The sequence below is a fragment of the Pseudomonas cremoris genome, assembly GCF_014230465.1.
In genome coordinates, this window is record NZ_JAAXCY010000007.1 from 113,938 (window position 1) to 171,608 (window position 57,671).

The following is a 57,671-nucleotide window of genomic DNA, read 5'->3' on the forward strand; positions in this document are numbered from 1 at the left end:
GTGAGCACGCTCCAGTGTGGCAGCCGAGGCTTCGCTCAGGCCCAGGTAACGTACCTTGCCTTGTTGCACCAACTCGGCCATGGCGCCGACGGTTTCTTCGATGGCCACCTCGGGGTCGATGCGATGCTGGTAGTACAAATCCAGGGTTTCAATGCCCAGGCGTTGAAGGGTGCCGTCGATCGCGTTGCGGATGTACTCGGGGCGCCCGTTCACGCCGCGCAGCGCGGGGTTGGCCGGGTCGCGCACGATGCCGAATTTGCTGGCGAGGAACACCTGCTCACGCTTGCCGGCAAGGGCCTTGCCGATCAGTTGTTCGTTGGTGTGAGGGCCGTAGATGTCAGCGGTGTCGAGGAAATTGACGCCCAGTTCCAAGGCGCGGTGCAGGGTCGCGATGGCTTCTTTGGTGTCGCTGCCGGTGGTGTAGAAATCCGTCATGCCCATGCAGCCTAGGCCGATGGCGGAAACGAGAGGGCCGTTGGTACCGAGTTGACGCGTTTGCATGGGTTCAGCTCCTAGTGGATTAGGGCTTCATTGTTACCCTCGACAAAAACTGGGTAAACCGGCTAAAAGCACTATCACTATTTGTAAAATCTAAACAATCAATAAGGAGCCACTCCTTGGACCGCTTCAATGCGATGCGCGTTTTTACTCGGATTGTCGAACTGGGTGGGTTTGCCAAGGCTGCCGACAGTCTGCAAATGCCCCGCGCTTCAGTGACCATCCTGATCAAGCAACTGGAAGCGCACTTGGGTGTGCAACTGTTGCAGCGCACCACGCGCCAGGTCAGCCCAACGCTGGACGGCGCCGCGTATTACCAGCGTTGCGTGCGTTTGCTCACGGACCTGGAAGAGACCGAAGCGGTGTTTTCCACCCAGCGTCAAAACCCACGCGGGACCTTGAACATCAACATGCCGTCGGGGATAGGCCGTTTGATCGTGATTCCTGCGCTCCCTTTATTCACCGAGCGCTATCCGCAGATCGAGTTGGAGATAGGCCTAAACGACCATCCTGTCGATTTGATTCGCGAAGGCGTGGATTGCGTCTTACGGGGTGGCCTGGCGCTGGATGAGTCGTTGGTAGCGCGGCCATTAGCCATGATGGACCAGGTCACCTTGGCCAGCCCCGCTTACCTTGAACGCATAGGGCTCCCCGCATCGCTTGACGATCTGGCCCATCACGAAATGGTCGAGTACGTTTCCAGTACCAGTGGCAAGCGCTTTGGCCTGGAATTTCAGATAGGGGCAGAGCTGCGCGCTGTCAACCTGCCCAAACGTGTCGCGGTCAATAGTGCCGATGGTTACTTTGCCGCGTGCGCAGCCGGGTACGGTTTGATCCAGGCACCGTACTATCACGCGATGCGCCAACTGGAGGAGGGCACGCTGGTGCAAGTGTTGCCACACCAGGCGGTGCCCCAAATGGCACTGACGGCCCTGTATCCGCCTCACCGTCAGTTGTCACAGCGCGTGAGGGTGTTTGTCGACTGGCTTGTCGAGTTATGCGGCCAGCCGGGTAATGGGTTACGTCGCCAGGCGTGCGCTGAATCTACGGAGCTTTGACATAAATCCGCAGATCCCCCGGCTGATCGTGGGATGTCAGCGGTTTGGACGGATCGGGAGGCGTTGATTTGGGACCGAACCCAGAGCTGGGCGGTAAGTTTGTCTTGTTGTGCTCAAATACCCCAATGGCCGTACTGCGGGTCATTTCGGCAAGTCCCGGTACACCCTCCGATGTCTTCATGTGTGACATACCTACCAAGGCCACCCATTTCTCGCCGTTGGATGTCGACTCGATGGTCTTGGATGCGTAGTAGTTGAATTCCTCAAGTCGTCGTACAGAGCCATGTCCGGTGTGGGTTGCGCCGACGATATGTCTCACGTCTTTGTGACGCGTCAGGTAGTAGTGGTCAAGGGGGACGATCTCGATGCCGTTCAACTCAAGCTTGGCTTTCAGCTCGTCGAAGCTTGGGTGCCTACGGGGCCTGCGTGTCGCACCCAGCATGCTGATGCCGTCGTCTTGAAGCCCACCTGGCAGGTCCGGGCGAGAGAGCAACCCCTCAAAATACACGCGCTTTACACCGGATTTTTTTAGCGTGTCAGCGTTATCGAAAAGCGTCTTGAAACTGGCCATCTGATCGTGACGCTCTCCAAGCACTACACCATCGGAGGTCTTTAAGACATCGCTGAGCATAGTGGATGTCGGTATCGACGTAGGGACTAGCGGAATAACAGGGCGTGCCGGCGAGGTCTTCGCCACATCGTTGTAGTGGCTGCGCAAGTCGTCGTTGAACTTTTGCAGGGTGGCGTGCTTGGTGTCGGCCTTGAAATGATCCGCTTGCAGCTTACCTTTCATTTGCGCTGCGTATTCCCCTTGGGGCAGAGGCGTGCGTACACGTCCTGGGCGCGCACCCAAGTTGTAGGGCGTATGCCTCACACTGTGAGGGGCCAGGCTATTCGATTTGGGCGATTTGGGCTCAAGGGTGTACGCAGGATTGAAGTCATCTATAGGTGCTCCAAACGGTTGGTTTTTTACCTCGTCATAGGCATACCACCGGTGGTTATGGCGAACAGCCACGCCCTCCACGGTCTCATCTGCCACCTTAAACGTGCCGATTGATGCAACGCCGTGGTGTTTGCTGGCCTTTATCAGGTCGTAGCTGCCGGCTGTGCCTTTGAGGGTGTTGATGCCATCGGCCACCAGGGATAAACCCGTACTCCCTGCCACCTGCACTCCTCTGGCAACGGTGTTGGCAGCCCTCTTGGTCACCTTTACAGCCCCGACCAACAAATCCCCTACGCCATCCACGGGGTTAAGTGCGCCTATCGCGGCAACCCCAATGACTTTTGCCCCCTTGATAAATTTCGCGCCCGTCGAGATGGCGCTTGCCCCCACTTTCGCCAGTCTCGCAGCAGTGCCGGCTCCGGCGGTGACAAAACTGAAGATGTCCATGCCCAGGTCCAGTACGCCTTCTGCGTAGTTTCCGGATGAAAAGTTGACGATAGCGGACCTGAAGGGAATCAGATTGAGAAAAAACTCTCCGGCGTTCTTCTGGCTTTGTAGCTGTCTTTCATGGGCGGTTGAGCCTTCGGCTGCTTGCTTGATAGCTGCATTATCAACGTCCAGATGCTCGACAAAGGCGTCTGCGATCATGTTGCTGCGCAGGCTGGCAAAGCTATTGGGCGAGGTATCGCCTACCGGTTCGCTTTCGCTTTGTCGCGCCTGTCCGCCAACAACCGGATTGAAGGCTTCGCGTCGGCGTTCCAGATGCGCATCCTGCCAACTGGTTTCGACTAGGTTGATGTAGTTGTCCCGTCGTTTGATCGACAAGCTTTGGATGTCTATTTCATAAATCGTGCGCTGGCCCCCTTGCTCGACTTTGAAGCTCAACACCATGTCTTTGGAATCAAGCCGTTTTGGGACGTAGGTTGTGTCGTAGGCGGTTTCGTGGAAAAAACTGATCTTGCCATGCTCGATTTTTTTGCGGTCCTCCAACGGGAGTTGGGAAATAAGATGGCGGACAGTGGTGGAGAGCGCATTCTTGCGTGCGTCCATCGCAGTGGCGAACTGGCTGTTGAATGCGCCCAGAATACCCAGTGCCGGGCTCTGATTCAGCTTGTCGATCGGAATCCGCGGGTCGTCGGTTTTCCATTTACCCAACGTGCTGGCGCCCATGAACACGTCAAGCATGGAGTGAAAGCCCTCAGGTGGCAGATTAGGGTCGTACAGCGGCGTCAGGCCACTTTGTTTATGTGGTCGGTCCGGCAATAACACCGGCGCTTCGAACACACCGGGTTCGAGTTCGGGAAAGTGTGCCTTGAGTTTTTCCAGGGCCACTTGCCTACGTGTAGGCAGTTCGGTTTTGAGGACCTCGCTTGCTGTCAGACGTTGACTCTGTTGGTCATTGAACCTCGTCCGCACGACCTCAACTTCGGACGCGCTATAGGCTTCAGGCGACTGTCTGGAGATGATCCCGTTGGCAACGCCCCAATCGATTAACGCTGCGCGTTGCACCGACTCCGCGTCAGGGGTGTCGATCTGATCAGCGCGCTGCATGACTTGCGTAAATGTCATCTTCGAGGCTGTACCGGGCGCTTCGTCCTCCACTTTGGCCACCGCGATGCAGAAGTTGGCCCAGGCCTGACTGCCAGGCGCTACCTGATTCGGTACGTCCTTGACCAGGAACTGCGGTGCAACACGCCTGAGTAGTAGATGGGCGGCCATGTGCGCCGTGGCCTGGTTGGTTTTTCCGGTGACAACCAGGTGAGCTTTGAGAGCGTCGAACACCGCTGATGCGGGCTTGCCCCAATGCTGCGATTGCGCCAGGTCAAAACCAGCCACTGCATTTCTGTGCGGCCTCTCGATGGACTCGCGATCAAGCCCCAGATGGATCGCACTCAGTACATATTCGTATGTGCTGGCAGGCGTGCCTATACCGTTCAGATCCTTTTGGATGGCCAACCCCAAGGCTTCCCCTCTGGGCGAGGTGAGCAGCTTTTCAAGTGCCTTGTCTGGGTCGTTCAGGTCATCAGCCAGCAATGGCATGGCATCCAACAGATAGCCCAGGGCTCCCATGCGGGGGGCGGCAAGCGGAAGGCCTGGCAACATCGCTGTGTTGCAATCAAGCGTGTCGATGATTGTCCGCTGCTGCGCTGTGCTAAGCGGCAGCGGCCAGGAAAGAGCGCCGCCTGAGTTGCCTAGGACTGGTGCTAACGCTTTTTGATCCAGAGTGTCTCGCAGCGCGATAGCTTGGGTTTTGGTGCGAGGTATTTCGAAATCCAGTCGGGTGATGACCTCCGCCAGGTTTGGATCATTGACTCCTTCAACAGTGTAGGAAGAGCCTGGCTCGATCGGCATTTTCCAGTTGTTCAGCGCGCTGGAAATCACACTTTCAGACGTGGATTCGTTCCACAGAAGTGCAATGCCGCGTAAGTGATTGGCCAATGTATGCAGGTTTTTCTGATCCGCTGCGGCGAGTTTCAAGCCTGCGGTGGATGGGAAATTGCTGGAGGGCGGAGTTGGGGGCGGGCCATCACTGGCGAGGGTCGTCGTTTTTTCGAAGCTAGTGGCAAAAGTCGGAGTATCCGAGGGGATGGACGCTTTTATCATGGTGATGACTCGCAAGCGGGGTGCCCGATCATCCTTAGTGCTTATGCGGTCGACGCAATTCCTTAACGGGCGTCAGGTGTGTATCGCTTTTGGTGTAGCGCGTTCCTCTGGGTGTGTGTGGGCGCATTGCAGGCGTCCCGCTCCGTTTATACGGGACGTCTGTCAGATTAGGGCGTGATCAGCGATGGTAGTAGCCGGGGCCGCCACCGTCGTACCGGTGGTCATGCCAACCACCACCGCCACCATGAGGGAAAAAGAAGCAGCCGCTCATGCTCAACATGATCAGCAATGGAATCAGCAGTGTGATTCGACGGAACATTTCAAAATCCTCCAGGGTTCTCACAGGGTCTATCAGGCGCGGGACAAGCCAAATTTTTTCATCGCCTGTAACATGAGACCCTGCCGACCCTGCGTCATCCCCTTCACTGGGTATGTGCTTGGCATGTTCGGCGATACAAGGTGGATACATTCTTCAGGTTCAGGAACCCGTCATGACTCAAAAGCAACGTTTGAAATATTCGATTCTGATTGCCCTGGCTGTACTGGCGACGATGTTTGGCCTGTCCTACTTGCAGAACACTGGGGTTATCAGCGAGAAGACGTTCCAGACCATCGCCATTGCTGTCGCGGTGGTCGTGGTTGTGATCAACGGCATCATGCGTCGTAAAGTCAAACTCTGACTCAGTCGCGACCGTCGAGCACTTTGGCAGCCTCTTCATGGAGGCTGTAGCTTTTATCCGCGTTGAGGGTGATCACACCCTCGCTGCACAGGCGTTTGAGCACCTCGCGCACGCTGAGAAACGACAACGGAATGCCCAGCTCCAGCAAATGGCTGTGCACACCGCGCACCCCGAGGGTGCGCTGGTTGTCGGCAGCGGTGAGCAAGGCGTCGATGACCTTCAGCCGAATCAGGCTGGTGCGCAAACCGAAACACTTGAGCAAATGGCGAATACGCTGGTTGCCTTGCTGTTCGGGCGCTTTGCCGAACGTTTGTGTGCCGCTGCCGAACTTGGCATCGGCGGCCGGTGAATGTCCATCCATGGGCAGTTGCGAGTTGTACATGCAAAAACTCCTTATCAGAGCCTGATCAGGAAAATGAGTGCTCTTAGTTAATAAGACGAACGAGCGAGCGAAATCATGAAGTGCCGGATGTAGAAATTTTGTCGGTATCGGTTTTGTCACACCAGGATCGCCTTAAATAAACGGTCATCACCGCTAAATTGTTCCCGGTTTTTTGCGTCCTTACGGTGGGGGAATTACCCCAGGTGAGGATGTTCAATTTGACTGTGGAGTCGGCGTGATTATTTCCAACGGGTTGTCCAGGGTGTGTGTGGCGGGGATGTTGCTGGGATTGAGCCTGGCCGCATCGGCGCGGGAGTCGGTGACGCAGGCGTCGGCCGATATCCGCCGTACCAGTTTCGGCGTGCCGCATATCCGCGCCAGCGATGAGCGGGGCCTGGGCTTTGGCATTGGTTACGCGTATGCCCAGGACAACCTGTGCCTGTTGGCCAATGAAGTGGTCACGGTGAACGGTGAGCGTGCACGTTACTTCGGCCCCGAGCAGGCCACACTGGAAGAACGCAACAACTTGGCCAGTGATGTGTTCTTCACCTGGCTCAATACCCCGGACGCCGTGGCGGCGTTCTGGAGCGCGCAAACCCCACAGATCCGCCAGCGCATCGAAGGTTATGTGGCCGGTTACAACCGTTACCTGAAAGAGCAGGGCGCACCGGCGCAATGCCAGGCCGTCTGGGTGCGGCCACTGGTAACCGGGGATCTGGTGAAGTTGACCCGCCGGTTGCTGGTCGAGGGTGGTGTTGGCCAATTCGCAGAAGCGTTGGTCGGCGCGAAGCCACCACAGGCAACCGCAGGTGTAGAACCCAGCCTGAAGTCCTTTGAACTGGCTGCCGCCAATCAACAGCGTTTTAGTTTTGATCGTGGTAGCAACGCCGTTGCGGTAGGCCGTGACCGCTCATTCAATGGTCGCGGAATGCTATTGGCCAACCCGCACTTTCCGTGGCTGGGCGGCATGCGCTTTTATGAGATGCACCTGACTATCCCAGGTAAGTTGGACGTGATGGGGGCCGCGTTGCCGGGCTTGCCAGTGATCAATATCGGCTTCAACCAGCATGTGGCATGGACCCATACGGTCGACACGTCCAAGCACTTCACCCTGTATCGCTTGACCCTCGACCCCAAGGACTCCACGCGCTACCTGCTCGACGGAAAATCCTTACCGCTGGATAAAACCACGGTAACCGTACAGGTCAAGGGCGCTGACGGCAGCCTCAAGCCACAATCCCACACTGTCTATAGCTCGCAGTTCGGCCCAGTGGTGCAATGGCCTGGCAAGCTCGATTGGGACAGCCACTACGCCTTCAGCCTGCGTGACGCCAACCTGGGCAACGATCGCGTGCTGCAGCAGTGGTACGCAATGAACCGCGCCGCCAGCCTCAAGGAACTGCAAACCTCAGTGCACACTCTGCAAGGCATCCCGTGGGTCAACACCCTGGCGGCCGATGACCGGGGCCAGAGCCTGTACATGAACCTGTCGGTAGTGCCCAACGTCAGCGAGGCCAAGCTGGCGCGATGCAGCGACCCGCGGGCGGGCCTGCAAATGATCGTGCTCGACGGCGCCCGCAGCGCCTGTGCCTGGGATATCGACCCGAGTGCCGCCCAGGCCGGGATCTTCCCCGCCGATAAATTGCCGCAGCTGGAACGTACCGACTACGTGCAGCACTCCAATGACTCGGCATGGTTGGCCAACCCCAAGGCGCCATTGGCCGGGTTCTCCCCGGTGATCAGCCAGGACAACATCGCCCTTGGGCCACGCGCACGTTTCGCCCTGCAACGGTTGCAGTCCCTCGACAAACAACCTATCGGCGTGAGCGACCTGCAAAGCATGGTAATGGACAACGAGGTATACCTGGCTGGCCAAGTCATGCCTGACCTGCTGGAATTCTGCGCCAAGCACCTGGGCACTGATGCCGCCGCGTTGCAGCCACTGTGCACCAGCTTGAAAAACTGGGACCAGCGCGCCAACCTCGACAGCGGCCTGGGCCTGGTGCACTTCATCAACCTGGCGAAACAGCTGCGACAAATCCCCGATGCCTGGCGCGTCGCCTTCGATCCGGCGCAACCGTTGACCACGCCACGCGGCCTGGCCATCGACCGCGAGCCTGTGGCCAAGGCCTTGCGCGAAGCCATGCTGGCCTCCACCGCCGACGTCGCCAAACGTGGCCTTACCGCCAACAGCACCTGGGGCGACATCCAAGTCAGCGGCCAAACCCCCATCCACGGCGGCCCGCAGGAACTTGGCATCTACAACGCCATGCAAACCGTGCCCCGCGCAGATGGCAAACGTGAAGTCATCAGCGGTAGCAGCTACCTGCAAATCGTCACCTTCGACGACAAAGGCCCGCATGCCCAAGGCCTGCTCGCGTTCTCCTTGTCCAGCAACCCAGCCTCCCAACACGCCAAGGACCAAACCCACGCTTTCTCCCAGAAAAAGCTGAGCCCGCTGCCGTTCACCGAAGCGCAGATCAAGGCCGATCCGCAGTACCAGCTGCAACGGATCAAGGAGTAGGGCAGGTGCGCAACCCCTTGATGCCAATACGAAATATTTTTGAAATCAAGGGGTTGCACGCTTTGGCAAATACGTACATAATGGCGCCCATCGAACGCAACGAAGCATTAAAAACTTCAATGTATTCAATGATTTATAGTAGAGGCAGGGTTTTATAGCCCGCTCAAGTTTTTATGCGGTGAGTGTCAGTTGTTTGGACATTGATCGTTTGAGGCCGAGTAGCAAAATGGTTATGCAGCGGATTGCAAATCCGCCTACGCCGGTTCGATTCCGACCTCGGCCTCCACTCTTGAAAACCCCGTAGATCAACGTCTACGGGGTTTTTTATTGCGCGCAGGATAAGCGGGCGTAGCGCTATTATTTCGGCGGTTCCAGCCGTAGCCCCATTCCCACCATCCCGATTTCCGTCAAATCCGTGCTGAAAGGAATCTCCCCCAGCGCTCGGAAACCAACTGCCTCATAGAAGCGCTGGGCATTTGCGTTGCTCTTGAGTACGTCCAGCCACAGCAGGCGTTCCCCACGCTGCACGGCACGATGGCTGATGAATTGAAGCAACTGCTTTCCATACCCCAGCCCTGCGGCTGATTTGAGGAAGTAGATTTTTTGCAGTTCGGCACCCATTTCACCCGTGATGGGAGCAGGTGTTGACCAATTGACTTTGGAAAAACCCACTACCCCCGAGTCTTCGTCCGAAGCGATCAGCCACAGGTGGCGCTCGGTTGATTCCAGCGACGATTGCAGCATGCTGGGCGCAAAGTCCTGATCGAGAAACGCCTGCAGCCCGGCGGGCGACCATATTTGGGCAAAGTGCTGCCGGTAGGTCTCGCAGCCGACGTCGCGGAGTGCATCAAGGTCGGCTATTGTCGCTTCGCGAATGTAGAGCTTATTTTTAAAACTCATTAAATCACCACGTTAACAGCGCTTCTTCGGGATGAATCACTCGCTGATTAAACTGAACATCCATTCGGTTGGCTGGCTTGCTTCCCACCACCTGCGTGACGGGATACGCGTCCTTTGCATACTCACCCTTAACCCGCAAAAATTCCGCGCGCGAAACGCGGATGGCAAAGCGTTTGGTCCATTGGGTCTCGCCTGTCACGCTATCGGTGATCGGCAATTTGGTGGCGATGTAGCTTTCATCGAGGGCCTGGACGATGAGGTACCAGCGGTTGTTTCGTTCAACCCAGGGGTCGGTCCCCAGTCTGTCGATGACCGAGAGGGTGAGGTGCGACGTGGCCACTTTCAGCGAATCGCTCAGGCTGTCGAGTGTTTCCTCTGCCTGCTGCTCATCGAAGTGGTTCAGGTGGTTTTTGGCACGCGCTACCAGTTCATAAAAACCTTTCTTCTCGTTTTCTGGCACGGCGATGTCGGCGATGGCCTGGTTCAGCGGTGCGAACCTGACGGTCAATGGTTCGAGTGGCTGGGTCTTTTGTAGCGCTTCTTCCAGCAGCACGATTTGCTGTTCGGCATTGTCGATGCCCAGCGTATCGGCATTGGCCAGTGCATCGTCAGCTTTGGCTGCCTGTATCGCGAGTGCGTTGAACACGTCAATTGCAGCGAGGTAGGCCGGCTTTTTTTGCATGCGCACCAAGCGTTCGCGTGTGTTGAAGATTGCCAGGCTCTGGTTCAGGGCCTGTTCGCTTTGGCGCAGTAAGGGGTTTACCTGCGCCGGCTCGGCGACAAGAGGCGCAGCCTGGTTCAGCCACTCGTCAGCACGGGTGAGCAATCGCTCTGCGCCGGGTTCGTGCCGTGCTGAAAGGAATTGTTGGGTCGACCTGAGGCGGGCTTTCAAGGCCCGCCACTCGGACTGGCGCTCTACAGTCTCGGCGTCAAGCACAAGGGCGGCCTGGCGCGTCTGACCATACGCGGTAAACATCCGCGCGCCTTGTACCGCCAATGCTCCAACGATCACGCACAGCATTATCAGAAGGACCCAGCGCCGATTGAGCAGCGCTGTACTCACCCAGCCGTTGAGCATTCCCTGGGGCGGCGCGTCGAAGGTCAAGCGCTTGTCGAAAAACTCGCGTACACCCTGGTCGATCTGGGCATCGGTGAACGCGATACCGTTGTTCTGGTAATACTCGCGGATGCGCGCGGCGACGGCGGTGCGTCGCTGCGGCATGTTCAGGTGTTCTTCCACCTCCATCTGCTGGTGACGCAACTGGTCCACCAAGGCCATGGCGCCTAGTTGTTCGGAGAGCAGCGATTTGCTCATCAAGCGTCCTTTCGTGATGGTTACGGCAAAGGACGCAAGTATACCGATCAGTGAAGGCAAACCAATGGCAGGTTGCTGTCTGGGTTACAGCGTCCACCCCAACCCCAGCGCCTTATGCAATGACGCAAAATCCTTCAGCAACTCCGCATCCCCTGAAATCCGGCTTTCCTGTGCCTGATACCGCGTACGCTCAGCATCCAGCCAGTCCAGCGTGCTCGCGGTACCTGCGCGATAGCGTTGGCGTGTCAGGTCTGCGGCACGCACGGCTGATGACTCGACGCTGCGCAACAACACGACGTTTTGTCGCTGGTGGCCGTATCGCGCCAAGGCCACGTCGGCATCACGCAGCGCCCCCAATACCGTACTTTTATACTGGGCGAGTGCTTCGTCGCGTCCGGCTTCGGCACCTTTGACGCTGGCGGCCACGCGGCCGAAATCCAGCACGTTCCAGGTCAGGCGCGGCAGGATCAGCCAAGTGCCGTTGTCTTTGCGGGCGAGGTGGCCGGGGTCGCTGGCGGAAAATGAGAGGTCGCCCATCAGGCTCAGTTTGGGGAACCAGTCTGCGGTTTTTTCGCCGATCTGCGCGTTGCTGGAGGCGAGTTTGCGTTCGGCGATGCGGATGTCGGGCCGGGCTTTGAGGAGGGCGGCTGGGTCTGCGATTGGCACCACGTCGGGAATCGTCGGCAAGGCTTTGGCTGTGGCGAGGCGGTTATCGAGCTCCCCCGGTTCCAGGCCGCAGAGTAGGCCCAGTTGATCCAGGGATTCGACGATGGACGCTTGCAAGGGCAAGCGTTGCGCTTGGGTGTTTTCAGCCTGGGTCAGTACCTGTTCAAGTTGCAGTTGGGATGCCACGCCACGTTCGCGTCGTTGTTGGGTAAGGTCCAGGGCCTGGTTTTCGATGTCGACGCTGGCGTCTACCAGCGCCAGTCGCGCCTGTTGGTCGCGCAGGTCAGTGTAGGTTTGCACCACCTCAGCGGCCAGTTGCACCTGGGCGTCCGCAAGCTGTGCCTGGGAGGCGTCGGCTTCGGCTTGCGCCGCTTCCACCGCACGGCGTGTGCCGCCGAACAAATCGGCCTCCCAACTTGCATCGAAGCCGGCAAGGTACAGGCTCAATGGGCCGCGACCGCCGCCGCTGCCGCCCAGGGCCGAGGTGTCGGGTGAGCGCAGTTTCAACATCGCCGCGTCGCCGGTTACCTTGGGCATGCTGTCGGCACGAGCGCCGCTGAGGCTGGCGCGGGACTGTTTCAAGCGCGCCTGGGCGGTGGCAATGTCCGGGCTGTTGTGCAGGGCCTGGTCGATCAATTCATTCAGTTGGCTGTCACCCAGCGTGCGCCACCATTGGGCGACCGCGGGCGCACTCGGTGCGGTGCTGTCGGCATGCGCCAACTGCCTGGCCGCCAGAGTTTTTGGGGCGACATCCGGTGCGCCTCGATAGTCCGGGCCCACCGTGCAGGCGGACAACAAGCCGACCGTGAAAAACAGGGGAAGGGAGCGAAGAGTCATGACTGTACCGTGCGCTTTTTCAGGATGAAGATCAGGGGCAGGCACGCCAGCATTGCGAGTCCCAGTACGTAAAACGCGTCGTTGTAGGCCATGACCGAGGCCTGGCGCGCGATGTCGTTGGCCAGTTGGGCCATCGCTTGCAACGAGGCGGTGGTGGCATCGCCGGTTTGCGCGAGGTAGCTGGCGGTGTTACTCGCCATCTGGTCTTGAGCCAGTTGGCTGTTGGCCAGGATGCCCTCGCGCAGCCGGTCGTCATGGAAATGACTGCGCCGGTCCATCAGCACGCCAAGCAATGCCAGGCCGATGGTGCCGCCGAGGTTGCGCGACATGTTGTAGAGCCCGGACGCATCGCCGGCGTCCTTGGTGTCGACCGAACGCATGGACAATTGGCTGAGGGGCATCATCACCAGGATCTGCCCGAAGCCGCGCAGCAACTGCGACCAGATAAAGTCATGGCCAACGCTGTCGGCAGTCAGCTGTGTGTCGACAAAGCAACTGGCCCAATACAGCAGCAGGCCCGCGCCGACCATCCACCGCAGGTCGTAACGGCCGAGCATGCGGGGCAGGATCGGCATCAGCAGGAATGCCGGAATACCCGACAGCAACATGATCGACCCCGACTGTTGCGCGTTGTAGCCAGACAAGATCCCCAGGAACTGCGGTACCAGATACGCCGTGCCATACAGGCCTGCGCCCACGGCCGTGCCGATCAGTAGCACGCTGCCAAAGCTTTTATTGAGCACTAACTGCAAGCGCAGGATCGGCGTGGCGGAGCGGAATTGCCCCACGGCAATCAGGAAAAATCCGACCACTGTGGCGATGCTCAGCCAGGTGATCAGCAGCGAGTCAAACCAATGCTCACGCTGGCCTTCCTCCAGCACCACGGTGAGCGAACTCAAGCCCATCGCCAGGCCAAGGATGCCCAGCCAATCGGCGCTGATGAACCGTTGCAGGTTCATGCGCTCGCTGGGTAGGCCGGTGATCAGCAGGGTGATCAGGGCGATGCTGATGGGCAGGTTGAGAAAGAAACACCAGCGCCAGTTGATGTTTTCTGTAAGCCAGCCGCCAATCACTGGGCCCAGCAGCGGGCCGAGGATGACGGTCATGCCGAACATGGTCATGCCGATCGCCATCTGATGGGGCGGCAGGCGGGTGCGCACGATGGTTTGCGCGGTAGGAATCATCGCACCACCGGCAAACCCTTGGCCGATGCGCCCAGCGATCATCGCGCCGAGGCTGGCGGACAGGCCGCAGAACATCGAAAAGAACGTGAACATCAACGCCGTGCCGATCAGGAACCGACGCAGGCCAAAGACTCGCGTCAGCCAGGCGGCGAGGGGGATCATCACGATTTCCGACATCAGGTAGCCGGTGGCAATCCAGGTGCCTTCGGTGCCGGTTGCGCCGATCTGGCCTTGAATCTGCGGCAATGCGGAGTTGGTGATCGACACGTCCAGGGTCGCCAACAGCGCACCCAAGGCGCCTGCGGCGACGGCGATCCAGTCGGTCAGCGAGGCGTTGCGCGGTTTGTCCGCTGCGACGCCGGTCATTGTCGCTTCAGCCATGGTTGGCGTCCGCGCCGTGGGTGCGAGTGTCTACCTCCACCGTTGCCGATAGGCCAGGCATCAACGCCGCGCGCAGGTCGTCCGGCACGTCGAGGGCGATGCGCACCGTTACGCGCTGGACGATCTTGGTGAAGTTGCCGGTGGCATTCGATGGCGGCAACAAGGCGAACTGTGCGCCGGTGCCGGGGGCCAGGCTGTCGATATGGCCTTGCAGGTCGCGGCCGGGCAGGGCGTCGACATGCACGGTGACGGTCTGGCCAGGGCGCATGGCACCGATCTGGGTTTCCTTGTAGTTGGCGGTCAGGTAGATCGAGCTGATGGGCACCACGGTCAACAGACGTGTGCCGGGCTGCACGTATTGGCCGACACGCACGCCACGGTCGGCTACGCGGCCATCCAGCGGGCTGCGGATGACCGCGTCGTCCACATCCAGTTGGCTTTGCGCTTCGCTGGCCTTGGCCACGCCGAGCTGTGCCTGGGCTTGCTTAAGTTGGGCCTGCAGTGTGCCGTAGCGGGTTTGACTGGAACGCAGTGCAGCTTGCTTGGCCGCTACCGTGCTGCGGGCTTGGGCCAGTTGGTTGTTCAACTGCGCCAGGCGTTCTTCCGGCTCGGCACCGGAGCGGGCCAGTGGGGCGTAGCGTGCTACTTCGGTCTTGGCATGCTGGGCATCGGCTTCGGCACCCTGCAGTTGGGCGCGGGCTTCGGCGATGGTCGAATCCTGTTGCACCAGGTCGGCTTCGGCCTTGGCGAAGTCGGCATTGCGTGCGGCAATCGTCGCGGTGGCTTCGTCACTCACGGCTTGGTATTTGCGCGCATCCAGGCGTACCAGCACGTCGCCGCGCTTGACCTGTTGATTGTCGGTCACCAGCACTTGCTCAACGTAGCCATTGATCTTCGGCGCCACGCTGATGCTGTCGGCTTGCAGGTAGGCGTCATCGGTGGTCTCGATAAAACGCCCGGTAATCCACCACCAGGCGCCCCATGTAACGCCGATCACCGCCGCAATGGCCGCCAGGGTGAGCAGGATGCGTCGGGCCTTGCCGCGTTGGCCGTTGACGGTTTCTTCAGGAATGACCTGAGGGGAGGGCAGTGCAGCGGACATCGAGGTCACTCCAGATTTATATCGGATGGAATAAATTCCTTTTTTCGCGAATTTTTGTCAACTGGTATATTTTGGTCCGAGATCTGAAAGGAGTTGCACATGGCACGACATAAACCCGCTGCCGAGGGTGGATACCAACGCGGCGAAGAAACCCGCGCGAGAATCATCGAGGCCGCCGTTGTGGTCTTTGGCGAGCGTGGCTACGACGGCGCATCCACCCGCGATATCGCCACCGCCGCCGGGGTCAACGCGCCCGCGCTCCAGTATTACTTCGACGGCAAGGAAGGCGTGTACCTGGAATGTGTCGAGCACCTGATCACTTTGCTGTGGCGCAAGATGGCGCCTAGCGTTGAGGCGGCCGAACACGCGCTGGCCGATGACAACTGCCAGGACAACAGCCTGATCGAGGCGTCATTGGGCATTTTGGGTACGGTGGTGTCGACCATTCAGGACAGTCCGGAGGCGACGGCCTGGCGTGCGTTCCTCGACCGCCATCAGGCCGGGTTATGCCCGGAAAGCGCGACGAAGGCGTTCGATGAGCGGTTCAAGGCGCGTATCAGCGGCGTGATCCGGTTGTTGATTGCGCGGTTGTCGGGCTTTGCCGTGCAAGATGAGCGCACCGTGATCCACTCGATGGCGCTGTTTACCCAAGGGTTGGCGTTCCGCGTGCAAAAGCCCAAGTTGCTTGCCGCACTGGACTGGGCGCAGATCGGCGAGAAAGAGATGGAATTGGTGCGCGAGGTGGTGCTGACGCAGGCGCGTTTCACGTTGGAAGGCCTGGTGCAATTACGCAATCAGCGTTAGGGCACGGTCACTAACGCGGTTTTAAACGTTGCACGGTGTACCGTTATGCATACAAACCCTACCATCAAGTTACACGAAAGCCGTGACGCACTTGAGTTTGTACTGTCTTACCCAGCGAGAAGTTAATCTCGTTGAGTAGAGAGTGTGGTCATGAAGTTGAATTACCTAACTAAGGCGGCGGTTGTTGTCGCGTTGTTGTCGTCCTTGTCGGGCTGCTGGATGTTCATGCCACCACCGGGTGGTGGTGGTGGTGGTGGTGGCGGGCACGGACAAGGCGGTGGCCCTGGCGGCGGTGGCGGCCCGCGCTACTAATTAGGGAAAAAAGAGGCAAGTCACGTGCAGTGGCTTGCCTCTTTTTTTGCCCGCGACAAATAGCGGGCAAAAGAAAGCCCGCAATGGGGAGTGCGGGCTAAAGGGATGTTCATTAGGAGCTGGGCCCACCATAGGCCCGCGTCTGTGAAAGGTTTGTGAAAGCGTTCCGGTTAAATTAACGCTTTATCACACTGTAGGGCACACCCAGATCCCAGCGCGATTGCCAATGCGCAACGTATTGGCTGGCGACTTCGGGCATGTCACGAATGACCAGCACATTCTCGGAGTTGGCGGTCTCGGCAGACGGAGCGTAATTGAACGAACCGGTTTGCACGGTATTGCCATCGACGATGATCAGCTTGTCATGCTGCAAGTGAAAATGGTCGCTGGTACGCAGTTGCACGCCATTGCGTGCCACGAAATCCATCGCCGACTTGCTGGCTTTGCCCAGGTTGCGCCTTTTGTCGATGACCACTTTTACATCCACACCGCGCTGCCTGGCTTCCACCAACGCCTGAGTGATGTCACGCGCCTGAAACGCGTAGGCGAGCATTTGGATGCTGCTTTTGGCGCTGCCGATGGTGTCCAGTACCAGTTGGCGTGCCGACCCCTCGGGTGAAAAACCCACTTGTACCTTCGGCTCCGCGAGCACTGCGCAAGGCAGCCCGAGCAGGGCAGTCAAAGCGACGTATCGAAACAGCCTCATGGTTCTAGCCCTCCAATGGCACGGCACTCAAAAGCCGTCAGATTTCCCGGCTGCGTTGCTAGCCGTTACGGTGGTCGTGGTGAAGCTGTACGAGGTGGTGGTCGCGCTGACGAAACCACGCTGCGCCGCCGCCTGGCTGCGCCTTACGATCGTACGGGCCTGGTTCAGCGCATCGATCAACCGTCCCAGCGTCACGTCGCCTTCCATGTAGCGCGCCATCAACTCCTCGAAGTCCGTCGACAGGTCGAAGTAGACATCGCTGCCGGTAAACGCCTCGTTGCGCAGCTTGCGTTGCAGTTCTTTGGCGCGCTCGTAGCGGGTTTGCAGCGCTTGTTGATGCTGTTTCAATGCCGCCTGGTCCGCCTTCATGCTCACCAGGCGAACATGCAGGGTTTGCAGTTGCTCGACGATTCGGTCATCGGCGGTATCCGGGGTCTGGCTGGCGAGGTCCACCAGCTCACCGAGGCTGCGGGTCTTCAACTGTTCGGTGAGCAGCTCGCGGGTACGCAGGTAATGCGGGTCTTGGTTGAGTGCATAGTCGGCCAATTGTTTTTGCAGGGTATTGGCACGAGCCTTCGCCGTATCGATAGCCGCCTCGGTGGCACAAACGTCGCCGTGCAATGCGGTGAGGCCCAGCTGTTCGCGCGCTTGCTTTAGCTGCGCGTCGATGCTGCTACTCAACTGTTCGATAAGCGTTTGGCGCTCCAATTGCAGCGATTCGTTGCGCTCGCCCATGGCGATCAGGCTCAGTTCATTCTTGCGGTTTGCCGCGTAGTTCACTTGCTTGGCCAACCAGCGGTCCATCGCCAAATGCAGGCGGTTGCGCTGGTAGTGCTCGGTGCCAAAACGATGGCTGCGCAGGTAGCAGTAGATCGGGTCAACGTCGAACGTCGGGCGTTTCTTCGCGTATTCCTCGCGCAACTCCAGGTAGCCGCTGATGTGTTCGCGGTGTTCGGCCTGCGTTTGGTCGAGCTGTGCGACTTGCCGCGCATATTCCGCGTCCTGCTCCAGCCGCTCACGGGCTTGCTGGTCGATACCCTCGTAGCGGGCCTGTGCAGCCTGCTTGGCGGACAAGGCATCGGCAACCTGTTGCTCGGCGGCTTGCAGTTGCTGGTCCAACTGTTCGCGGGCGTCTTTACGGGCTTGAAGGGCAACGCTGACCTGGCTGTCGGCAGCGTTGCCATGCTCCAGGTGCAGTGCCGCGATGCTGCCCAGGCGCGTGGAGATATCTTGCTCGAGCGCCAGTTGCTGCCAGGTCAGGTCGGACAGCTCTTGTTCGGTGGTGCGTTTCATCAGTTCGACATTGCGCGAATTACGTTCGGCGAGGCCGATCAGGGTTTCGGGCGTCATGGTTTCACCGCTTCGGAAACGCTTTGGGTCGCTTGCTTGTGTTGGCTGTCCTGCAACACCACGCGCGTGCATTGCACCGCCAGCGCGGCAATCGCCAGGTACTGCAGCAAGCGAATACCCTTGCTGCGGTTGAGCAGCACCTTGCTCCACAACCGCGTAAGCGGCCCTAGTGGTGGTGCCTCGAACACCAGCCGACCGGCGAAAAACTCGCGCACACCCTGGTCGATCTGCGCATCAGTGAACTGTACGCCGTTGTTTTGGTAGTACTCGCGGATACGCGCGGCGACTTCAGCGCGGCGCTGGGGCAGGCTCAGATACTCGTCTACTTCGTTCTGGTGTTGGCGCAGTTCATCCACCCGCGCCATGGCACCGAGCTGTTCGCTAAGCAGCACTTTACTCATCAGGCGGCCTTGCTCAGCAGGGCAGCAAACTTGCGTTTGGACTCCTCGACCGCGTCGGCGATGTCGCGTGAAGCGTTGCTCGATTCCACGCGGTAGGTCTCGGTCAGGCCATGCATGTCGGTCTGGAAACTCAAGGTGGCGTCTGCCAGCGCGCGCACCGAATCGACCTTGATGGTCGAGCCATAACTGGCTTTTACAGCGGCTTCCAACTGTTGGTTGCCGGTGCTGCCCAGGGCTTCAAGGCCTTTGCTGATGCCGTCGGTGGTGGCGTTGAGCGTGTGGGTGGCTTCGGCCAGGCCACTGTTGCTGGTGAACGACACGGCCAGGCCGGTGAGCACCACTTCATTGGTGGAGAAGAACGACACCATGCGCTGGTATTGGCGCTCCTTGATCACATGCACCTGGTTGATTCGTGCAAAGACCATTTCGGCAGTGTTGTAGCCCACCTTGAGGTCGTCGGCGATGTCCTTGACGATCTGGTAGCGCTTGTCCTCGTCTTGCAGCGCGCGCACGGCTTCGTCGCGACGCAGTTCCAGGGCCGAACGCTGCGCGGGTTGAAGCTGCTCGGCGGCAGTGACCTGAGCGTTGGCATCGTTCAGCGCCAGCGTGCGCTGCTCCAATGCCTGGGCTGCCACGCTGAGCACGTGCTGGGCGTCGACTTCAGCGGCTTTCATGGCCATGCGAAAGTCCATGTAGGACTCCAGGATCACGCTTTCCCGGGCGATCTGGTCGTTGGCCGATTTGCACACCTGCAGGTAGTTGTCGCGGATGTCATTGAACCGGCTGGGGATCGAGCCACGGCGCAGGTTCATCCAGCTCAGCTTGAGTTTTTCCAGGGTGTCGAGGCGGCCGTCGTCCATCCAGCCGGCCATCGCGGCGGCGTCTTCGCGGATCGACGTAAAGCGTTGGGTGATGTCCATGAAGCGTGCGGAAATATCCATGCCTTCAATCTGCTCGCGCACCATGCTGTTGAACGCGGTGGACTGTTGCAATACCGCTGCGATGGCGGTGACTTTGCTGGTGTCGTACTGGGCGACGCGGTCGAGCAGGACCAGCACCGGGGCGTCTTGGACAGGTTGCAGCAGGTTGATGCCAAGCGTGCGCAGGCCAGTGATTGCCCGTTCCAGGTAGTTGCTCATCGTGCGTCCTTTCGTGATGTGTTCAGCACAGATTCAAGTTAAGTGGGCGAGTATACCGATCAGTGAAGGCAATCCAATGGCTCTTGGCCTGAGACGCGCTGTTATAAGCCAAATCCGTCGTGCTTCGAACGCACCGCAGTGCTGTGCCGGGCGTTTCTGGACTGCGTAAAGTGTACGCCTCGATCCGCGCTTAGCTGTACGGGGCGGCGGGGGCGGCAACCCACTACTGTCACAGGCACTTCACCCTGTTTGGATGCCGCACCATGTTCATGTCTACCAGCCTGCTTTCGGCTTTTGTGCTGTTCGCCTTCGTGTCCTCGATCACGCCTGGCCCCAATAACACCATGTTGCTCGCATCGGGGGTGAACTTCGGGTTTCGCCGCTCGATGCCCCACGCCCTAGGCATCAGTGTGGGGTTCATGTTGTTGGTGATTTCGGTGGGGCTCGGCCTGGGCGAGGTGTTCAAGGTGTTTCCGTGGGCCTACACGGTCTTGCGCTACGTGGGCGCGGCGTACCTGCTGTACCTGGCGTGGAAGATTGCGACGGCGGGCGGAATGTCCGATAGCAATGATGAGCATGGCAAACCCATGACCTTCCTTGGCGCGGCCGCGTTCCAGTGGGTCAATCCCAAGGCGTGGATCATGGCGCTGGGCGCCATCACCACCTACACGCCAGCCGAGGGTTACGTCACCAACGTGCTGGTGATCGCCTTGGTATTTGCAGTGGTGAACTTGCCCAGCGTGTGCGTATGGGTTGGCTGTGGCACGGGCTTGCGCAATGTATTGCGCGAACCGCGCTGGCTGCGGCTGTTCAACTGGTCGATGGCCGGCTTGCTGGTGCTGTCGCTGTATCCGATGTTGTTTGCGAGCTAAGTGTCAGACCGGCGAAATGGTTGCCAGCAGGCCGATGCCGATGGTCAATACCAAAAAGCCGAACAGGAAAAGTGCCATCTTGGTCATAAGGCCTCCGAAGGGAAGGGGAGCGACAGGGACATTCCTGTCGCACTCGACAAGCGTGTCGGGCATGACGCTATTGTCCGCGCAGTGCAGATTTCGGTACAGGCGCAGATAACACTCAAAAAACCGTATCAGATGTAGCTGTGACTGCTGTACCAAGGGTTGCGCGTTGGACCGGGTTTCTAAAGATCAGCCAGGTGGGCGGTGTTTTAGTCGTTGTATGGCGCCCGACAACCTGTAATCTTCCTACGCAACAGTGAGAAATAGCATCAGGCTTCAGGCCGCTTTCGTCGTGCGAGGACATATGCAACGTTGGTTGAGCAAATACCGTTACGTCATTATCTTCTGGCTGTGCTTCGGCATGTTCCGAACGTCCCTGGCCGACTGGAACCCTATTCCGTCCGGCTCCATGCGCCCGACCCTGGTCGAGGGGGATGTGGTGTTGGTGAACCGCGTGGCCTATGACCTCAAGCTACCCCTCACCGATATTTCGCTGGTCAAGCTGGATAACCCGCAACGCGGCGATGTGGTGACCTTTACCTCGCCCAAGGACGGTGTGCGCCTGATCAAGCGCATCGTCGGCATCCCAGGTGACACGCTGCAAATGAAGGACGAGGTGTTGTGGGTCAACGGCGTGCCGGCCAGCTACGCCGACGCGCAATCCTTCAGCGAGCGCGTGGCGCCAGGCCAATTCATCCCCGCGATCAAGCTGACCGAGCAGGCCGCGTCCAGCCAGCGCACGGTGCAAATCATGCCGCAGGTACGTGCAATGCGCGACTTCGGCCCAGTGGTGGTGCCTGCCGACAATTACTTCATGCTGGGGGACAACCGCGACAACAGCGCTGATTCGCGGTACATCGGCTTTGTGCCGCGCCGGTTGCTGATCGGGCACGCGCACCATATCCTCGCCTCCGCGCAGATCCTGGATCACTGGATGCCACGATTTCGCCGATTCGGGGCGCCAATCCTCTAAGATGGCGCCCACTGCATCAACAATAAAAGTGGGCTGACCCTCGATGGAAAGACGTCAATTCAGCGGTGGCATGAAGGGTAAGAACCTGCGCTACCTCAACGAAACCCAGCAGCCGACGTCAGTTACCCGCGTCGGCTTCTTGCTGCTCGAACACTTTTCCCTGCCGGCATTCACCCAGACCCTCGACACCCTCATTACCGCCAACCTGTTGCGCCCCGACCTGTTTGCCACACGCACCTTCGGTTGTGGCGACGGTGAAGTGATCAGCGACCTGGGCCTGGTCATCCGGCCCGATGCGCGCCTCGACATCACGGCGCTGCAAGACCTTGACCTGCTGGTGATCTGCGGTGGTTTCCGTACCGAACTCAAGGCCGGCGAAGACTTCATCCACTTGCTGCGCAGCGCTGCCGAACACGGCATCAGCCTGGCCGGCTTGTGGAACGGCTCATGGTTCCTCGGCCGCGCCGGCCTGCTGCAAGACTACCGCTGCGCCATCCATCCCGAACATCGCCCGGCGTTGGCGGAAGTGTCCAAGGCCGCCCAGGTCACCAGCGAACCTTACGTTATCGATCGCGACCGGCTGACCGCCTCAAGCCCTTCGGGCGCGTTCCACATGGCCCTGGACTGGATCAAGAGCCTGCACGGCAAAGCCCTGGTCGAGGGCATCGAAGATATTTTGGCGTTTGAAGAGTCGCGCTACCGGCGCATCAAGCCCACCGAAAACGTCAGCGTCAGCGCGCCCTTGCGTGAAGTGGTCAAGCTGATGGACGCCAACCTTGAAGAGCCCCTGGAACTGGACCAACTTGCGGTCTACGCCGGCCGCTCGCGCCGCCAACTCGAACGGCTGTTCAAGGAACAACTGGGCACCACGCCGCAGCGCTACTACATGGAACTGCGCGTCACCGAGGCCCGGCGGTTGCTGCAGCACACGGAGTTGTCCCAGGTGGAAGTGTTGGTGGCATGCGGTTTTGTGTCGCCGAGTCATTTCAGCAAGTGCTACAGCTCATATTTCGGATATCGCCCCTCGAAGGAGAAGCGGTTGGTGAAGTAGCCAATCACAGGGGATCGGTGTTTATACCCGTACCGCGCCCGGTGAAGTTCCAATGTGTGAGCTGGCTTGCTTGCGATGGCCATAGGCATCTACACATCTATCGGAGGCACAAGTGCAATCTGTAGTGAGCGGGCTTGTCCCGCGCTGGGTGGCGAAGCCGCCCCAATAATGTGCCTGGTTTCTGGGCGGCTTCGATACCCGGCTGGGCGGTGCGATAATTTAACAAGCCCGCTCACTACACAATGGTGTGGCAAGTCTTGCTGCAATGGCGGAGGGTCAGGTACGAAACTCATCACCTTTACCGCCTCCATCGCCAGCGCTACGACCGAGAGCACAGGACTGGTCATTCAGCCCGGTTGAAACTCAGTGATGAAACCTGTGTTGCCAAGTAGGCATGTGCAGGCGCAACGGCAGAGCTGGCGAGTACCAGCAGGCTAAGCGTGTCACCCATCAAATCCAATACGCCACACAATGTGCTCACGGTTGCTTTAGCCGTATCGGCAAAGACGAGGCTTACGGATTGACGTGTGAGCTTGCTGCCTACCGCATTGATATCCGTGAATCCCGTTAACTCGCAGCGCGTGCCAACGCAGGTGAAAGTACCTCGCACACTACCCACTTGCCGTTTGCTATCGCTGTACACATTCAAGACTAAAGAGTGCCCATCGCTTGTGACCCATCTGCCCGCGAGTGCGCTCTCAATTGGCAGAGGTTGGTTGTCGACGCTGGGCGTCAGTAGTGATTGTTTTTTAATCCGTCGATACACCAACTTGTCGATATAGCTCCCTCGGTTGGCGAGTTCAGGGAAGTCGCTGGTTGCAACCAGCAGGTGGGACAGTGTCAGCGCATCGCCTTGGTCTGTGATGCTTAGCTGTCCGCTCAAGCCGGAGACCCAATTCCAACTGGGGTCTTGTTTTGAGTCGCCAAGGTCATGCCAATTAATAGCCAGCGCCAGTGGTTGGTTCCTTGTGCGGGAAGCCCCTGCGCCCATCAGGCAACCTGTGATCAAGTAATGGCCGGTTGATCCGGTAGAGGATTGATAGCGGCCGTTGACCTGCTGCCCGGTCACTTCCAACGTCATCACCGAACCGTAGTCATTCGTCCAGGTGCCCGCGACACACGCGCTTTGAACATTAGGGCCTGGCAGGCTGACGCTTCCACTCAGTACTGCTCTTGTGCCCGGCACAAACAGTTTTGACGATGATCGAGTGATGATCTGTGGTCCATCAGGGCGATTGAATAGCCAGATACCCACGGGTGCCAACGAATACACCTCGCTGTTGCACTTCACCACTTGGTATTCATACACGGTGTAGCAATGCTCCATCACCAATGACCCCACCAGCGCCAGGTCCTTTAGGCCCAGCGGTGCGAATTGAGGCAGCGTCTGGCCTTTTTGAGGGCCTTCCTCTATCAGGGTGTTGTAGAGGTCAGCACCCAGAGTGAGTTCACCGTCCGAAAAACCCAACACGATATCGGGTCGTCCGCCCGCCGCAATCCGGGCCAGGGTTTGGCGCATCAACGTGTCGTCACCCTTGAACTGCGATGAGCCCGAGTCGAGAGCAAACTTGATATCGGTCGCCAGTGTTTCTTCGCCTATCGAATAGGACTTTAAGTCGGTCGACCAGATGTACTCCACACCGGGCAGCGTGCTGTAGACAGACCAGGGCAAGAAGAGGTGGGAGCCCTGGGTTTTTGATGGGTCGACAGCGCCCATTTGGCAAGTGCCGTTGCGTTTGCCGGCATCCCAGTCAAACGCTACAAACGGATGAGCAGGGTCCAGTTGCCCGTCACGCATCAACGTCTGGAGCACGAAGGAACTGCGACCCTCCACATAAGCACTGCTGCATGGCAGGCCAAGGCCTCCATCCCAATCCAACTGCCTGAATTGCTCGCCAGCGTACGCTGCCGCTAGGAATAGTTGGGTATCTAGGCGCGCACCAGCAGGTGTCGTCAGGACGTCCGAGGCTGACTCGACTTGCATTGTGCCCCAGGGTCCAAAGCTGTAGGGCCGACGCAGGCAGTCGGTATAGGTAAAGGTACTGGACGCCTCGATATCAAAACGTCCACCGGCGAAGTGTGTGCATTCATCGGCGGTGCAAAGTGTCGAAGTGATCCAGCTCATGTTCGTACCCGAATCGAGTGAGAACTTGAGCGATTGGGCAGGGGTTCCAAGCGCTATCGTGCAATACCAGGGCGAAGCACCATTGTTTTGGAAAGGTCCGCGCTGCATGGGGAACACCAAAGTGGCGGGTAACGATTTACTGTTCATGAAAACTCCATTTTCGTAGAGAACGCAGGGCTCGCGACAGACATCGCGTGCCCTGCACGGAGCGCTTGAGTACGCCGCGTCCCATTCGGCCTGGGTTTTCGGTCTGCGACTGCCAGGGGTGTACGCTGGAAACGGTTGGATTTGTCGCGCAAGCGGGCCAGTCTCAGCGCAATGCCTTGCCCTCCGTTTCAGGAATGAACACCACTACAATCACCGTCACGAGCAAAAACACGTTGATGATGGTGGTCGTCAGGTTAAACGACGAACCATAAGCAATCAGGGCGCCAATGAGCGACGGAGCGAGTACGTTCGCGATGCGCTGGGCAAAAATCGCCCAGCCGTAACCGACGGTGCGTAGCGGGGTAGGGTAGAGCTCTCCAATCCAGGCACCCCATACGCCCCAAGCGCCAAGACTGAAAAACGCCAAGGCGAAGTTGCTCAGATAGAGCATTTCCAGCGTGTGGGCATTGGCAAACCCATAGCCAGCCAGTACAGAGGCGCTGATAAAGCCCACGACGACTTTTTTGCGTCCAAAGCGTCCCGTCAAATACGACGCAGCCATGTAGCCCGGGATCATGCACAGGGCTGACAGCGCGATAAAACCATAGCTTTGGGGCAGGCTCAAACCGCGCTGTTGCAACAGCGTCGGTAACCAAGTCTGCAAACCCCAATAACCCCAGGAGAAAGTGAAATTGACGGTGATTTGCAGCGCACTGATCTTGAGCCATGCACAGCTGAATAGCTCACGCTGACGGCCCGACACACTGCGATCCACCGTCAACGTGCATTCATCAGACACGTGCACCGCGCCATCGCTCAACGTGCAGATCGTTCGCCTGGCTTCTGCCTGGCGCCCTACTGAGGCGAGCCAATAGGGCGACTCCGGCACCCAACGCGCCACGGCTATCGCCCATAACCCGCCGAGTGAGCTCAACACAATGATTGCGCGCCAACCGTAGGGCAGCAGCCATACCGTGGCGCCCAAGGCGAGCAGCATGCCTATAGGCCAGCCAGCGGCTAGATAGACCGTCAACGCGCCCCGTTGACTGACCGGTAACAGCTCCTGAAAGTGTGCGAACGTCACCACCATCATGCCCACCGCCGCAATTCCGGAAAGCAGCCGCAACGCATAAAGGGTCGAGTAGTCAGGTGCAAACGCGCTGGCCATGGAAATCAGTCCGTAAGCGCCTAGGCTCCAGACAATCGCCCGCTTGCGGCCAAATCGTTCGGCAAGTCTGCCCCAGCCCAATGCCCCCAAGAGCATGCCGATAAACATTGCGCTGATCAGGTGACCCACGGCCAGTGCATCCAGGGCAAACTCAGCGGCAATCAATGGCGCGGTGTAGACGATGATCATCATCTCCCACGCTTCAATCGCAAAGACAAAGAACAACACCAGGCAGCACTGTAAATGGGCGCGGGTAAGGGGGACGTCTCTGAAGAGATCACCCACCTTGCGGGTGCGCCCCTCGGCATCCGGTTCCGAGTGGGCAGGGTGGAGCATTGGAGGTGTATCACTCATGATCGCAATCCTTTCAAAGTCAGGCTGTGACACGATTGCCAATTGGCACCGGGCTTTGGAACAAACCGAATCGCTCGATTTCGGCTTCCGGTGGCGGTTCACAGCTGCCGACTCTGCTAGGGCGCCAACCAAACCTGCGCTTCATGCCAGCCATGGATTCTGCGACTTTGAACGCGGCCACCACTGGGTCAATCACTGGCACTCCGACTTCTCGCTGTACCTCCTCGAAAAAGCCGAATTCGATGGTGCAGCCGAGGATGATGGCTTCGGCACCGTCATCCTCCACGGCGCGATGGGCCTGCTCGATGATCCTGCGACGGGTGACGGCATGGTCCAACTGAAACTCGTCCACGCCCATGCCCAGCGGCCTTAGTGACGCCAATCTGTCAGCTGCGCCGTAGCCTTGAACACGTGCGCGCATCTGCTCCATCCACTTGGTACGCCCGACGATGATTGAAAAACGGTTGGCCAACTGCTCCACCACCTGCAGGCTTGCCTGGCACGGTCCTACTACCAGGGTCTCCCCGGAAATTTCCCGGGCGTCCTCAAGCGTTGGATCGTAAAAACAGCCAATCACCAAGGCATCGACACCTGCGCGTGCGCTGTCTCGCGCAATGTGCACGGTACGTTCATGGGTGAGCGCCTCGTAGGCACGGTATTCCAGGTGCGAGGGACTGTGGGGCATGTCAAACGACACCACTTCAACCTGGGTCGAAGGTAGTTTGATGCTATGCAACAGATGGGCAATGGGTTCGTCGAACGTCGGGCAGCCAATGGGGTTGAGCCAGCGCACGGTGACCGAGATGTCTTGTGGTGCGATGTTGAAAGGTGAAGGGTTCATGCATATTCCTCGACAGATGAAGTGAACGGCCTTAGAAAAACTTCACCAGGGCCATGGTCAAGCTATTGGAATAGGGCAGGTTGTCGCTGTGGTAGTAATCGAAGTTCAGGTTTGCCGACACGTAGAACTTCTGTTTGGCGAACCCGGTGTAGGTCATCGCCGGGCCGAGCTTGCCTTGACGCGATTCTTTGAAGTCCGAGGCCGAGCGATTGTTGATGTGGTAGGAGTGATGCACGCCGAGCCATAGGTCGTCGGTTACCAGGTAGCCTGCGGCAATGTCCGCGAGCCAAAAACTGATACCGCCGCGAAGTTTTACCGGGTCCCCATTGCCCAGGTCGGTTGAATGGCGATTGCGAGAGGCGTAGTGGATGCCCGCCGGTGTAAAGGTGGCGGCAAAACGCCCTACCCGCAGATAGTTGGCGACGCTGAAACTGGCGCCGTAACGATTGGCAAATGCGCCATAACCGGTGCCCTCATCGTTTCCGTTGGGAAACTCCAGGGATAGCGTGGGGTTGACCCAAAACGTGGTGAAATCGTCAGCACCGTAGGCGCTGGTGGGTTCGACCACGTTGTAGTAATAAGCCAGGCCCAAATTAGGCGAAGCCACATCCCAGTCGCCGTTGTTGCGCGACCCATTGCTGGCGGTGTAGCCGGCGTCTGCACCGACCCAGAATTGCACCTGGTCGCGCTGCGTTCCGGTGATACCGGTTTCGGAGAAGTACGCGAGCACCGTGTTGCTACCGGCCCGCACGTCGCCATTGCTGGTGCGATTGAATACAGGGAAGGATTCCAGGGCCCACTTGCCGGGTTCCCCTGGCTGGGCAAAACCGATGAATTGATCGCCATGCGCTGTGGGGGCAACCCCCAAAATCAAGGCAAACGCGGGCCCTACCCATAAACGAGATGAGTGCTGAAGTTTCATGGTGATGCTCTCTTTTTTGTTGTTCTTCTTAAAGGTGTTGCGGCGAGGTCAGAACGTCAGGCCATACACCGTACGTGCGGTCGTGGCGTCCACGTAGCCGTTCTTCACGTCTTCACGTACCGCAGCGGGATCGCGTTGGCTTGCCGGGCCGTAACCCCCGCCAGCCCCTGTGCGCACCCGAACCAGGTCACCGGCATTCAGCGGGACGCCGCTGGCCATGCTGTAGCGTTGGCGTTCGCCATCATTTCGGATGACTTCCACATAATTGGGCGTGCCTTCGGCGCCTTGTTCCAGGCCCCAAGGTGGAATGACTGATCGGGTGTAGCCGCACGTCATGAAGCTGCCGTCAGCGCGAATGCGATAGTCGATACAGACACCGCGGCCGCCCCGATACTGGCCATGGCCACCGGGTTCGTCATTGAGCGTCAGTTGTTCGACATACAGCCCGTAGCGGGCCTCGCAGACCTCAACGGGGCAGTTGTAGGTCTCGCCATGTAGCCCGGAATAAACAGCATTGTTGCCGTCGCGTCCGGGCTCTGCACCCCAGCCACCGATTTCCGGCTCCACTAGGGTGAACATGCGCCCGGTATCCGGGTGAATACCGCCAATGATCGTTGCGCACACCGAGGCAAAATTGCCGGCAGGCAAACGTTCTGGAAATTGCTGTGCGAGGCAGCACAGGATCAGGTCCTGCACCCGAATCAGGTTCTCGAAGTAGAAACCTTCAGCGGCGGGCAGTTGGGCGTCAAACAGTGAGCCTGGACGCGTTAGCACACGCAGTGGGCGAAACGTGCCGCCATTGGTGATGCCTTGTGGTGCAGTCAGTGCCTTGAACGCCATTTGCGCGGCGACCACCGCACCGTCACGGCTCAGGTTGGTGGGCCCGAGGCATTGGTCCGGGTTGTCTCGCAGGTCGATCAGCAATTCGGTATTGCGTATGTCGATCCGTACCTTGAACAGGCTGCCATCATCTTGCAGTTCTTCCAGGTTGAACTGCCCGGTGGGCAACCCGGCTAGCGCTTTGAGCGAGACTTTTTCGCCCAGGTCCATGAAGTCATTCATCGCTTGCAAAAACACACTGCTTCCGTATTTTTCCGTCAGCTCACGCAAGCGCGTTGCGCCACCCCGTACTGCCGCTACACCGGCCCACAAGTCACCTTCCATAAAGTCCGGCATACGTGTGTTGGTGCGCAGAATTTGCAACACCGAGCGGATCGGATGGCCCCTGCTGATCAGCTTCACCGAGGCCAGGCGCAAACCTTCCTGGAAAATATCCGTGGCATCCGTCGATAACGAACCGGGTACTCTGCCGCCAACATCGTTCCAGTGCGCGATATTGGCGGTCCAGGCGACCAGTTTGCCGCTGGCGAACACGGGCATGGCCAGCACCACATCGTTAAGGTGGGTCACGGCTCCATCATGGGGGTCGTTGCTGATGAACACGTCGCCGTCTTCAATGTCCTGCGGCAACGGATGGTGCAGCAGAATTTTCTTCACCGCTTTGTCCAGCACGCCGACAAAGGCCGGAATACCAGCACCCGAACTGGCGATCTCGCCCTGGGCGTCGGTAATCCCCGTACCCATGTCCAGCACTTCATAAATCACCGGGCTCATTGCGGCATTGCGCATTGCGGTGAACATTTCGTCGGCAATCGCCTGGAGCGAGTTCTGGATGATGTCGCGGGTAAAGATATCGAGGGTAGTCATGGCAGCGCTCCTTTATCCGTTGATCATGATGTGCAGGTTGCCAAGGCGGTCCACGTGTACGCGGTTACCGGGGTGAACCACTACTGTGGTACCGGTATCTTCAACGATGGCCGGGCCAAAAAACGTCATCAGTGGCTCAAGCAAGTCGTAGTCATAAAGGCTCGCCTCGTGGATGCCGTCCTGGGCGTAATCCACGCGTCGCGTCCCCTTACAGGCCTCATTAACTCGTCGACCGCTAATCGGGAGTGCCTGGGGCGTCAACTTGCCGATTTGGGCAACCGCCACCAGGTGAAAACCAATGATTTCCAACGGCGCTTGCAGGCGGTAGGTGTAGTGCTGTTCGTAGAGACTCTGGAAGCGTTGTTCGATTGCAGCCCAGTCCGCGTCCAGGCGCTCGCCTGGGTTGAGCAGTACTTCCACCGAGTGTTCCTGATTCTGGTAGCGCAGCTTGCAATGCACCTGCAGCTCAACCTGCTGTGGGGGGACTGCCTCCGCCACAAATTGTTCGCGGGCGGAACACATCAGTTCTGCAAGGAACAACTGGGTTTGTTCAAGGTTGTGTGAATGCGACGTTTCCACGAAGCGGTTGATGAACAGGTCGCGGCGCAGGTCTGAAAGGGTCATGCCCCAAGCTGAAAACACCGAAGCGTTGCGTGGCACGATGACTTTTTTCACACCCAGTTCCTGGGCCAGGGCCACGGCATGCATCGCGCCACCACCGCCAAACGCCATCAAGGTCAGCTCCCGTGGGTCGTGACCACGGCTCAACGACACCAGCTTCAATGCGTTGACCATGCTGTCGTTGGCCAGGCGCACGATGCCCCGTGCGACCTCATCCGCAGTCAAGTGCAGGCGCTGGCCAAGGGCGTCCAGCCCCACGGAAACGCTAGCTAAGTCAGCCACCACGTTACCGCCGCAAAAATAGTCCGGGTTGATACGCCCAAGCCTGAGATTGGCGTCGGTGGTGGTGATCTGCGTCCCACCATTGCCATAGGCTGCGGGCCCGGGCACGGCGCCAGCGGACCGAGGGCCGACATGTAGTTTTTCGAAGTCGTCGACCCAGGCGATGGAACCACCGCCGTTGCCGATTTCGACCAAGTCCACTACCGGCACCATGATCGGATAACCCGCGTTGATCCGGTTACGCTCAATCCAGTAATCGGTCTTGATCGACACCTGCCCATTTCGGATCAGTGCACATTTGGCCGTCGTGCCACCAATGTCGAGGCCCAACACGTTGGGCTCGTCTATCAGGCGCCCCAGTTCAGCCGCGGCCCAGAAGCCGCTGGCGGGCCCGGATTCGACCATGGTGATCGGGATTTCTCGCGCATGCTCCACGCTGTCCACACCGCAGTTAGACTGCATGATGTACAAGGGGGCCTTGTAACCAGCGTCGCGCAAACCGCTGGCCAAGTCGTCCAGGTAACGTGCGGCAATGGGTTGTACATAGGCCGACAGTACAGTGGTACTCGACCGTTCGTACTCTCGCCATTCTCGAGTGATCTGATGGGAAGCCACCGCTGAAACGTCTGGCCAGAGCCTGCGTACTTCAGCCAATACCGCTTGCTCATGGGCCGGGTTGGCGTAGGCGTGCAGTAAACAAATGGCGATAGCTTGTACGTTGTCAGCACGGAAGGCCTCGATGATCTCGGCAACGTGCGCAAGCTCCAGCGGTTGGCGCTCCTGGCCATTGGTATGGAGGCGGCCTGCTACTTCGCGACGCAAATAGCGCGGTACAAATGGGACAGGCTTGACCCATTTCAGATTGAAGTAATCCGGGCGATTGGCGCGGGCAATTTCCAGTACATCGCGAAAGCCCTGGGTCGTGATCAGCCCGGTTTTTACGCCCCTACGCTCGGTCAAGGCATTGATCACTACGGTGGTGCCATGAGCCAGGAAATCGACGGTTTCCAGGCTGACGTCGGCTTTGCGGATGACGTTCAGTACGCCTTGGGCAAAGTGTAGGGGAGTGGTATCCACTTTGGCGGTGCGAATCGTCTGCTCGCCAGTGGCTGGATCGCTTTCGAAGTACACCAGGTCGGTGAAGGTTCCACCGACGTCGGTGGCCACACGTACTGTTTTTTTGCCGTGCATACCCACTGGACATCTCCTGCTTTTATCGTTGTCGGAGCCAGCGGAGCACCTCTCGCTGGGGTGGGAGCAATCCTAGAAGGCGTTGCCCGGCGGTAGCCATCGGCAGCGCGGGTAGGTCGGGATGATCAGGGGTTATCCGCTACCCACACGGGTAGGTTGATGGGTCGGGGGAGGGGGTCCACAAACCAAGGCGCAAGGTGGCCGCGATTGCCGCAGTGCGGTTATCCACGCAGAGCTTGGCAAAGATGTGCTTGAGGTGGAATTTCACGGTGTTTTCCGAAATGTCCATGCCTTGGGCAATGGCCTTGTTCGATTGACCTTCGGCCAGCAGGGTGAGGATCTGCATTTCCTTAGGGCTGAAGGGCAAGCGCGGGCGAACCGGATGAGCACGCCATCCGCGCAGACGTGTGATGATCGCAGGTAGGCTGCCGTTGCTTTCGGCGCAGGACTCCAGCGCGGGCAGCACACCGGGCCCAGCCTCCAACAGCAGGCCGGGTAATACCTGTGCAGGAACCGAGACCAGGATGACGTCTTGCGTCAGTGGAAAGCCTTTGCCAAAAGCAGTGAGGGTCAGGATCTGAAGGCGCCATGCCGGGAACTGTAAGCCACGTTCCTGCAGTGCGCGCGCGCCCTGCAGCAGGCGGTTGAGCGCAGCGCCTGAGGCTCCCGTGGCGAACTGCAGCCGCGCCAACGCCACTATTGCGGCCTCCTGGTTGCGCCAGTCGTCGGGGTTGTCCGCGGCACGTTCAAGGTTCGCTGCGAGCGCTGCCTGGCGGGCTTGGCTCAATGAGCCAGCTTGCACCAACAGGTCGACGCGCCAGGCGCTGACCAAGCGTGCCAGCCGCTCCCAATGACGTGCGTCGGCCAGTTGGGTGACGTGCTCAAGCTCAAGCAACGCCGGCTGTAGGCCGAGGGTACGCAGGGACGTTCGCCACGCCACCTCGGCGGTGACGGCAGCGATGTCCAGCCAGCCATCGGTGTGTTTGAGCGAGGCCCAGCCGTCGCGAAACCAAGGTGTGGCCTCGGCCCAGGCACCTTGCCAATACAGATGCTGCGCTTTGAGGCATCCCACCAGTGCCCGCACTGAGCTTTCAGTGCCAAAATCGCGATCGGCAACGGCCAACGCGCTCTTAACCAGATGAGCGAAGGCGGGTATATCGCCCGTCAGCGCAACAATTTGCGCTTCATGGACCCGGCAATAATTTTCGCCACGTGGGCTGGCAACCAGGCGCATCTTGATATGGGCCGAACGAATAATCCGCAACGCAGATGTCAGTTGGCCCTGAGTCAGCGCCTGCAGGGCATGGACACACTCCAGCGTGCCCTCGGCGAGCAAGTTACTGCCTGTCGCGCCAGATGAGGTAGGGACATCGAAGCAATCAACATAGGCACAGGCCAAGGTCTGGATGATATGAAAGTCTCGCGACAGGCGCGGATCCTCTTGCACACGATCCTGGACCAGGTTGAGCAGTTGGCTGGCGAGGGCATGTTCGCCGAGCTTGGCATGCAAGTAGGCCTGGAGCAGCAGCAGGTCCGGTTCTGTACCGAGGGTCTTCTCATCAAACAGTTGCAGCAGGCTTTGGGCATAGCGAATGCCGTTATACAGCACCACTTCCCAACTGCCGGCGCGCACCACCAGCGTTACTGCCAGCCGAGTGTCGCGGGCGCGCAAGGCATAAGCGATTGCTTGCGCCCAGTCCTTCTCATCTGCCAGCCACAGGGCTGCCGCGCAGTAGATATCCCGTGCTGCGCTGGCATCGATGCCTTGGTTGAGAAAATCCTGCAGCAGCCGATGATGGCGGAACCAATGGCGGCCTGCGTCCAAAGGCACCAGAAGGGCGTCAAGATGAGCCAACTGCACCAGTAATTGCGCACTGTCGTTACGCCCGCGCACTGCATCGGCCAATTCAGCGTTGAAGCGCTCCAGCAGCGCCATGTCGCGCAGGAACGCCTGGCATTCCTGAGGCAAGCGCTGAACCACTTGCCCGGTGAGGTAGTCGGCAATATCGGTGACCCGGCCGGAAAACGCAGTGAGCCCGTACAGCGAAGCGTCGCCGCTGGCCCGCCACAAACGAGCCAGCTGTACAGCTACCGGCCAGCCTTCAGTGGTTTGGTGCAGGTGTTCGAGCTCGGCCGGCAGGACATCAGGCCCCAGGATGGCAGCGGTTTGCGCCTCCGAGAATATCAGTGCCTGTGCAGACACCTCGTTTACCCAGCCATTGGCTTTCCACAGCGCGAGTGGCCAGCTCGGACGCACGCGTGTGGACACCACCCATTCAAGCCACGGTGCCGCCTGTTCCAACAGCGCCTGCACGAGTGCATCGAGTTGTGGGTTGGCCGCGCAGTGGTAGTCGTCAAGAAATAGCGTGACCCGACGATTATCCCGGGCAAGTGCATGGAGCAGGGCGGTGAGTGTGCGTTGCGGTTGTGCGTCCAACGCCTGGGATTGTGCGAGTCGCGACAGATGCCCCAGGTCCAGGCCGGCCCGTTCTAACGTTAGGATCAAGTAAGACAGGAAGCGGTTGGGGTCGCTGTCGGCTTCATCCAGTGACAGCCAGGCAACGATGCCTGGGCTCGTCGTCGAGAGCAGGGTTTGCCGCCACTGCATCATCAATGTGGTTTTCCCGAAACCCGCAGGTGCAACCACCAGGATCAACGGGCCTTTGAGACGCCGTTGAAGGGATTCGAGCAGCGACTCTCGAGGTAGCGAAGTTAACAAGGTCAACGGTGGCGTGAGCTTGCCGACCCAGAACCAGGTGCCAGCGGTGGCAGTAGAAGGCAGTTTATTCACGGTAGCGGTCTCGTGCAGGAGGGGCCGCTTCTGGTTTTATCAGCTCGGTTTTGCGTAGCGCCGGGATGAATCGTCACGCGATGTTTATGAGACTTACTGCATGCCGCGTCGACCGTTGTTGCAGCGGGTACGCAGAGGGAGTCCTACGAGTTTCGTAGGACTCGTCTGATTCTATTTGAATCGGCTCAAGCGATAGGGCACGTACGTTGGATGGTTCACGGATGATGCCAACTGCCCCACCATCTCCGCCGTCACCGCCGCCTGCGTCAACCCCAGATGCTGATGCCCAAACGCAAGCAACACCTTGCCCTCACACACCCGATCAATAATCGGCAACGAGTCTGGCAATGAGGGCCGGAACCCCATCCATGGCGTCGCGTCTTGCGCACTCAATTCCTCGCGAAATAACCCGCTGCTCAACCGGTGCAACTGCCAGGCACGCTTCATATTCGCCGGGCGCTCCAGGCCCGCGAACTCCACGGTGCCTGCCAGGCGCAGGCCGCCGGACATCGGCGTCATGATGAACTTGCGCTCCAGTGAGGTGACCGCAAACGGCAGGCGATTGTGTTCGTGGGGCAGCATCAGGTGGTAGCCGCGCTCAGTGTCCAGTGGCACGTTTTTGCCGGTCAGCGCAGCGGTGAGCTTGGCCGAATGGGCGCCGCAGGCGATCAGCACCTGGCCTGCCGTCACACGGCCTTGATCTGTGTTCAGCGATACACCGTGCGCTTCTACCCGGCCATCAAGTACGCGACGTTTAAGAAATTGCACGCCGTGCGCCTTGGCCGCTTGCACCAGCTCGCACACCACGTGGTACGGATCGAGAAAATGCCCGGTAGCGGGAAAAAACAGTCCACCTTGAATGTTGTTGCTCAGTTGCGGTGCAGCTTGGCGAATAGTTTCACCTGACCAAAAATCCACAGGCACTTGCTGCTGGCGCATGCGTTGTTGCAAGGCATCGAGCGCCGCTCGCGAGTCGGGGCGTTCAAACACCAGCAGTGAGCCGTCCTCGCGCAGCAACTGCGGGCGTTCGATGCTGTGCAGCAGGCGTTGCCAGGCACCCAGGCTGCCTTCGTTGAGCGCGCGAATGCCCGCCACCGTGCGCTGATAATGCGTCGGACGCAGGTTCAACAGCAGGCGGATAAACCAGGGCAGGGCGCGGGGCATGTATTTCCAGTCCAGGCGCAGCGGGCCCATCGGGTCCAGAAGCATGGCGGGCAGGCGCTTGAGGATCGACGCGTCGGCGATGGGAAACACTTGCTCGGTCGCCAGGTGACCAGCGTTGCCATAGGACGCACCCATGCCCGGTGCTTGAGCATCCATTACCACCACCTGCTTGCCTTGGCGAGCCAACTGTAGGGCGCAGGCGACACCGACAATACCGGCACCGACCACTACAATTTCGGGATCGGACATGGCCTAGGCCTCTCTCTGGCCATCGAGCAAACGCCGCAGCAGCAAGGGATTGCCGTGTTGCAGCGCACTGGGCAGCAGCGCATCCGGAAAGTCCTGATAGCACACTGGCCGCAGGAAACGGTGGATGGCGGCCGTGCCCACCGACGTGCTGCGTGAGTCGGAAGTGGCAGGGAAAGGCCCACCGTGAACCATCGCGTCACTGACTTCAACACCCGTAGGCCAGCCGTTGACCAGCAGCCGACCGGCCTTGCGTTCCAACACCGGTAGCAGGGCCTTGGCGCTTGCCAGATCGGCGTCGTCGAGATGCAAGGTGGCGGTGAGTTGGCCTTCCAGGTGTTCGCTGACTTGGCGAACTTCATCCGCGTCGGCACACACCACAATCAACGACGCCGAACCAAATACTTCGGCGTGCAGGTGCTCGTTGGTCAAAAAGTCTTGGCCTCGGGTGATGAACACATGCGCCTGGCCCTGGTTCGGAGCGTCTGCCGCCTGACCTTTTGCCGCGACATGCGCGTGCTGGCTCAAGGCGCTGACGCCAGACGCGTATGCACTGTAAATGCCAGCGGTAAGCATGGTTTGCGCTGCGCAGCCCGGCAGGTGCTCACTGACTGTGCTGATAAAACGATCAAGCGCCGGCCCTTTAACCGCAATCACCAAACCGGGGTTGGTGCAGAACTGCCCGGCACCTTGGGTCAACGAGGCTACAAAACCCTGGGCCAGTGCCTCGGCTCGTGCTTCGAGCGCTGCCGCAAACAGATACACCGGGTTGATCGAACTCATTTCCGCATACACCGGAATGGGCTCGGGCCGCGCCTGTGCGGCGTGAGTCAGTGCAACACCACCGCTGCGCGAACCGGTAAACCCCACCGCCTTGATACGTGGATCGGTGACCAACGCAATGCCTACTTCGCGGCCCGAGCCATACAACAGAGAAAACACGCCCTCCGGCAGGCCGCAGGCCTTGATCGCCTGTGCAACCGCACGGCCCACCAGTTCACTGGTGCCGGGATGGGCGCTGTGGGCCTTGACCACCACCGGGCAACCAGCGGCCAGCGCCGACGCGGTATCACCGCCCGCCACCGAGAACGCCAGCGGGAAATTACTCGCGCCAAACACGGCCACTGGGCCCAACGCAATATGGCGCTGGCGCAGATCCGGGCGCGGTAGGGGCTGGCGCTCCGGCAGCGCCGGGTCCACGCGCACATCCAGCCATTCGCCGGCACGTACGGTGCGGGCGAAGGTGCGTAACTGTCCGCAGGTACGGCCGCGTTCGCCCTGGATGCGCGCACGTGGCAGGCCGGTTTCGGCAACAGCGCGGTCGATCAGTTCATCGCCCAGCGCTTCGATCTGTACCGCGATGGTTTCAAGAAAGGCAGCACGTGCCTCAAAGGGGGTTTCGCGGTAACCATCAAAGGCGGCCCACGCCAATGTGCAAGCCTGTGCAACGTGCTCGCCGTTGCCGCCCAGGTAGGCCGGCTCCAGAGCGGCATCCGTGGCGGGATTGATCGCCCGAATCGCCTCGCGATTGCCGGTAAGGGGGTGCTGACCGATCAGCATCTTGCCCGTCAGAGTCATGGGATCGTCCTGGAAAAAAAGGGTTGGCCGCTGTGGAAGCCACAGCGGCGCGCAGTGCATCAGTCGACGTTCTGCTCGGCCGACCAGTTGGCGTACCACTGGCGGAACAGTGCGTATTGGTTTTCGGCGTAACGACGCTGGGCATCGCTGAGTACGTCGGTCTCGTTGAAGTGCAGGGCGTATTCCTGGTCGCCGTTGAGCACCATCAGGTGTTTGTAGTACAGCACCAGGTCACAGCCTTCATCGAATGACGACAGCACGGCCAGTGCGGCTTCGAGTTCACGGGCCAGGCGGCGCGCTTTGGCATCGCCCTTGGCGGCTTTTTTGCTCAGAGCCACCAGTTGCAGCACTTCGCGAGGCAGGGCGTTGCCGATACCGGTGATCGCGCCGGTGGCGTTGCAGTTGACGAAGCCGTGCACCACTTGGGTGTCCACGCCGACCATCAAGGTCACGCTATCGTCCTGGGAGGTGATGTGTTCAGCGGCGTAGCGCAGATCGGCACCACCGCCGAATTCCTTGAAACCGATGAGGTTCGGGTGTGCGCGACGCAGTTCGAAGAACAGGTCGGCGCGGGTGGCGAAGCCGTAGTAGGGGCTGTTGTAGATCACCGCCGGCAGGTTCGGTGCGGCGTCGAGAATCGCGGAAAAGTGCGCCTTTTGCGCGGTAGCCGAAGCGCCACGTGACAGCACGCGCGGGATTACCATCAAGCCATGGGCACCGACTTGGGCGGCGTGCGCTGCATGGGCCACCGCCTCACGGCTGTTCACCGCACCGGTACCGACGATGGTGGGCACGCCGGCCGCCACCAGGCGTGCCACGCCTTCCTGGCGCTCGGCTTCGGTGAGCAACGGCCAGTCGCCCATGGACCCGCAATACACCACGGCGCTCATGCCTGCATCGATCAGCTGGCGGCCCTTGGCAACCAGCGCGTCAAAGTCCGGCGTGCGCTGCGGGGTGCACGGGGTCATCAGGGCCGGGATGCAACCGGTGAAGATGTTATCGCTCATTGTTCTAACTCCTTGGAACGTTCAGTCAAATTGAGAGGGGCTCAGATGCCCCAGGCGAAGGGGTCTTGCTCGTCGATCAGCAAGGTGCTGTCGGCGGTCATGTAGGCGCGGCCAGTGATAAAGGGGCGTACGTGCTCGCCGTCCCATTCATAGCGGCCTTCGAACTGGCTGCCGGTGATGCTGGCTTGAACCCAGGTTTCACCGGGTGCGAGTTTTCCGTCGGCCGCCAGGCATGCCAGCTTGGCGCTGGTGCCGGTGCCGCATGGCGAACGGTCGTAGGCTTTGCCGGGGCACATCACGAAGTTGCGGCTGTGGGCGTGGGCGTCGTCGGCGAACAATTCGATATGGTCGATCAGTGCACCGTCGGCACCGCGAATCCCTTGATCTTCCAGGGCCTTGAGCATCGCCCAGGTGTAGTCGGTGAGGGCGTCGACGTCTTCCATCTGCAGGCGTTTACCGTGGTCGGACACCAGGAAAAACCAGTTGCCGCCCCACGCGACGTCGCCCAGCACCGCACCGTGGCCTGGCACGTCGACGGACACTTGTTGGCGATGACGGTACGCAGGCACGTTGCGCAGCGTGACTGAGCCGTCTGCATGCAGTGTCGCGGCAACCGGCCCCACGGGTGTGTCGATGGTGTGCACGCCGGGCGCGATGCGGCCCAGGTGGTGCAGCGATGCCACCAGGCCGATGGTGCCGTGGCCGCACATGCCCAGGTAGCCAGCGTTGTTGAAGAAGATCACGCCGCACGTCGCGCCAGGGGTCACCGCCGCGCAGTACAGCGCGCCCACCAGTACATCGTTGCCACGGGGCTCCAGCAGGCAGGCGCGGCGCCATTGGTCGTGGTCGGTGCGCAGGCTGTGCAACTGGTCGGCGATGGTGTTGCCGGTCAGCTCAGGAAAGCCGTTGAGTACCAAGCGCGTCGGTTCGCCGCCGGTGTGGGAGTCGATCACATGCAGTCGCTTCATAAAACGCTCCAATCAGTGGGTGGCGGGGGACAGCGGGACGCTGTAATGCGCGTCGCTGACGGCTTCGCTTTCGTCGTCTTCGGTTTCCAGTCGCACCAGGTGCGCCGGTACGCCAGTGGCCGCGCCCCAGTAGTAGATGCCCAGTGCGCAGACGGCGACGACAACGGTGTCGAAGGGGTGGCTGATAGCGCCGATGCCGCCAAAACTGCCGAGCTTGGACAGCAGGATCGTTACGGCGTAGAAGCCGATCAGCCAGGCTGACGAGCGCACCTGTTGCTTGAGGTTGAGGTGTGCCGTGGGCACCCAGCGGGCGCACAGCAGGTACACCACAAACATCAGGATTTGCAGGCCGAGCAGCCAGGACACGGTGCTCCAGCCCGACCAATACACAATCAGCGCTGCGATGATGAACGACAGCGGGCCCAGCACTGCCATGCCCTTGACCCGGAACGGGCGCACCATGTCGGGGGCGTTGCGGCGCAGCGCAGCAACAGTGACCGGGGCCACGGCGTAGCTGAGGATCAGCGCGGCGGACACCACATTGATCAGCGCTTCCCAGGACGGAAACGGCAGGGTCCAGAACACCGACAAACCAAAGGTCAGCCACAGCGCCGGGCGCGGGATACCAGACTTCTCGTCGATCCGCGTGAAGATCTTGAAGAACGTGCCGGTCTGCGCCCAGCCGTAGACCACACGCGGCGTGGCATTCATGTAGATATTGCCGCAGCCGCTGGGTGAGATCACCGCATCGGCCACCACCAGGTAAGCCAGCCAACCCACGCCCAGCGCCAGGGCGATATCGCGATAGGGCAGCGCCAACTCCTTGCTGATTCCAGCCCAGCCATTGGCGAGCATTTCCGTAGGCACACCGCCGAGGAATGCGGTTTGCAGCAGCACGTAGATTGCCGTGGACAGCAGCACTGAAAGGATCAACGCGATGGGAATCGTGCGCTGCGGGTTCTTCACTTCACTGGCCACCGAAATGATCGGGGTCAGGCCCAAGTAGGCAAAAATCACCCCACCGGCCGATACCGCCATTTCGATGCCTGAGAGGCCGAACGGCGCGAAACCATGCACCTGGAAGTTCGCCGGTTTGAAGAAGGTGAACAGCACGCCAATCACCAGCAACGGCACGATGAACTTGAACACGCTCACCAGGTTGTTGGCGATGGCGAAGGTCTTCACGCTGCGGTAGTTGAGGATGAAGAACAGGCACAGCAGGGCGAATTGCACCAGCCAGCCCAGGGTGGTCGGGTCGCTGGAGCCGGCCTTGGTCAACTCGGGAAACCACGCCGCCGCGTATTGGCGCGAGGCGACCACTTCAATCGCGACCAGGCTGGAAAATGCGATCAGCGTGATAAAGCCCATCAGGTAGCCCAGCAGCGGGCCGTGGGAGTACACCGGGTAACGCACCACGCCACCGGCGCGGGGCAATGCAGCGCCCAATTCGCAGTAGACGATGCCCAGCAGCAGCACCGCGAAACCGCCGAGCAACCACGAGAAAATCCCGGCCGGACCGGCGATGGCCGACACGTGGCTGGCCGCGAATAACCAGCCTGAACCAAAGATGGCACCCAGGCCGATAAAGGTGAGGTCCATCAATGACAGCTGTTTCTTAAATTTGCCTTGACCTGACATAGCGTCGCCTTCTTGTGAGTTATTGGATAGGCATGCAGTGGCCATAGAGTGAACGTGCGGAAGGCGCCGCGATTGATGTTTTTTGCCGGCAGTGATGACGAAATCAGCACAGTTTGCTCTGCTCGACAGCGGTTATGGCATGGTGCAATCTGCTACGCGTCGAGGGTTCAGCGAAGGGGATAAACCGTCATGATGCAAAGCGCGTTTGCGACCCTTTGCTGTGGGTGCGAAAGCATCGAGCAACTGATGACCGGCGTGGCGCAGTTGTTGCCGATGCTGGATGTGATCCCCAATGCAGCGATCTTTATCAAAGACACCCAGGCGCGCTATCTGCTAGCCAACCGCACGCTGGTGCAGCGTTGTGGGTTGAAACAGCTGCAACCACTGCTGGGCAAGACCAGCGCCGAGGTGTTTCCTGCGCAGTTGGGCCCTGGCTACACCGAACAGGACCGGCGCGTGCTGGAACAAGGTTTCGTCCTGGAAGACCAACTTGAACTGCACCTCTACGGCACCCGCGAACCGGGCTGGTGCCTGACCCACAAATGGCCGCTGTACGACCACAACGGCGCGATCATCGGGCTGGCGGGCATTTCGGTGGATCTGCAAACCGCCAGCGAAACCCATCCTGCGTACCAACGCCTTGCCGCCGTAGACGCGCACATCCGTAGCCACTTCAACCGCCGCGTCACCCTGGGTGAACTGACGAAAATCGCCGGCATTTCAGTGGCGCAGCTGGAACGCTACTGCAAGCGCGTGTTCCATCTGACACCCCGGCAAATGATCCAGAAAGTGCGGCTAGAACATGCCCACCGGTTGCTGCACACCGACATGCCGATTACCGAAGTGGCGTTGCAATGCGGGTATACCGACCACAGCGCGTTTACACGGCAGTTCAAGGCCTCAACAGGGTTTACACCAAGGCAATACCGCGAAACGTAGCAATGGAGAGCTAAATGGGTGGAACGGGCTTGCCCGCAAACGCGGAGTGCCAGGCAAAGCTGCTCCAGCCGAACCACCGCCTTCGCAGGCAAGCCAGCTCCCACAGTTACATTGCGATGCAACGAATGGCCCCCATGCCCCTCATATGTCTACAAGCAACTTTTCACGACCACGGGGACAGGGCTTATGACGGCGGCTGAAAACAACCATGTGAACTGGCTGGTAGAACAATCGATGCTTTACGCGGCACGCCAGCGCGCCAAGCTCTACTCGGGCCAGGGCCGGCTGTGGCAGCAGCCCTACGCGCAAACCCGGCCACGGGATGCCACGGCGTTGTCGTCGGTGTGGTTCACCGCGTATCCGGCGTCGATTGTGACCCGCGAGGGTGGGACTGTATTGGAAGCCCTGGGGGATGAAAGCCTCTGGCACGCGCTGTCGAAGATCGGTATTCAGGGCATTCATAACGGCCCGTTGAAGAAGTCTGGTGGCCTGAACGGCACGCGTCATACCCCCACCATCGACGGCAACTTCGACCGCATTAGCTTCGAGATCGACCCTGAACTAGGCACCGAAGCGCAGTTGCAGGCCATGACGCGCATGGCCGCTGCGCACAATGCGGTGATCATCGACGACGTGATTCCGTCCCACACCGGCAAGGGCGCGGATTTCCGCCTGGCCGAGATGGCGTACGAGGATTACCCGGGCCTTTACCACATGGTGGAAATCCGCGAGGAAGACTGGCCATTGTTGCCGGACGTCGCCGCAGGTCGCGATGCGCAGAACCTCAGCCCGCTGCAGGTGGATGCACTGCGTGACAAGCACTACATCGTCGGCCAGCTGCAACGGGTGATCTTCTTCGAGCCGGGCGTGAAGGAAACCGACTGGAGCACTACGCCGATTGTGATCGGCGTGGACGGCAAGCCACGACGCTGGGTGTACCTGCATTATTTCAAGGAAGGCCAGCCGTCTTTGAACTGGCTGGACCCAACCTTCGCCGCGCAGCAGATGATTATCGGCGATGCGCTACACGCCATTGATGTGATGGGCGCGAAGATCCTGCGTCTGGACGCCAATGGTTTTCTCGGTGTGGAGCGCAAGGTCGATGGCACGGCGTGGTCGGAGAGCCATCCGCTGTCGATCACCGGCAACCAGTTGATCGGCGGGGCGATCCGCAAGGCTGGCGGGTTCAGCTTCCAGGAGTTGAACCTCACGGTGGACGATATCGCTGCCATGTCCCACGGCGGCGCCGATTTGTCCTATGACTTCATCACCCGTCCGGCCTACCAGCACGCGCTGCTGATGGGTGATACCGAATTCCTGCGGCTGATGCTGCGCCAGATGCATAACCTGGGCATCGACCCTGGATCGCTGATCCACGCGTTGCAAAATCACGATGAACTCACCCTGGAGTTGGTGCATTTCTGGACGCTGCACGCCAATGACACGTTCCTGTATCAGGGCCAGACCTTTCCCGGCAACATTTTGCGCGAGCACATCCGCGAGCAGATGTACGAGCGCCTGGCCGGCGAGCATGCGCCGTATAACCTCAAGTTCGTGACCAATGGGGTGTCCTGCACCACCGCCAGCATCATCACGGCGGCCTTGGGGATTCGCGACCTGGAGGCGATTACCCCGGCGGATATCCAGCAGATTCGCCAGATTCACCTGTTGCTGGTGATGTACAACGCCATGCAACCGGGTGTGTTCGCGCTGTCTGGCTGGGACCTGGTGGGTGCGCTACCACTGGCTGCCGATGAGGTCTCGCACCTGATGGGGGATGGCGATACGCGCTGGATCCATCGTGGTGCCTATGACCTGGTGGACTTGAACCCCGACGCCGAACTGTCGGCAGGGATGATGCCGCGTGCCAGAACGTTATACGGCAGCCTGAACAGCCAACTACAAGACCCGGACTCCTTCGCCTCACAACTGCAAAAAATCCTCGCCGTACGCCGCGCCTACGACATTGCCGCCAGCCGCCAGATTTTGGTGCCGGACGTGCAACATCCGGGGTTGTTGGTCATGGTTCACGAATTGCCGGCCGGCAAAGGCACGCAGATCACCGCACTGAATTTCGGTGCCACGCCGATTACCGAAACCTTGCACCTGCCGGATGTGGCCGCTGGGTTGGTGGTGGACATTATCAATGAACGGGTCGAGGGGGATTTGACGGCAGAGGGAGCATTCACGATTACGCTGGATGCGTATGAAGGCCTGGCCTTGCGAGTGGTCAGCAGTACACCAATGGCGTGATCGAACATGGTCAACAGTGTAGGGGTAGGTTGACTTCACAATTGGAAGCGGTAACCCACCCCATACAACGATTCAATCGGCGTCTCCCCAGGACACGCCTGTTCCAGCTTGCGCCGCAGGTTGCGGATATGGCTGTCCACCGTTCGGTCGGTGACCACACGGTGGTCGGAGTAGAGGTTGTCCAGCAACTGGTCACGTGAGAACACCCGGCCAGGGCTGCGGGCGAAGGTGTTGAGCAGGCGCAGTTCCAGGGGGGTGAGGTCCAGGGTGATGCCGTCGAGCGTGGCCAGATACTGTGCCTCGTCGATCACCAGGCGCGACGCAGCGCTATTGAGCAGTTGCGGGCCGCGGCGCAGGATGGCCTTGACCCTGGCCACTACTTCGCGCGGGCTGAAGGGCTTGCAGATATAGTCGTCGGCGCCCAGTTCCAGGCCCAGCAGGCGGTCCACTTCTTCGACGCGGGCGGTGATCATGATGATCGGCACGGCGCTGAAACCCCGCAGGTCCTCGCACACTTGCATACCGTCGCGACCCGGCAGCATCAGGTCCAGCAGGATCAGCTTGGGGTCATGGGCGCGCACCGCCGGCACCACTTGCAGGCCGTTGTCCAGGCACAGCGTGCGGTAGCCCGCCGCAGTAAGGTAGTCGTGCATCAGTGCAGCGAGCTTGGGTTCGTCTTCAACGATCAGAATCGGGCGTTCATCGCTCATGGCTTACAAGCTCCTTGGCAAACGCAGGGTCAGCTGCAAACCGCCCAGCGGCGAGTGGGCCGCTTCCAGGCTACCGTCGTGGGCGAGGGCGATGCTACGGCAGATCGCCAAGCCCAGCCCCGCACCGCCACTTTCACGGTTGCGCGAGGCTTCGCCACGGTAGAACCGCTCAAACAACTTCGGCAGTTGGTTCGCTGAAACCCCAGGCCCGGAGTCGAGAAAGTCGATGCGCACCAAGTCCCGCTCCACCCCGAGGGTGATGCGCAGCGTTCCGTTGACGTCGGTGTAGCGCACGGTATTTTCCAGCAGGTTGGAGAACAATTGCTGCAGGCGGTTTTCATCCGCCAACAGCTCTACAGGCTGACTCGGCAGGTCCAGTTCGACCTGCAACTGCCGCGCGTTGAAGCGTTCCTGGTACATCGCCACAGTGTTTTCCAGCAGTTGATTGAGCACGCAAGGAGCCTTGCGATAGGTGAGGGCGCCGATATCTGCCAGGGACAACTCATACAGGTCGTCTACCAGCTTGCTGAGCATGCCGACTTCACCTTGCAGCGACTTCATTGAGGCCTGGTCCAGGGTGCGCACGCCGTCCTCTATCGCCTCCAGCTCACCCCGCAGCACCGACAGCGGTGTGCGCAGTTCATGAGACACATCGGCCATGAATTCGCGGCGCATCTTCTCGTTGCGCTCCAGGGTGTAGGCCAACTGGTTGAAGTCCCGGGCCAACTGGCCCACTTCGTCATTGGACGCCACCGCGACGCGGCTGCTGTAGTCACCGCTGGCCAAGCGGTGGGTGGCAGCGGCCACGCGCTTGACCGGCTCCAGCAACGTGCGGGCGATCCACCAGGCAATCAGCATCGCCATCAGCAACGAGAACACACCCATCACCAGGCTGGTGCGCAACTGATATTGCTGAAAACGTTCACCGCCGGCTTCGGTCACGCTCTGGAAGGGGGTGACGGCCAGCCAGCCGACGGTCTCACCGGCCACGACGATGGGCAGCGCCAGGGCGTCATCGCCAATGGCGGGGTAGCCGGTGACACGTTTCTTGTCTTTATCGAGCAGCGCGATACGAAACAGTGCACCGGTCAGGTCGGAGATCTGCGGTGTCTTCAAGTCCCGTATCAACGGCTTTTCTCCCGGTTCCGGGCGCATCACCTCGAACCAGCGATCCGGTTGGTTGCGAAAATACTCCCAGCTGCCTTCGCGCTCATAGGTGGCGACCAGGCGTGGCAATACCGGGGCCATGCGTTCCAGCGCCTGTTCATTGATATAGCCCAGGAACCCACGGCCAAAACTCCAACTGGTGGCGATGCCCATGCTGAGGATCACCAGCAACACGCCCGCCAGTACCGCAACAAACAACTTGGTGGAAATACTCAGCTTCATGAACTGGGGCCGTAAAAAAGAGACCTGACCATTTAGGCCCCCAGGCGCAAAACATTCAACCCAGGCGGGCAATCTTCAATTTTCCTGCACATTTGCCTTGCAGCATTGGGATAAGGCTTGCGCCATCCCGTCTTGCAGAGGCAGATATGTCGACCAAATACTTCGCCAAATACCTGGTAACCGCCGCGGTGTTGCTTTGCGTGATCATCCTCGCCGTGCTCGGTGGCTGCTCGGCCGGTGACCCGGCTCCGCAGGCCGTCGCGCCCACCGTGACGGTGCTGACAGTGCAACCGAAAAGCCAGGTGCTGACCACCGAACTGGCCGGACGCACTCAGGCGTTCATGGTCGCCGAGATTCGCCCTCAGGTCGGCGGCATCGTGCAGCAGCGCCTGTTCGTCGAAGGTGCCGAGGTCAAGGTCGGCCAGGCGCTGTACCAACTGGATGCCGCGCCCTACAAGGCAGCGCTGGCCCAGGCCGAGGCCACGTTGAGCAAGTCCCGCGCCACCCTGAAATCGGCGCAAACCACCGCCAAGCGTAACGCGCAACTGGTGAAGATCGACGCCATCAGCCAGCAAACCTTTGAGGATTCCGAGGCCACGTTGTTGACCGCCAGCGCAGACGTGCAGGTCGCCCAGGCCGACGTTGACACCGCACGCATCAACCTGGCCTATACGCGCATCAGCTCACCCGTCGCCGGGCGTATCGAAACCTCCACTGTCACCCCCGGCGCCCTGGTGGTGGCCAACCAGGACACGGCGCTGACCACCGTGCAGCAACTCGACCCGCTCTACGTCGACGTGACTCAATCCACCAGCGAACTGCTCGGCCTCAAGCGCGACCTGGCCAGCGGCGTGTTGCAGGCCAATGACGACGGCGAAGCGCGCATCAGCCTCAAACTGGACGATGGCAGCACCTACAACCACGAAGGTCGTCTCACATTCAGCGGTGTCAGCGTCAACCAGAGCACCGGTACCGTGACCTTGCGCGCGGTATTTCCCAACCCCGAACACCTGTTGCTGCCGGGTATGTACGTACGCGGCGAGCTGGAGCAGGCCCGCGATGAACAGGCAATCCTCGTCCCGCAAAAAGCCGTCACCCGCAGCGCCAGCGGCGTGACGTCGGTGTTGGTGGTGGTCCACGGCAAGGTCGAGCAGCGTGTGCTTACCGTCGACCGTACTGTGGGCAACCAGTGGTGGGTGACCGCCGGTTTGCAGGCCGGGGAGCAGGTGATCGTCGAAGGCGGGCAGAAGGTGCGCGTCGGCGCAGAGGTGCAAACCCAGACCGTGGATAGCAGCGCACTGGCGAAGGAGGGTTGAGCATGGCGCGTTTCTTTATCGATCGACCGATTTTTGCCTGGGTGATTGCCATCGTGATCATGCTTGGCGGCGCGCTGTCGATCAGCCAATTGCCGCTTGAGCAGTACCCGGACATCGCACCCCCCACAGTGCGCATCTCGGCCACCTACACCGGCGCCTCGGCCAAGACCGTCGAAGACTCGGTGACCCAGGTCATCGAGCAAGCACTCACTGGCCTGGACAACCTGACCTACATGTCGTCGTCCAGCAGCTCGGCGGGCAGCGCCAGTATCAACCTGACCTTTGGCGCCGGCACCGACCCGGACGTCGCGCAAATGCAGGTGCAGAACAAGCTGCAACAGGCCGAATCACGCTTGCCGCAGTCGGTACAAAGCGAAGGCTTGACGGTGACCAAGGGCGGTTCGGACTTCCTGATGATCGCCGCGTTGGCCTCGGATAATCCCAGCGTCACTGGCACCCAGATTGGTGACTACATCTCCAGCACCTTGCTCGACTCCATCAGCCGTATTGACGGGGTGGGCGAGGTGAGGACCCTGGGCTCAGGTTATGCCATGCGTATCTGGCTCGACCCGGCCTTGCTGGAAAAGTATGCACTGATGCCTTCGGACGTCAGTACTGCCCTGGAAGCGCAAAACACTGAGGTGTCCGCCGGCCAACTCGGCGCGTTGCCGGCTGCCAAGGGCCAGCAGCTCAACGCAACCATCACTGCGCGCAGCAAACTGCAGACCGTCGAAGAGTTTCGCCAAGTGGTGGTCAAGTCCAGTAGTGACGGTGCTGTTGTGCTGCTGGGGGATGTGGCCACGGTCGAACTGGGCAGCGAGAGCTACGACGTAAATTCGGCCCTTAACGGCAAGCCCGCTGCCGCCATGGGCGTGCAGCTGGCAGCGGGCGCGAATGCGCTCAAAGTCGGCGAGGCAGTCAAGGCCAAGCTCAAGGAGATGGAACCGTACTACCCGACCGAAATGCAGCTCAACAATGTGATTGCCTACGACACCACCCCGTTCGTGAGCCTGTCCATCGAGGAAGTGGTCAAGTCGCTCGGCGAGGCCATCGTGCTGGTGGTGCTGATCATGTTCCTGTTCCTGCAGAACCTGCGGGCCACGCTGATCCCGGCGATCACCGTGCCGGTGGTGTTGCTCGGTACCTTTGGCGTGCTGGCGTTGTTCGGGTACTCCATCAACACACTGACCATGTTCGCCATGGTGCTCGCCATCGGCTTGCTGGTGGACGATGCCATCGTGGTGGTTGAGAACGTTGAGCGGGTGATGAGCGAAGAGGGGCTGTCTGCCCTCGAGGCCACACGCAAGTCCATGGCGGAAATCACCAGCGCGCTGGTGGGTATCGCGCTGGTGCTGAGTGCAGTGTTTATCCCGATGGCGTTTTTTGGCGGTTCCACCGGCATCATCTACCGGCAGTTTTCCGTGACCATCGTTTCGGCCATGGTGCTTTCGGTGCTGGTGGCGATGACTCTCACACCCGCGCTCTGCGCGACGATGCTTAAAGCCACGGATGCCCATGGCACGCAGCGCGGCTTCTTTGGCTGGTTCAACCGTGGTTTCGAACGTTGCTCGGCACGCTACGAAGGCCTGGTCGGGGCCGTATTGAAGCGTGGCAAACGCAGCCTGGTGGTGTACGCCTTGGTGGTCTTGGCCATGGCGGGCGGTTACGCCAGCTTGCCGACTTCGTTTCTGCCGGATGAAGACCAGGGCATCCTCATGGCGCAAATCCAATTGCCGGTCGGCGCCACCGACAGCCGCACGCAAGCGGTCATGGCGCAGTTTGAGGCGTACATGCTCAAGCAGCCGGAAGTCGAGGCGATGATCAGCATCAGCGGCCTGGGCATCGTGGGTAACAGCCAGAACACCGGACGTGCGTTCATCCGCCTCAAGGACTGGAGTGAGCGTACGGCCAGCGGCCAGGATTCGGCCTCGATTGCCCAGCGTGCCACCTTGGCGCTGTCGAGTATTGGCGATGCCAATGTGTTCGTCATGCTACCGCCAGCGGTGCGTGGCCTGGGGCAGAGCTCGGGGTTTGACCTGCAGCTCAAGGACCTGGGTGGGCTGGGCCATGACGCCTTGGTGGCGGCACGCGAACAGTTTATCGAGCTGGCAAAAAACGACCCGCGCCTGCTTGGCGTGCGCAGTAACGGCCTCGATGATTCGCCGCAGCTGAAAGTCACCATCGACGACCGCAAGGCCGGTGCCTTGAGCCTCAGCACCAGCGACATCAACAGCACCTTGTCCACCGCCCTCGGCGGCAGCTATGTGAATGACTTCCTCAACCAGGGCCGTGTGAAGAAGGTGTACGTACAGGGCGCAGCCGACTCGCGCATGCAGGCGGCGGACCTGGACCATTGGTTCGTGCGCAACAGCAACGACGAGATGGTGCCGTTTTCATCCTTCGCCAGCAGTTCGTGGAGCTACGGTTCGCCGTTGCTGGAACGCTACAACGGCAGCGCGTCATTGGAAGTGGTGGGCGACCCTGCGCCAGGGGTGAGCTCTGGCGTTGCAATGGATGTGGTTGAAGCGATTGCCAAGCAACTGCCCCAGGGCATTGGTTATGAGTGGACCGGGCAATCCTACCAATTGCGGCTGTCCGGCTCGCAGGCGCCGCTGTTGTACGCGGTGTCGGTGCTGTTCGTATTCCTGTGCCTGGCGGCGTTGTACGAGAGTTGGTCGGTGCCGTTTTCGGTGATCCTGGTGGTGCCGCTGGGTGTGATTGGGGCGGTGTTGGCCACACGCTTTACTGGCCTGAGCAATGACGTGTATTTCCAGGTGGGGCTGCTGACCACCGTGGGGCTGGCGGCGAAAAACGCGATCCTGATCGTCGAGTTTGCCAAGCACTTGCAGGAACAGGGCAATAGCCTTCGCGAAGCCACACTGATTGCCGTGCGCCAACGCCTGCGGCCGATCCTGATGACCTCCCTGGCGTTCATGTTTGGCGTATTGCCGCTGGCCCTCAGCAGTGGCGCAGGTTCCGCAGGGCGCCGCGCCATCGGTACGGGCGTGCTGGGCGGCATGTTCAGCGCCACGGTGTTGGGGATCTTCTTTGTACCGTTGTTCTTTGTGCTGATCCGCCGCCGTTTCGGGCGCACCAGTACAGCGACCCAAACCGCGCAGAAAGGTGACGCATGATTAGGTTTTATTGGCCGATCCTGGCCACACTGGCCCTGAGTGGCTGCATCAACCTGGCGCCGGATTACCAGCAGCCCGAGGCCCCCGTACCGACCGAATGGCAAGCAACGGTCAGCGGTGACGTCGCGGCGGATATCCAGTGGCAGCAGTTCTTCACCGACAGCCGCCTGGCCAAACTGCAAACCCTGGCCCTGGCGAACAACCGCGACCTGCGCCTGGCTAGCCTGAACATCGAGAAAGCCCAGGCCCAATACCGCATCCAGCGCGCGGCGGCGTTTCCAACGATTGATGCAGGTGTCAGCGGCACCCATGCGCGTACCGCCAGCAGCGGCACCACGCACGACTACACTGCGCAGCTGGGGTTGAGCAGTTACGAAGTGGACGTGTTTGGTCGTGTGCAGAACCTGCAGGACGAGGCGCTGGAAGCCTACCTTGCACTGACCGAAACCCGGCGCAGCACGCAAATCAGCCTGGTGGCCGAGGTGGGCACCGCCTGGCTGACCCTGGCCGCTGACAATGAGCGCCTGCAATTGGCCGAGGACACCCTGGCCAGCCAGCAGGCCACCTACGAACTGACCCAGCGCAGCCATGCACTGGGCGGCTCAGCGGCGTTGGCCGTTGCCCAGGCGCAAACCACCGTGGAATCGGCACGGGGCGACGTAGCGGAGTACCAGAGCCAGATCCTCCAGGACCGTAACGCCTTGCGCCTGTTGGTGGGCAGTGACATTCCCGACGCCTTGTTGCCAGGCAGCCGCCTGCAATCGGCGGCTGCGCTGGTGCAAGTCCCGGCTGAGTTGCCGTCGAGCCTGCTGCAGCGACGCCCCGACGTGCTGGCGGCGGAACACAACCTCAAGTCGGCCAATATCGATATCGGCGCGGCCCGTGCGGCGTTTTTTCCCAGCATCAGTTTGACGGCGAACGCCGGTTCGGCGAGTTCTGCGTTGTCCAGTCTGTTCAAGGCCGGTAGCGGTGCATGGACCTTTACGCCAAGCATCAGCGTGCCGATCTTCGACGCCGGCAGTCACCGCGCCACGCTGGATGCGGCCAAGGTGGAGAAGGAAATCCAGGTGCAGACCTATCAGCAGACCCTGCAAACCGCGTTCAAGGAAGTGGCGGATGCCTTGGCCGTACGCAGCACCCTGGACCAGCGGCTGGCTGCGCAGCAAGCGCTGACCGACGCCAGTCAAAAGAGCTTCGAGCTGTCTGATGCGCTCTACCGCGCAGGCTCCCAGAGCTATCTTGAAGCCCTAGATTCGCAGCGCTCGCTGTACAGCGCCGAGCAGGACCTGATCACACTGCGCCTGGCGGAGCAGAGTAACCGAGTAACCCTGTACAAAGTGATGGGCGGCGGCTGGCAATAAGTAGTGAGCGGGCTTGTCCCGCGCTGGGGGGCGAAGCCGCCCCAAAAACAGACACCGCGGTTTGCCTGAAACACCGCGGCGTCCTATTTAGGGCGGCTTCGCCCCCCAGCGCGGGGCAAGCCCGCTCACTACAAAGCTGCCGACTGTGCGGCCTGTAGCACCCGCAGCAAATTCCCGCTCCAGATATTCCCCACCTGCTGCTCGGTATACCCAGCATCCAACAACCGTTGGGTGATCACCGGCAATTGGCTCACATCCTCCAGGTCGCTAAGGCCCCCTCCGCCATCCCAGTCCGCCCCGATCCCCACATGCTCCGGCCCGGCCACGTCAAGCAAATGCAACAGGTGCTTCATGAACACATCAAGGTCCGCCTTGGGTTGGGCGAAGCGCTCGTTGATCGTGTCGCGCTCCTGGTACAGGTCCTTGACCTGCTCCGGGCTCAGCGCGGCCAGGTTGTGGAAGTGTGCACCCAGGGCGGCCATGGCTTTGTTGCGTTCCGGGTTTTGCTTGAGCGGGATCAGGTAGTCGCTGTAGGCGTTGACCTGGATCACGCCGCCCTTGGCTGCCAATTGGCGTACGCGGTTGTCGTCCAGGTTGCGCGGGTGCGGGTTGACTGCACGGCTGCTGGAGTGGGACGCGATAATCGGTGCGGTGGACAACGCCAGCATCTGGTCGAACACCGCGTCGCTGGCGTGGGACACGTCCAGCAGGATGCCCAGGCGGTTGGCCCGTTGCACCAGGTCACGGCCCTTGGGGCTAAGGCCTTTCCATTCCGGCAGGGCGGTGGCGGAATCCGCCAGGTCGTTGTTCATGAAGTGCACCAGGCCGAGCATCCGCAACCCTTGGCGGTAGTAGGTGTTCAGCAGTTCCGGGTCGGAACTCAGCGGGTCAGCGTTTTCCATGCTGATAAACACCACGCGCTTGCCCTGGGCTGCGATGCGCCGGGCGTCGTCGGCGGTAAGGGCGAGGGCGAAGCTGTCGGGGTTGCGGTCGATCACATCACGGATGCGCGTGAGCGTGGCCAACCCATAAGCGCTGGCGTAGGCGCGGCCTTCTTCGGTGCGTGGGCCTTGTGGGGTGTAGACCGCGAAGAAGCCGCCATCCAGGCCGCCTTCGCGCATACGCGGCAGGTCGACCTGGCTACCGTCCTGGCGATAGTCGTGGCGCTCGGTAATGTTCCAGCTGGGGCGGGTCAACGTGAGGGGTGTGTCGAGGTGACTGTCCAGCACCAATAGGCGTTGGTGCAGGGCCAGGGTGTTGGGGCTGACGGTGGTTTGGGCGTTGGCCAGCAGTGGCAGCAGGGCGAGTAACAGCAGGCGCTTGGTCATGTTCAGAACTCCATGCTCAAGGTGCTTTGGAAGGTGCGCGGCGAGCCCGGGCGGAACACGGCGGGGCCGCTGGTGCTGGTGAGGATGTAGCCCAGGTAGTCCTTGTCGAAGATATTGTCGAGGTTGAAGCGCAGCTTCACGTTTTTCAGCGGGCCGTAATGCAGCTGCTCGCCGCCCAGGTCCAGGTAGGCGTTGTACAGGGTGTAGCCGGGCACCGATTCGCTGTTGGTGAAGTTGCTGTAGCGCTCGCCGATGTAGCGTGCCGAAAAATTCAGCAGCGCCCACGGCGCCAACTCGTAGGTGACCCCGGCCTGGGCCAGCCAGCGCGGGCTGTCGGGCACGTCGTTGTCGCGGATCGACAGGCCGGCGGCATCGTTCTGGAACGTGGACTTGTTATAGGTCAGGTTGCCGTTAAGCACGATCTTGTCTGCTAGCACCGGCGGCTTCCACTGTCCGCTCAACTCGGTGCCATAGGCCTGCACCTTGCCAACGTTCTGGTAGTAGGTTTCCACTTGGCTGCTGCCCGGCACCGGTGAGGCGAAGGCTTGCAGGCGGTTGTCGAAGTCAGTGCGGTAGATCGCCCACGAGGCGTTGAAGGTCGGGCGATTGATGCGGTAGCCCACCTCATAGTTCTTCGCCCGTTCGGCATCCGGTGGCGGCGCGCTGGGGCTGGCGGCGCGGAAGATATCGTCGGCGCCACGGGGCAGGGCCATATTCTCCGAATAGGAGGCAAACACTTGGGTGTCGTCGGTCAGGTTGTAGACCAGCCCGGCCTGGGGTAGGAACGCGTCGTTCCACTGGGTGCTGATGCGCGGCTCGCGGTTGTTGATGTAGTCGCCCGCGTTGCGGTAACCCTCGATACGGTACTTGAGGTTCAGGCTCTTGAACCCGAACTGCAGGCGCAGGCGATCATCGAGCAGGGTCCAGGTGTCCTTGAGGTGGTATTGCAGCGAATTGCGCGTGGAGCTGAAATCCCCTTGCAGGTGCACTGGCTCGTTGAACAACGGCGTGCCGTCCGGGCTGCCATCGGTGAGGTTGTAGCGACCTTGCTGGCGGTTGAACACATCGGTTTCGGCCCACAGGCCGGTGTCTATCTGGTGCTGGCCGATGTCCCATTGCAGCCCGGTACGCCCGCCGAAGCGATGCCCGCTGAGGGATGACAGCCCGTACTGCACGCCCTTGGGCGCGAACAATCCATCCACATTGCTCTCGGCGTTGTGCAGCGCCAGCGAGGTGGCGTAGGCCTCGGGGGACACACCAAAGCCTTTCTTGGCCTCGTAGTACAGGGTGGTGTAGTTGAGCAGGTCCGGACGGATTTCGAATTGGCCGCCCAGGCTGTAAAGAGTGTCGCGCCGCTGGTTCACCGCCTGTTTGTAGTACTGGTTGTAATTGGTGTTGCTGTAGCGCACGCCGGGCACGGTTTCGGGCAGGTCCGGCAGGCTGCCGAGGTAGGCGAAGTAACGACCCGAGCGGCCAAACGGGTCATTGGCGGTGCCCTCGTACTGGGCGATGCTGACGTAGGGCGAGTCGTAGTCATAGAACGAGTTGTGTACCGCGCGCAGCCACACCTCATCGCGATCGCCGAAGCGGTAGCGCACCTTGGCTTCCAGGTGCTCGCGGTCGATGGTGCCGGGGCCGCGCCACAGGTCGCCATCGATTTTTGAACGGCTGAAATACGCCGACAGGCCCTGGTACTCGCCACTTTGCAACTTGACGAAACTGCGCCGCAGACTGTCACTGCCCAGGGTGTAGGACAGGCTCACGCCGGGCTCCACCGTGGGGTTGCTGGTTTGGTAATCCACGTACGGGCCCAACGATGCATAACCCGATTGCGACACATCGCCGGCCCCCGTCGAGGCGGTGACGCGCTCGGTGTTTTCGTTGTCGACATAGCGATAGATCGGGCTGCCACCGAACTGGTCGGTGCGGCCCAACGGTACACCGTCGATGGAAAACCCGATCTGTTGCAGGTTGAACGCGCGCACAAACACCGAGTTGCCGAACTCGTACAAGCCCAACGCATCGTTGACCTGTACGTTGAAACCCGGCAGCGCTTCGAGCATTTTCAGCCCGGATGTGCCGGCCGGGGCCGATTGCAATGCCTGGTGCGAGATCGCCAGGGTATTGCTGATCTTGTCTTCGCCGATGGCGGCGCTGGCTTCGGTCACGCGAGCGCCGACCACCTCGACTTTGCTCAGTTGCGGTTCGGTGGAACTGGCGGCCTGTGCCGCCCAACTTGTATCGGCCACCAGCAGGCTGGCGAGCAGGGTCTTGCGGTACTGAGCAATCATTGTCTGTCCTTGGCAAAAGTGCGGCTTCAGAGCCCGGCGTGGGCTCTGGCGAGAAAGTCGGGTTGGGCCCATTCGTGCACGCTGAAATCGTTCTGCAGGAAGCCGCGTTGCACCAGAAAGTCCTTCTTCAACTCCAGGGCCGCAAGGTTCTGCGGGCCCAGCTGCGGCACAAAATCCAGCTCGCCGATGGCGCTGCGGATAAACGCGGCATCCGGCAAGAAGGTGACCCGGGTGAAGAGTTCGGCCGCCGCGTCACGGTGGCTGTTGATCCAGCGTCCGGCACGGATGGCGGCGCGCAGGAAGGCCACCACCACGTCCGGGTGTTCTTCGGCGAAGGCGCGGTTGACCGTGGTGGCGTAGGGGCCGTTGTGGTTCTTGAGGGTCCAGTCCGGGTAGCGTTCCAGGTCCTCGATCACGGTGAATTCACCGCTGGCGAGCAGCGCGGGTACATGCCCGGCGGCGATATGCACTGCGTCCACGCGGCCTTCGGCCAGGGCGCGTACCTCATGCCCCGGCTTGCCGTGCAGGCCATGCAGCTGCGACCAGAACGCCGAAGGCCGCACAGCAGGTTGCAAGGAGTGGGGGTCGCCTTCGTCCTCAAGCTCGATCAACCGCACTTGCGACGGCTCAAGCCCCGCCAGTTGCAGCGCGTTGAACAGGCCGTGTTCGGCCAGGGCCTTGAGCACATCCACCCGCGCTTTGTTGCGGCTCACCGGCACGCCGATGCGCTTGCCGAACAAGTCCGGGACCTGGCGGATACGTCCATCGGCACGCACCAGTACCTGGCCGGCACGCTGGGTGGCGGTGGTGGCCACCAGCAGCGTATCGGCCTGGTCGGCACGGGCCCACAACGCCGGTACTGCACCGCCGTCGCGGACCAGGCGTGATTCGCCGTGGGTGAAGTGGGGCAGCCAGCCCTGGTTGTCGGGCAGCGAGCGCAGGTAGATCGCCTCGGCGCCGACGCGTTGGTATTCCTCTTCCAGCCAGCCGAGTTCCACGGCGAGATTGGATGCGACCAGCAGCGGGCAAATGCTGTAGTGGGTGGGCAGGGCTTGGCTCATGGCAGACTCCTTGACGATGGTTGGGTGACACTCAGGTGTTCCAGACCTTGTTGCAGGTCGGCGATCAAGTCCTCGACTGCCTCAAGGCCGACATGCAGGCGCAGCAACACGCCGTCGGCGATCTGTGCCGAGGGATGGCGTTGCTGTGTGCGGATCAGGCTTTCGAAACCGCCCCAACTGGCGCCCATGGCAAACAGGCGCAGGCTTTCGAGGAAGGTGCTGATCAGTGGCTCGGGGGCGGGCTTGAGCACTACGCCGAACAAGCCGGTGGAACCGAGAAAATCGCGTTGGAAGATCGCGTGCCCCGTGGCTCCAGGCAGTGCGGGATGCAGCACCTGGGCGACCTCCGGGCGCTGTTGCAACCAGCGCGCAA

Annotated in this window: 45 protein-coding genes and 1 tRNA gene (2 of these 46 only partly in view); 14 read left to right on the top strand and 32 right to left on the bottom strand. The window is 60.4% G+C overall.

From position 1 onward, the window contains the following. Positions 1-501 carry the 5' portion of an aldo/keto reductase gene (locus tag HF257_RS18550; RefSeq protein WP_185705802.1) on the bottom strand. The gene continues 495 nt to the left of window position 1, outside the view, so the window shows 501 of its 996 coding nt (coding positions 1-501); its start codon is at positions 499-501; its stop codon lies off the left edge, out of view. Positions 502-617: 116 nt separating this feature from the next. Between HF257_RS18550 and HF257_RS18555 the strand changes: the two genes are divergently transcribed. Next, a complete protein-coding gene (locus tag HF257_RS18555) occupies positions 618-1,556 on the top strand; it encodes a LysR family transcriptional regulator (protein ID WP_185705804.1) in 939 nt (312 codons plus the stop codon). On the opposite strand, the gene HF257_RS18560 is transcribed toward HF257_RS18555, so the two are convergent. Then, on the bottom strand, positions 1,543-5,103 hold the full coding sequence (locus HF257_RS18560) for a membrane-targeted effector domain-containing toxin (RefSeq protein WP_185705806.1): 3,561 nt from the start codon (positions 5,101-5,103) through the stop codon (positions 1,543-1,545). The genes HF257_RS18555 and HF257_RS18560 overlap by 14 nt on opposite strands. A 178-nt stretch (positions 5,104-5,281) precedes the next feature. Further along, on the bottom strand, positions 5,282-5,422 hold the full coding sequence (locus tag HF257_RS18565) for a hypothetical protein (RefSeq protein WP_185705808.1): 141 nt from the start codon (positions 5,420-5,422) through the stop codon (positions 5,282-5,284). Between the two features lie 172 nt (positions 5,423-5,594). Between HF257_RS18565 and HF257_RS18570 the strand changes: the two genes are divergently transcribed. Beyond that, complete coding sequence (locus HF257_RS18570) at positions 5,595-5,783, top strand: hypothetical protein (protein WP_010210250.1); 189 nt, start codon at positions 5,595-5,597, stop codon at positions 5,781-5,783. Between the two features lies 1 nt (position 5,784). On the opposite strand, the gene HF257_RS18575 is transcribed toward HF257_RS18570, so the two are convergent. After that, on the bottom strand, positions 5,785-6,165 hold the full coding sequence (locus HF257_RS18575) for a fe2+ zn2+ uptake regulation protein (RefSeq protein WP_185705810.1): 381 nt from the start codon (positions 6,163-6,165) through the stop codon (positions 5,785-5,787). Positions 6,166-6,400: 235 nt separating this feature from the next. On the opposite strand from HF257_RS18575, the gene pvdQ reads away from it, so the two are divergent. Next, on the top strand, positions 6,401-8,689 hold the full coding sequence (gene pvdQ / locus HF257_RS18580; protein ID WP_185705812.1) for a bifunctional acylase PvdQ: 2,289 nt from the start codon (positions 6,401-6,403) through the stop codon (positions 8,687-8,689). Positions 8,690-8,901: 212 nt separating this feature from the next. Next, positions 8,902-8,975, top strand: a tRNA-Cys gene (locus HF257_RS18585). Between the two features lie 71 nt (positions 8,976-9,046). Here the strand turns inward: HF257_RS18585 and HF257_RS18590 are convergent. From HF257_RS18590 to HF257_RS18610, 5 genes are all read right to left on the bottom strand, one after another. Continuing rightward, on the bottom strand, positions 9,047-9,589 hold the full coding sequence (locus tag HF257_RS18590; protein ID WP_185705814.1) for a GNAT family N-acetyltransferase: 543 nt from the start codon (positions 9,587-9,589) through the stop codon (positions 9,047-9,049). Between the two features lie 4 nt (positions 9,590-9,593). Next, the gene (locus HF257_RS18595) at positions 9,594-10,904 is read right to left on the bottom strand and encodes a DUF6384 family protein (RefSeq protein WP_185712107.1); all 1,311 of its coding nucleotides are present in this window, start codon (positions 10,902-10,904) and stop codon (positions 9,594-9,596) included. 84 nt (positions 10,905-10,988) lie between these two features. Further along, positions 10,989-12,407, bottom strand: coding sequence for an efflux transporter outer membrane subunit (locus tag HF257_RS18600; RefSeq protein WP_185705818.1), 1,419 nt, complete (start codon positions 12,405-12,407; stop codon positions 10,989-10,991). Then, entirely contained in the window at positions 12,404-13,972 is a 1,569-nt protein-coding gene (locus HF257_RS18605; protein WP_185705820.1) for a DHA2 family efflux MFS transporter permease subunit, read from the bottom strand. The genes HF257_RS18600 and HF257_RS18605 overlap by 4 nt, the downstream gene beginning before the upstream one ends. Beyond that, positions 13,965-15,074, bottom strand: coding sequence for an HlyD family secretion protein (locus HF257_RS18610; RefSeq protein ID WP_185705822.1), 1,110 nt, complete (start codon positions 15,072-15,074; stop codon positions 13,965-13,967). Before HF257_RS18610 ends, HF257_RS18605 begins: the two co-directional genes overlap by 8 nt. 99 nt (positions 15,075-15,173) lie before the next feature. On the opposite strand from HF257_RS18610, the gene HF257_RS18615 reads away from it, so the two are divergent. After that, the gene (locus HF257_RS18615; RefSeq protein WP_185705824.1) at positions 15,174-15,878 is read left to right on the top strand and encodes a CerR family C-terminal domain-containing protein; all 705 of its coding nucleotides are present in this window, start codon (positions 15,174-15,176) and stop codon (positions 15,876-15,878) included. A 150-nt stretch (positions 15,879-16,028) separates the two neighbouring features. Then, positions 16,029-16,190, top strand: a complete 162-nt coding sequence (locus HF257_RS18620) for a hypothetical protein (protein WP_185712108.1) — start codon at positions 16,029-16,031, stop codon at positions 16,188-16,190. Between the two features lie 175 nt (positions 16,191-16,365). Here the strand turns inward: HF257_RS18620 and HF257_RS18625 are convergent, their stop codons facing one another. Genes HF257_RS18625 through HF257_RS18640 form a run of 4 tightly spaced genes read right to left on the bottom strand, consistent with a single transcriptional unit; the run spans position 16,366 to position 19,786 of the window. Then, positions 16,366-16,896 carry a phospholipase D family nuclease gene (locus HF257_RS18625; RefSeq protein WP_185705828.1) on the bottom strand — a complete coding sequence of 177 codons (531 nt, stop codon included), beginning with the start codon at positions 16,894-16,896 and terminating at the stop codon, positions 16,366-16,368. Between the two features lie 27 nt (positions 16,897-16,923). After that, positions 16,924-18,246, bottom strand: coding sequence for a coiled-coil domain-containing protein (locus HF257_RS18630; protein ID WP_185705830.1), 1,323 nt, complete (start codon positions 18,244-18,246; stop codon positions 16,924-16,926). Next, a complete protein-coding gene (locus HF257_RS18635; protein WP_185705832.1) occupies positions 18,243-18,647 on the bottom strand; it encodes a DUF6384 family protein in 405 nt (134 codons plus the stop codon). Before HF257_RS18635 ends, HF257_RS18630 begins: the two co-directional genes overlap by 4 nt. Next, positions 18,647-19,786 carry a merozoite surface protein 3b gene (locus HF257_RS18640; RefSeq protein WP_185705834.1) on the bottom strand — a complete coding sequence of 380 codons (1,140 nt, stop codon included), beginning with the start codon at positions 19,784-19,786 and terminating at the stop codon, positions 18,647-18,649. The genes HF257_RS18635 and HF257_RS18640 overlap by 1 nt, the downstream gene beginning before the upstream one ends. A 263-nt stretch (positions 19,787-20,049) precedes the next feature. On the opposite strand from HF257_RS18640, the gene HF257_RS18645 reads away from it, so the two are divergent. Then, on the top strand, positions 20,050-20,658 hold the full coding sequence (locus HF257_RS18645; RefSeq protein WP_185705836.1) for a LysE family translocator: 609 nt from the start codon (positions 20,050-20,052) through the stop codon (positions 20,656-20,658). Between the two features lie 3 nt (positions 20,659-20,661). Here the strand turns inward: HF257_RS18645 and HF257_RS18650 are convergent, their stop codons facing one another. Beyond that, positions 20,662-20,811 carry a hypothetical protein gene (locus tag HF257_RS18650; RefSeq protein WP_185706347.1) on the bottom strand — a complete coding sequence of 50 codons (150 nt, stop codon included), beginning with the start codon at positions 20,809-20,811 and terminating at the stop codon, positions 20,662-20,664. 235 nt (positions 20,812-21,046) lie between these two features. Between HF257_RS18650 and lepB the strand changes: the two genes are divergently transcribed. Both lepB and HF257_RS18660 read left to right on the top strand, forming a co-directional pair. After that, positions 21,047-21,715: a signal peptidase I gene (lepB, locus tag HF257_RS18655; protein ID WP_185705838.1), complete on the top strand. Its 669-nt coding sequence runs from the start codon at positions 21,047-21,049 to the stop codon at positions 21,713-21,715. Between the two features lie 70 nt (positions 21,716-21,785). After that, positions 21,786-22,766, top strand: coding sequence for a GlxA family transcriptional regulator (locus HF257_RS18660; protein WP_185706326.1), 981 nt, complete (start codon positions 21,786-21,788; stop codon positions 22,764-22,766). 343 nt (positions 22,767-23,109) lie between these two features. On the opposite strand, the gene HF257_RS18665 is transcribed toward HF257_RS18660, so the two are convergent. The 12 genes from HF257_RS18665 to HF257_RS18720 form a co-directional block, all read right to left on the bottom strand. Then, positions 23,110-25,038 carry an avidin/streptavidin family protein gene (locus tag HF257_RS18665; RefSeq protein WP_185705840.1) on the bottom strand — a complete coding sequence of 643 codons (1,929 nt, stop codon included), beginning with the start codon at positions 25,036-25,038 and terminating at the stop codon, positions 23,110-23,112. 163 nt (positions 25,039-25,201) lie between these two features. Further along, entirely contained in the window at positions 25,202-26,560 is a 1,359-nt protein-coding gene (locus tag HF257_RS18670; protein ID WP_185705842.1) for an MFS transporter, read from the bottom strand. Positions 26,561-26,579: 19 nt separating this feature from the next. Continuing rightward, positions 26,580-27,401, bottom strand: coding sequence for an aspartate/glutamate racemase family protein (locus tag HF257_RS18675; RefSeq protein ID WP_185705844.1), 822 nt, complete (start codon positions 27,399-27,401; stop codon positions 26,580-26,582). Between the two features lie 31 nt (positions 27,402-27,432). Continuing rightward, the gene (locus tag HF257_RS18680; protein ID WP_185705846.1) at positions 27,433-28,323 is read right to left on the bottom strand and encodes a hypothetical protein; all 891 of its coding nucleotides are present in this window, start codon (positions 28,321-28,323) and stop codon (positions 27,433-27,435) included. A 48-nt stretch (positions 28,324-28,371) separates the two neighbouring features. Next, positions 28,372-30,030 (bottom strand): hydantoinase B/oxoprolinase family protein, encoded by a 1,659-nt coding sequence (locus tag HF257_RS18685; RefSeq protein WP_185705848.1) that lies wholly within the window; start codon positions 30,028-30,030, stop codon positions 28,372-28,374. 12 nt (positions 30,031-30,042) lie between these two features. Next, complete coding sequence (locus HF257_RS18690) at positions 30,043-32,124, bottom strand: hydantoinase/oxoprolinase family protein (RefSeq protein WP_185705850.1); 2,082 nt, start codon at positions 32,122-32,124, stop codon at positions 30,043-30,045. Positions 32,125-32,263: 139 nt separating this feature from the next. Beyond that, positions 32,264-34,915 (bottom strand): LuxR C-terminal-related transcriptional regulator, encoded by a 2,652-nt coding sequence (locus tag HF257_RS18695; protein WP_332872213.1) that lies wholly within the window; start codon positions 34,913-34,915, stop codon positions 32,264-32,266. A 171-nt stretch (positions 34,916-35,086) separates the two neighbouring features. After that, positions 35,087-36,328: an NAD(P)/FAD-dependent oxidoreductase gene (locus tag HF257_RS18700; protein ID WP_185705852.1), complete on the bottom strand. Its 1,242-nt coding sequence runs from the start codon at positions 36,326-36,328 to the stop codon at positions 35,087-35,089. A 3-nt stretch (positions 36,329-36,331) separates the two neighbouring features. Continuing rightward, the gene (locus HF257_RS18705) at positions 36,332-37,903 is read right to left on the bottom strand and encodes an aldehyde dehydrogenase (NADP(+)) (protein WP_185705854.1); all 1,572 of its coding nucleotides are present in this window, start codon (positions 37,901-37,903) and stop codon (positions 36,332-36,334) included. Positions 37,904-37,962: 59 nt separating this feature from the next. Further along, positions 37,963-38,910, bottom strand: a complete 948-nt coding sequence (locus tag HF257_RS18710) for a dihydrodipicolinate synthase family protein (RefSeq protein ID WP_185705856.1) — start codon at positions 38,908-38,910, stop codon at positions 37,963-37,965. A 41-nt stretch (positions 38,911-38,951) separates the two neighbouring features. After that, positions 38,952-39,878: a 4-hydroxyproline epimerase gene (locus HF257_RS18715; protein WP_185705858.1), complete on the bottom strand. Its 927-nt coding sequence runs from the start codon at positions 39,876-39,878 to the stop codon at positions 38,952-38,954. Between the two features lie 12 nt (positions 39,879-39,890). Then, on the bottom strand, positions 39,891-41,516 hold the full coding sequence (locus HF257_RS18720) for an APC family permease (RefSeq protein WP_185705860.1): 1,626 nt from the start codon (positions 41,514-41,516) through the stop codon (positions 39,891-39,893). Positions 41,517-41,705: 189 nt separating this feature from the next. Between HF257_RS18720 and HF257_RS18725 the strand changes: the two genes are divergently transcribed. Together HF257_RS18725 and treS are read left to right on the top strand one after the other, a co-directional pair. Next, a complete protein-coding gene (locus HF257_RS18725; RefSeq protein ID WP_185705862.1) occupies positions 41,706-42,455 on the top strand; it encodes an AraC family transcriptional regulator in 750 nt (249 codons plus the stop codon). A gap of 186 nt (positions 42,456-42,641) precedes the next feature. Next, the gene (treS, locus tag HF257_RS18730) at positions 42,642-44,708 is read left to right on the top strand and encodes a maltose alpha-D-glucosyltransferase (RefSeq protein WP_185705864.1); all 2,067 of its coding nucleotides are present in this window, start codon (positions 42,642-42,644) and stop codon (positions 44,706-44,708) included. Between the two features lie 35 nt (positions 44,709-44,743). On the opposite strand, the gene HF257_RS18735 is transcribed toward treS, so the two are convergent. Both HF257_RS18735 and HF257_RS18740 read right to left on the bottom strand, forming a co-directional pair. Continuing rightward, the gene (locus HF257_RS18735; protein ID WP_185705866.1) at positions 44,744-45,418 is read right to left on the bottom strand and encodes a response regulator; all 675 of its coding nucleotides are present in this window, start codon (positions 45,416-45,418) and stop codon (positions 44,744-44,746) included. 3 nt (positions 45,419-45,421) lie between these two features. Then, positions 45,422-46,807, bottom strand: coding sequence for an ATP-binding protein (locus tag HF257_RS18740; protein ID WP_185705869.1), 1,386 nt, complete (start codon positions 46,805-46,807; stop codon positions 45,422-45,424). Between the two features lie 146 nt (positions 46,808-46,953). On the opposite strand from HF257_RS18740, the gene HF257_RS18745 reads away from it, so the two are divergent. From HF257_RS18745 to HF257_RS18755, 3 genes are read left to right on the top strand one after another with little or no spacing between them, the layout of a single operon-like run. After that, a complete protein-coding gene (locus HF257_RS18745) occupies positions 46,954-48,123 on the top strand; it encodes an efflux RND transporter periplasmic adaptor subunit (RefSeq protein WP_185705871.1) in 1,170 nt (389 codons plus the stop codon). A 2-nt stretch (positions 48,124-48,125) separates the two neighbouring features. Continuing rightward, positions 48,126-51,257: an efflux RND transporter permease subunit gene (locus HF257_RS18750; protein ID WP_185705873.1), complete on the top strand. Its 3,132-nt coding sequence runs from the start codon at positions 48,126-48,128 to the stop codon at positions 51,255-51,257. Beyond that, positions 51,254-52,618 carry an efflux transporter outer membrane subunit gene (locus HF257_RS18755; RefSeq protein WP_185705875.1) on the top strand — a complete coding sequence of 455 codons (1,365 nt, stop codon included), beginning with the start codon at positions 51,254-51,256 and terminating at the stop codon, positions 52,616-52,618. The genes HF257_RS18750 and HF257_RS18755 overlap by 4 nt, the downstream gene beginning before the upstream one ends. Positions 52,619-52,746: 128 nt before the next feature. Here the strand turns inward: HF257_RS18755 and HF257_RS18760 are convergent, their stop codons facing one another. The 4 genes in view from HF257_RS18760 to metC are tightly spaced (at most 26 nt apart) and all read right to left on the bottom strand, a layout consistent with a single transcriptional unit that may run on beyond the window. Beyond that, complete coding sequence (locus HF257_RS18760) at positions 52,747-53,946, bottom strand: dipeptidase (RefSeq protein ID WP_185705877.1); 1,200 nt, start codon at positions 53,944-53,946, stop codon at positions 52,747-52,749. Positions 53,947-53,948: 2 nt separating this feature from the next. Continuing rightward, complete coding sequence (locus HF257_RS18765) at positions 53,949-56,237, bottom strand: TonB-dependent receptor (RefSeq protein WP_185705879.1); 2,289 nt, start codon at positions 56,235-56,237, stop codon at positions 53,949-53,951. Between the two features lie 26 nt (positions 56,238-56,263). After that, positions 56,264-57,298: an ABC transporter substrate-binding protein gene (locus HF257_RS18770; protein WP_185705881.1), complete on the bottom strand. Its 1,035-nt coding sequence runs from the start codon at positions 57,296-57,298 to the stop codon at positions 56,264-56,266. Beyond that, positions 57,295-57,671 carry the final stretch of a cystathionine beta-lyase gene (gene metC / locus HF257_RS18775; RefSeq protein ID WP_185705883.1) on the bottom strand. The gene runs 826 nt beyond the window's last position, so only the last 377 of its 1,203 coding nucleotides appear in the window; the start codon falls outside the window, past its right edge; it ends in the stop codon at positions 57,295-57,297. The genes HF257_RS18770 and metC overlap by 4 nt, the downstream gene beginning before the upstream one ends.

Bases quoted from the DNA above. Each gene is read 5' to 3' on its own strand.
- lepB (WP_185705838.1), top strand. From the start codon at position 21,047: ATGCAACGTTGGTTGAGCAAATACCGTTACGTCATTATCTTCTGGCTG.
- HF257_RS18725 (WP_185705862.1), top strand. From the start codon at position 41,706: ATGATGCAAAGCGCGTTTGCGACCCTTTGCTGTGGGTGCGAAAGCATC.
- HF257_RS18710 (WP_185705856.1), bottom strand. From the start codon at position 38,910: ATGAGCGATAACATCTTCACCGGTTGCATCCCGGCCCTGATGACCCCG.
- HF257_RS18630 (WP_185705830.1), bottom strand. From the start codon at position 18,246: ATGACGCCCGAAACCCTGATCGGCCTCGCCGAACGTAATTCGCGCAAT.
- HF257_RS18685 (WP_185705848.1), bottom strand. From the start codon at position 30,030: ATGACTACCCTCGATATCTTTACCCGCGACATCATCCAGAACTCGCTC.
- HF257_RS18650 (WP_185706347.1), bottom strand. From the start codon at position 20,811: ATGCCCGACACGCTTGTCGAGTGCGACAGGAATGTCCCTGTCGCTCCC.
- HF257_RS18590 (WP_185705814.1), bottom strand. From the start codon at position 9,589: ATGAGTTTTAAAAATAAGCTCTACATTCGCGAAGCGACAATAGCCGAC.
- HF257_RS18620 (WP_185712108.1), top strand. From the start codon at position 16,029: ATGAAGTTGAATTACCTAACTAAGGCGGCGGTTGTTGTCGCGTTGTTG.
- HF257_RS18665 (WP_185705840.1), bottom strand. From the start codon at position 25,038: ATGAACAGTAAATCGTTACCCGCCACTTTGGTGTTCCCCATGCAGCGC.
- HF257_RS18690 (WP_185705850.1), bottom strand. From the start codon at position 32,124: ATGCACGGCAAAAAAACAGTACGTGTGGCCACCGACGTCGGTGGAACC.
- HF257_RS18720 (WP_185705860.1), bottom strand. From the start codon at position 41,516: ATGTCAGGTCAAGGCAAATTTAAGAAACAGCTGTCATTGATGGACCTC.
- HF257_RS18705 (WP_185705854.1), bottom strand. From the start codon at position 37,903: ATGACTCTGACGGGCAAGATGCTGATCGGTCAGCACCCCCTTACCGGC.
- HF257_RS18755 (WP_185705875.1), top strand. From the start codon at position 51,254: ATGATTAGGTTTTATTGGCCGATCCTGGCCACACTGGCCCTGAGTGGC.
- HF257_RS18570 (WP_010210250.1), top strand. From the start codon at position 5,595: ATGACTCAAAAGCAACGTTTGAAATATTCGATTCTGATTGCCCTGGCT.
- HF257_RS18765 (WP_185705879.1), bottom strand. From the start codon at position 56,237: ATGATTGCTCAGTACCGCAAGACCCTGCTCGCCAGCCTGCTGGTGGCC.
- HF257_RS18560 (WP_185705806.1), bottom strand. From the start codon at position 5,103: ATGATAAAAGCGTCCATCCCCTCGGATACTCCGACTTTTGCCACTAGC.
- HF257_RS18750 (WP_185705873.1), top strand. From the start codon at position 48,126: ATGGCGCGTTTCTTTATCGATCGACCGATTTTTGCCTGGGTGATTGCC.
- HF257_RS18595 (WP_185712107.1), bottom strand. From the start codon at position 10,904: ATGAGCAAATCGCTGCTCTCCGAACAACTAGGCGCCATGGCCTTGGTG.
- HF257_RS18760 (WP_185705877.1), bottom strand. From the start codon at position 53,946: ATGACCAAGCGCCTGCTGTTACTCGCCCTGCTGCCACTGCTGGCCAAC.
- HF257_RS18700 (WP_185705852.1), bottom strand. From the start codon at position 36,328: ATGTCCGATCCCGAAATTGTAGTGGTCGGTGCCGGTATTGTCGGTGTC.
- HF257_RS18605 (WP_185705820.1), bottom strand. From the start codon at position 13,972: ATGGCTGAAGCGACAATGACCGGCGTCGCAGCGGACAAACCGCGCAAC.
- HF257_RS18680 (WP_185705846.1), bottom strand. From the start codon at position 28,323: ATGAAACTTCAGCACTCATCTCGTTTATGGGTAGGGCCCGCGTTTGCC.
- HF257_RS18670 (WP_185705842.1), bottom strand. From the start codon at position 26,560: ATGAGTGATACACCTCCAATGCTCCACCCTGCCCACTCGGAACCGGAT.
- HF257_RS18675 (WP_185705844.1), bottom strand. From the start codon at position 27,401: ATGAACCCTTCACCTTTCAACATCGCACCACAAGACATCTCGGTCACC.
- HF257_RS18640 (WP_185705834.1), bottom strand. From the start codon at position 19,786: ATGAGCAACTACCTGGAACGGGCAATCACTGGCCTGCGCACGCTTGGC.
- HF257_RS18635 (WP_185705832.1), bottom strand. From the start codon at position 18,647: ATGAGTAAAGTGCTGCTTAGCGAACAGCTCGGTGCCATGGCGCGGGTG.
- HF257_RS18770 (WP_185705881.1), bottom strand. From the start codon at position 57,298: ATGAGCCAAGCCCTGCCCACCCACTACAGCATTTGCCCGCTGCTGGTC.
- HF257_RS18625 (WP_185705828.1), bottom strand. From the start codon at position 16,896: ATGAGGCTGTTTCGATACGTCGCTTTGACTGCCCTGCTCGGGCTGCCT.
- HF257_RS18600 (WP_185705818.1), bottom strand. From the start codon at position 12,407: ATGACTCTTCGCTCCCTTCCCCTGTTTTTCACGGTCGGCTTGTTGTCC.
- HF257_RS18745 (WP_185705871.1), top strand. From the start codon at position 46,954: ATGTCGACCAAATACTTCGCCAAATACCTGGTAACCGCCGCGGTGTTG.
- HF257_RS18610 (WP_185705822.1), bottom strand. From the start codon at position 15,074: ATGTCCGCTGCACTGCCCTCCCCTCAGGTCATTCCTGAAGAAACCGTC.
- HF257_RS18715 (WP_185705858.1), bottom strand. From the start codon at position 39,878: ATGAAGCGACTGCATGTGATCGACTCCCACACCGGCGGCGAACCGACG.
- HF257_RS18740 (WP_185705869.1), bottom strand. From the start codon at position 46,807: ATGAAGCTGAGTATTTCCACCAAGTTGTTTGTTGCGGTACTGGCGGGC.
- HF257_RS18615 (WP_185705824.1), top strand. From the start codon at position 15,174: ATGGCACGACATAAACCCGCTGCCGAGGGTGGATACCAACGCGGCGAA.
- HF257_RS18645 (WP_185705836.1), top strand. From the start codon at position 20,050: ATGTTCATGTCTACCAGCCTGCTTTCGGCTTTTGTGCTGTTCGCCTTC.
- HF257_RS18575 (WP_185705810.1), bottom strand. From the start codon at position 6,165: ATGTACAACTCGCAACTGCCCATGGATGGACATTCACCGGCCGCCGAT.
- HF257_RS18660 (WP_185706326.1), top strand. From the start codon at position 21,786: ATGAAGGGTAAGAACCTGCGCTACCTCAACGAAACCCAGCAGCCGACG.
- treS (WP_185705864.1), top strand. From the start codon at position 42,642: ATGACGGCGGCTGAAAACAACCATGTGAACTGGCTGGTAGAACAATCG.
- HF257_RS18565 (WP_185705808.1), bottom strand. From the start codon at position 5,422: ATGTTCCGTCGAATCACACTGCTGATTCCATTGCTGATCATGTTGAGC.
- HF257_RS18735 (WP_185705866.1), bottom strand. From the start codon at position 45,418: ATGAGCGATGAACGCCCGATTCTGATCGTTGAAGACGAACCCAAGCTC.